49 protein-coding genes are annotated in these 56,675 nt (G+C 39.0%); 28 read left to right on the top strand and 21 right to left on the bottom strand.

Annotated elements, in window-relative coordinates; genetic code table 11:
* The first annotated feature begins 71 nt into the window (after positions 1-71).
* The 3 genes from H5232_RS07960 (at position 72) to creD (ending at position 3,335) form a co-directional block, all read left to right on the top strand.
* Positions 72-488, top strand: coding sequence for a winged helix-turn-helix domain-containing protein (locus tag H5232_RS07960; RefSeq protein ID WP_259400112.1), 417 nt, complete (start codon positions 72-74; stop codon positions 486-488).
* The gene (gene creC, locus H5232_RS07955; RefSeq protein ID WP_182761667.1) at positions 475-1,956 is read left to right on the top strand and encodes a two-component system sensor histidine kinase CreC; all 1,482 of its coding nucleotides are present in this window, start codon (positions 475-477) and stop codon (positions 1,954-1,956) included. The genes H5232_RS07960 and creC overlap by 14 nt, the downstream gene beginning before the upstream one ends.
* Before the next feature lie 80 nt (positions 1,957-2,036).
* Positions 2,037-3,335 carry a cell envelope integrity protein CreD gene (gene creD / locus H5232_RS07950; protein WP_182830755.1) on the top strand — a complete coding sequence of 433 codons (1,299 nt, stop codon included), beginning with the start codon at positions 2,037-2,039 and terminating at the stop codon, positions 3,333-3,335.
* A 111-nt stretch (positions 3,336-3,446) separates the two neighbouring features.
* On the opposite strand, the gene H5232_RS07945 is transcribed toward creD, so the two are convergent.
* Both H5232_RS07945 and H5232_RS07940 read right to left on the bottom strand, forming a co-directional pair.
* Positions 3,447-4,718, bottom strand: coding sequence for a LysM peptidoglycan-binding domain-containing protein (locus H5232_RS07945; protein WP_182740172.1), 1,272 nt, complete (start codon positions 4,716-4,718; stop codon positions 3,447-3,449).
* Between the two features lie 66 nt (positions 4,719-4,784).
* The gene (locus H5232_RS07940) at positions 4,785-5,648 is read right to left on the bottom strand and encodes a LytTR family DNA-binding domain-containing protein (RefSeq protein ID WP_182730743.1); all 864 of its coding nucleotides are present in this window, start codon (positions 5,646-5,648) and stop codon (positions 4,785-4,787) included.
* Positions 5,649-5,830: 182 nt separating this feature from the next.
* Here H5232_RS07940 and H5232_RS07935 point away from each other — a divergent pair, with 182 nt between their 5' ends.
* Positions 5,831-7,111, top strand: coding sequence for an acyltransferase (locus H5232_RS07935; protein WP_182830754.1), 1,281 nt, complete (start codon positions 5,831-5,833; stop codon positions 7,109-7,111).
* Positions 7,112-7,241: 130 nt separating this feature from the next.
* Here the strand turns inward: H5232_RS07935 and H5232_RS07930 are convergent, their stop codons facing one another.
* Both H5232_RS07930 and H5232_RS07925 read right to left on the bottom strand, forming a co-directional pair.
* A complete protein-coding gene (locus H5232_RS07930) occupies positions 7,242-8,558 on the bottom strand; it encodes a PAS domain-containing sensor histidine kinase (protein ID WP_182830753.1) in 1,317 nt (438 codons plus the stop codon).
* Positions 8,559-8,560: 2 nt separating this feature from the next.
* Positions 8,561-9,958: a sigma-54 dependent transcriptional regulator gene (locus H5232_RS07925; RefSeq protein WP_182830752.1), complete on the bottom strand. Its 1,398-nt coding sequence runs from the start codon at positions 9,956-9,958 to the stop codon at positions 8,561-8,563.
* Positions 9,959-10,183: 225 nt separating this feature from the next.
* Here H5232_RS07925 and H5232_RS07920 point away from each other — a divergent pair, with 225 nt between their 5' ends.
* The 3 genes from H5232_RS07920 to H5232_RS07910 all read left to right on the top strand — a co-directional run bounded on the left by H5232_RS07920 (position 10,184) and on the right by H5232_RS07910 (position 14,762).
* Entirely contained in the window at positions 10,184-11,437 is a 1,254-nt protein-coding gene (locus tag H5232_RS07920; RefSeq protein ID WP_182798111.1) for an efflux RND transporter periplasmic adaptor subunit, read from the top strand.
* Positions 11,438-11,448: 11 nt separating this feature from the next.
* Complete coding sequence (locus H5232_RS07915; protein WP_182830751.1) at positions 11,449-12,165, top strand: ABC transporter ATP-binding protein; 717 nt, start codon at positions 11,449-11,451, stop codon at positions 12,163-12,165.
* A 200-nt stretch (positions 12,166-12,365) separates the two neighbouring features.
* Complete coding sequence (locus H5232_RS07910) at positions 12,366-14,762, top strand: ABC transporter permease (RefSeq protein WP_182830750.1); 2,397 nt, start codon at positions 12,366-12,368, stop codon at positions 14,760-14,762.
* Positions 14,763-14,829: 67 nt separating this feature from the next.
* On the opposite strand, the gene H5232_RS07905 is transcribed toward H5232_RS07910, so the two are convergent.
* The 11 genes from H5232_RS07905 to H5232_RS07855 all read right to left on the bottom strand — a co-directional run bounded on the left by H5232_RS07905 (position 14,830) and on the right by H5232_RS07855 (position 27,627).
* On the bottom strand, positions 14,830-15,360 hold the full coding sequence (locus H5232_RS07905) for a sugar O-acetyltransferase (protein ID WP_149982305.1): 531 nt from the start codon (positions 15,358-15,360) through the stop codon (positions 14,830-14,832).
* A gap of 1 nt (position 15,361) precedes the next feature.
* Positions 15,362-17,731: a prolyl oligopeptidase family serine peptidase gene (locus H5232_RS07900; protein WP_182830749.1), complete on the bottom strand. Its 2,370-nt coding sequence runs from the start codon at positions 17,729-17,731 to the stop codon at positions 15,362-15,364.
* On the bottom strand, positions 17,724-20,117 hold the full coding sequence (locus H5232_RS07895; protein ID WP_149982303.1) for an ABC transporter permease: 2,394 nt from the start codon (positions 20,115-20,117) through the stop codon (positions 17,724-17,726). The genes H5232_RS07900 and H5232_RS07895 overlap by 8 nt, the downstream gene beginning before the upstream one ends.
* Positions 20,111-20,845 carry an ABC transporter ATP-binding protein gene (locus H5232_RS07890; protein ID WP_182830748.1) on the bottom strand — a complete coding sequence of 245 codons (735 nt, stop codon included), beginning with the start codon at positions 20,843-20,845 and terminating at the stop codon, positions 20,111-20,113. Before H5232_RS07890 ends, H5232_RS07895 begins: the two co-directional genes overlap by 7 nt.
* Positions 20,846-20,856: 11 nt before the next feature.
* Positions 20,857-22,083: an efflux RND transporter periplasmic adaptor subunit gene (locus H5232_RS07885; RefSeq protein ID WP_149982301.1), complete on the bottom strand. Its 1,227-nt coding sequence runs from the start codon at positions 22,081-22,083 to the stop codon at positions 20,857-20,859.
* A 36-nt stretch (positions 22,084-22,119) separates the two neighbouring features.
* Positions 22,120-24,234, bottom strand: coding sequence for a peptidase domain-containing ABC transporter (locus H5232_RS07880; RefSeq protein ID WP_182798115.1), 2,115 nt, complete (start codon positions 24,232-24,234; stop codon positions 22,120-22,122).
* A 10-nt stretch (positions 24,235-24,244) separates the two neighbouring features.
* Positions 24,245-24,940: a hypothetical protein gene (locus H5232_RS07875; RefSeq protein ID WP_149982299.1), complete on the bottom strand. Its 696-nt coding sequence runs from the start codon at positions 24,938-24,940 to the stop codon at positions 24,245-24,247.
* A gap of 3 nt (positions 24,941-24,943) precedes the next feature.
* Positions 24,944-25,978, bottom strand: coding sequence for a radical SAM protein (locus tag H5232_RS07870; RefSeq protein ID WP_169021169.1), 1,035 nt, complete (start codon positions 25,976-25,978; stop codon positions 24,944-24,946).
* A gap of 61 nt (positions 25,979-26,039) precedes the next feature.
* Positions 26,040-26,228 (bottom strand): hypothetical protein, encoded by a 189-nt coding sequence (locus tag H5232_RS07865; protein WP_182718814.1) that lies wholly within the window; start codon positions 26,226-26,228, stop codon positions 26,040-26,042.
* A 92-nt stretch (positions 26,229-26,320) separates the two neighbouring features.
* Positions 26,321-27,433, bottom strand: coding sequence for a hypothetical protein (locus tag H5232_RS07860; protein WP_182761677.1), 1,113 nt, complete (start codon positions 27,431-27,433; stop codon positions 26,321-26,323).
* Positions 27,433-27,627 carry a hypothetical protein gene (locus H5232_RS07855; RefSeq protein WP_169021172.1) on the bottom strand — a complete coding sequence of 65 codons (195 nt, stop codon included), beginning with the start codon at positions 27,625-27,627 and terminating at the stop codon, positions 27,433-27,435. The genes H5232_RS07860 and H5232_RS07855 overlap by 1 nt, the downstream gene beginning before the upstream one ends.
* 188 nt (positions 27,628-27,815) lie before the next feature.
* On the opposite strand from H5232_RS07855, the gene H5232_RS07850 reads away from it, so the two are divergent.
* The 4 genes from H5232_RS07850 (at position 27,816) to glmS (ending at position 33,642) form a co-directional block, all read left to right on the top strand.
* Positions 27,816-29,885 carry a winged helix-turn-helix domain-containing protein gene (locus tag H5232_RS07850; protein ID WP_182830747.1) on the top strand — a complete coding sequence of 690 codons (2,070 nt, stop codon included), beginning with the start codon at positions 27,816-27,818 and terminating at the stop codon, positions 29,883-29,885.
* A gap of 312 nt (positions 29,886-30,197) precedes the next feature.
* Positions 30,198-30,839: a helix-turn-helix transcriptional regulator gene (locus tag H5232_RS07845; RefSeq protein WP_259400111.1), complete on the top strand. Its 642-nt coding sequence runs from the start codon at positions 30,198-30,200 to the stop codon at positions 30,837-30,839.
* 117 nt (positions 30,840-30,956) lie between these two features.
* Positions 30,957-31,715 carry a DeoR/GlpR family DNA-binding transcription regulator gene (locus tag H5232_RS07840; protein WP_145240141.1) on the top strand — a complete coding sequence of 253 codons (759 nt, stop codon included), beginning with the start codon at positions 30,957-30,959 and terminating at the stop codon, positions 31,713-31,715.
* A 106-nt stretch (positions 31,716-31,821) separates the two neighbouring features.
* Positions 31,822-33,642: a glutamine--fructose-6-phosphate transaminase (isomerizing) gene (gene glmS / locus H5232_RS07835; RefSeq protein ID WP_182760551.1), complete on the top strand. Its 1,821-nt coding sequence runs from the start codon at positions 31,822-31,824 to the stop codon at positions 33,640-33,642.
* A 119-nt stretch (positions 33,643-33,761) separates the two neighbouring features.
* On the opposite strand, the gene H5232_RS07830 is transcribed toward glmS, so the two are convergent.
* From H5232_RS07830 to H5232_RS24610, 5 genes are all read right to left on the bottom strand, one after another.
* The gene (locus tag H5232_RS07830) at positions 33,762-35,213 is read right to left on the bottom strand and encodes an anti-phage deoxyguanosine triphosphatase (RefSeq protein WP_182798117.1); all 1,452 of its coding nucleotides are present in this window, start codon (positions 35,211-35,213) and stop codon (positions 33,762-33,764) included.
* Positions 35,214-35,311: 98 nt separating this feature from the next.
* Positions 35,312-35,542 (bottom strand): ATP-binding protein, encoded by a 231-nt coding sequence (locus H5232_RS07825; RefSeq protein WP_182784910.1) that lies wholly within the window; start codon positions 35,540-35,542, stop codon positions 35,312-35,314.
* A 15-nt stretch (positions 35,543-35,557) separates the two neighbouring features.
* Positions 35,558-35,797, bottom strand: coding sequence for a transcription factor (locus H5232_RS07820; RefSeq protein WP_182784912.1), 240 nt, complete (start codon positions 35,795-35,797; stop codon positions 35,558-35,560).
* A 186-nt stretch (positions 35,798-35,983) separates the two neighbouring features.
* Positions 35,984-36,553: a PIN domain-containing protein gene (locus H5232_RS07815; RefSeq protein ID WP_182784914.1), complete on the bottom strand. Its 570-nt coding sequence runs from the start codon at positions 36,551-36,553 to the stop codon at positions 35,984-35,986.
* Positions 36,553-37,206 carry an excisionase family DNA-binding protein gene (locus H5232_RS24610; RefSeq protein WP_310736866.1) on the bottom strand — a complete coding sequence of 218 codons (654 nt, stop codon included), beginning with the start codon at positions 37,204-37,206 and terminating at the stop codon, positions 36,553-36,555. The genes H5232_RS07815 and H5232_RS24610 overlap by 1 nt, the downstream gene beginning before the upstream one ends.
* On the opposite strand from H5232_RS24610, the gene H5232_RS07805 reads away from it, so the two are divergent.
* Positions 37,193-38,383: an alpha/beta hydrolase-fold protein gene (locus H5232_RS07805; protein WP_182718824.1), complete on the top strand. Its 1,191-nt coding sequence runs from the start codon at positions 37,193-37,195 to the stop codon at positions 38,381-38,383. The two genes, H5232_RS24610 and H5232_RS07805, sit on opposite strands and share 14 nt — an antisense overlap.
* Before the next feature lie 77 nt (positions 38,384-38,460).
* On the opposite strand, the gene H5232_RS07800 is transcribed toward H5232_RS07805, so the two are convergent.
* A complete protein-coding gene (locus H5232_RS07800; RefSeq protein WP_182718825.1) occupies positions 38,461-39,255 on the bottom strand; it encodes an AraC family transcriptional regulator in 795 nt (264 codons plus the stop codon).
* Between the two features lie 97 nt (positions 39,256-39,352).
* Here H5232_RS07800 and H5232_RS07795 point away from each other — a divergent pair, with 97 nt between their 5' ends.
* The 16 genes from H5232_RS07795 to H5232_RS07720 all read left to right on the top strand — a co-directional run.
* Complete coding sequence (locus H5232_RS07795) at positions 39,353-40,057, top strand: type 1 glutamine amidotransferase (protein WP_064435637.1); 705 nt, start codon at positions 39,353-39,355, stop codon at positions 40,055-40,057.
* A 362-nt stretch (positions 40,058-40,419) separates the two neighbouring features.
* Complete coding sequence (locus H5232_RS07790; protein WP_182784920.1) at positions 40,420-41,022, top strand: hypothetical protein; 603 nt, start codon at positions 40,420-40,422, stop codon at positions 41,020-41,022.
* 432 nt (positions 41,023-41,454) lie between these two features.
* Entirely contained in the window at positions 41,455-43,059 is a 1,605-nt protein-coding gene (locus H5232_RS07785; protein WP_259398521.1) for an ABC-F family ATP-binding cassette domain-containing protein, read from the top strand.
* Between the two features lie 5 nt (positions 43,060-43,064).
* Positions 43,065-44,216, top strand: a complete 1,152-nt coding sequence (locus H5232_RS07780; RefSeq protein WP_182718827.1) for an MFS transporter — start codon at positions 43,065-43,067, stop codon at positions 44,214-44,216.
* Positions 44,217-44,553: 337 nt separating this feature from the next.
* Entirely contained in the window at positions 44,554-45,861 is a 1,308-nt protein-coding gene (locus H5232_RS07775; protein WP_182830745.1) for a DEAD/DEAH box helicase, read from the top strand.
* Between the two features lie 152 nt (positions 45,862-46,013).
* Positions 46,014-46,550 carry an RNA polymerase sigma factor gene (locus H5232_RS07770; protein WP_182718829.1) on the top strand — a complete coding sequence of 179 codons (537 nt, stop codon included), beginning with the start codon at positions 46,014-46,016 and terminating at the stop codon, positions 46,548-46,550.
* 144 nt (positions 46,551-46,694) lie between these two features.
* Positions 46,695-47,690 carry a FecR family protein gene (locus H5232_RS07765; protein ID WP_182718830.1) on the top strand — a complete coding sequence of 332 codons (996 nt, stop codon included), beginning with the start codon at positions 46,695-46,697 and terminating at the stop codon, positions 47,688-47,690.
* 284 nt (positions 47,691-47,974) lie between these two features.
* Entirely contained in the window at positions 47,975-50,365 is a 2,391-nt protein-coding gene (locus H5232_RS07760; RefSeq protein ID WP_182718831.1) for a TonB-dependent receptor, read from the top strand.
* A 144-nt stretch (positions 50,366-50,509) separates the two neighbouring features.
* Positions 50,510-52,129, top strand: a complete 1,620-nt coding sequence (locus H5232_RS07755) for a PepSY domain-containing protein (RefSeq protein WP_182830744.1) — start codon at positions 50,510-50,512, stop codon at positions 52,127-52,129.
* An 8-nt stretch (positions 52,130-52,137) separates the two neighbouring features.
* On the top strand, positions 52,138-52,491 hold the full coding sequence (locus H5232_RS07750) for a DUF3325 family protein (RefSeq protein ID WP_182719659.1): 354 nt from the start codon (positions 52,138-52,140) through the stop codon (positions 52,489-52,491).
* A gap of 27 nt (positions 52,492-52,518) precedes the next feature.
* A complete protein-coding gene (locus tag H5232_RS07745) occupies positions 52,519-52,869 on the top strand; it encodes a hypothetical protein (protein WP_182719658.1) in 351 nt (116 codons plus the stop codon).
* The gene (locus tag H5232_RS07740; RefSeq protein WP_182719657.1) at positions 52,866-54,542 is read left to right on the top strand and encodes a PepSY domain-containing protein; all 1,677 of its coding nucleotides are present in this window, start codon (positions 52,866-52,868) and stop codon (positions 54,540-54,542) included. Before H5232_RS07745 ends, H5232_RS07740 begins: the two co-directional genes overlap by 4 nt.
* Positions 54,543-54,616: 74 nt before the next feature.
* Positions 54,617-55,564 carry a MotA/TolQ/ExbB proton channel family protein gene (locus H5232_RS07735; RefSeq protein ID WP_182740148.1) on the top strand — a complete coding sequence of 316 codons (948 nt, stop codon included), beginning with the start codon at positions 54,617-54,619 and terminating at the stop codon, positions 55,562-55,564.
* Entirely contained in the window at positions 55,548-56,018 is a 471-nt protein-coding gene (locus tag H5232_RS07730) for a biopolymer transporter ExbD (RefSeq protein ID WP_182719655.1), read from the top strand. The genes H5232_RS07735 and H5232_RS07730 overlap by 17 nt, the downstream gene beginning before the upstream one ends.
* The gene (locus H5232_RS07725; protein WP_182719654.1) at positions 56,018-56,422 is read left to right on the top strand and encodes a biopolymer transporter ExbD; all 405 of its coding nucleotides are present in this window, start codon (positions 56,018-56,020) and stop codon (positions 56,420-56,422) included. The genes H5232_RS07730 and H5232_RS07725 overlap by 1 nt, the downstream gene beginning before the upstream one ends.
* Positions 56,419-56,675 (top strand): hypothetical protein (locus H5232_RS07720; RefSeq protein WP_182830743.1); only part of this gene is annotated, 257 nt, incomplete at its 3' end. The genes H5232_RS07725 and H5232_RS07720, both read left to right, overlap by 4 nt.

The following is a 56,675-nucleotide window of genomic DNA, read 5'->3' as shown; positions in this document are numbered from 1 at the left end:
GAACAGGTTTCGCAAGCGTGGAATAAATTCATTTCTGTTCCTGATACGGTTAAAAGCATATGCTATAGAGAATGGATAAAATTGACTTAATCTTTATGCAGATTGGTATTACTAAGCCATTTAGCCCGCGAGAAGTGCTTGCAAGGGTTAAACTTAGAATTAGACATAGCGAAGCTGCGAGTAAAGTATCCATCTCTTCAGAACAAGCCTCAGGCCTTTATGCCGAAAATTTTGATTATCATTTCCAAAACCAAGCATTGGCTCTCACAGCATTGGAATTTAAATTGCTGGATAAGTTAATTAGCCATCCTCGCCAAGTATTCTCCCGTGAGCAATTATTGTTGTCGGCGCAAAATCACCAAGATGCTATCTATGCTCGTAATGTAGATAGTCACATCAAGGCTATTCGCAATAAATTACGCGCAGTATCGGCTCCGGAATGTATTCATACTAAACGTGGTTTTGGTTATTACTATGAATCTACCTAAGCCAACAAATACGGTATTTGCTCGTCTTAAAAGATGGCCTAAGATCCCGCTTGGACTGAGGCTGTTTTTACTCTACTTTGTATTAGTGATTTTAACCGCTTACTTGGTTAGCTCAACAGTTATGAGAGAGATCAAGCCAACGGTACGCCAAGCGAGTGAAGAAACACTGGTCGATATGGCAAACATGCTGGCTGTAATAGCAAGCAACCCAATGGCGAACGGCGATATTGCACAGAGCGCTTTTGCTAAGCAAATCAACTTTTATGGTTTGCGTGATCCCGATGCTGCTATTTGGGGTGTTGAAAAAAAATCAGTTAATCATCGAGTTTATATAACCGATCAACAAGGGATTGTAGTGCTGGATTCATGGCAGCAGGATGTTGGTAATGATTTCTCTAAATGGAATGACGTTTACCTCACCTTACGTGGTGAGTACGGGGCACGTTCAACTGCATTAGACCCTAATGATCCGCTATCAACAGTAATGCATGTTGCTGCACCAATCATGTATAACGATGAGATAATTGGCAGTGTCACAGTTGCTAAAGCGAACCGTTCTGTACAGCCATTTATTGATATTTCTAGGTATCGGGTATTAACTTGGTTAGCGTTAATGAGTGTACTCGCACTTATCATTGGTGCGTTAATCGCGTGGCGTATAAATACTGCGTTATATAAGCTTGCAGACTATGCTGATAAAATGGGGCGCGGTGAAAAAACCAGTAAACCCACCTTTAGAGTTTTTTATGAATATAGCTTACTCAGTGATGCCCTTGAAAATATGCGTCGTCAGCTTGATGGTAAGCGTTACGTAGAAAACTATGTGCAAACTCTAACGCATGAGTTAAAAAGTCCATTGTCAGCAATCAAAGGAGCCAGTGAAATATTACAAACCCCTACCACGATAGATAAACAACAGTTGTTTGCTCAGAATATTGAAACCGAAGCTACGCGCATGCAGCAATTGATTGATAAGTTGTTAGCTCTAACAAAGCTTGAGCAAATCCCAGAACTTGAACAGCGGCAATTAATTGATTTACCTGCTTTATTAGCGCAGATAAAAGCCTCTTGTATCAGCAGGCTAATGACCAAACAAGTAGAGTTAAGAGTTGTATGCGATAACAAAGTTGCCTTTGTAGGGGATCAATTTTTAATACAGCAAGGCTTGTATAATTTGTTTGAAAACGCGTTGGATTTTGTATGTGAGCAGGGGAAAATCAATATTACGGTCACACAAACCGCAGGAGAGCTTTGTATTAATGTCGAAAATACTGGCCCGAAGATACCTGATTATGCGTTAAAGAGAGTAACCGAACGTTTTTATTCGCTTGCCAGAAGTAATGGACAAAAAAGTACCGGCCTTGGGCTTAACTTTGTAGAACAAGTGGTTAAGTTGCATAAAGGAAAATTAGACATCCATAATACCCCGCAGGGCGTATCCGTTAAGCTGTTTTTACCAACTCCATAAAGACTCCATATAAGCACCATTTAAAATCCACTTTTGTCGATTACTCTAGTTCCTATATTAAATAGGGAGTAAAGATAATAATGAAACAAAAAATTGAAACGAAGTTGGTGATCATCATAGGCCTAATTGTACTGTTATTAGTGCCTATCTTTATGATCCAAAACCTAATTGATGAACGTGCAGAACATCAGCAACAAGTGCAAGCTGATATTGCTAAAAGCAGCAGCGGTGAGCAACAAGTCATTGGGCCGTTTATTCAAGTGCAATTTATAGAAACTCACACCGTGGAAGGCAACACCACTGAACAGTTAAAAACGCTGTTATTGCTACCTGAAACATTAACAATAAACAGTGAATTATCTTCTTTTGAAAAATACCGAGGTATTTATAAGGCGTTACTATATCGCTCCGAGAATCACTTTGCAGGCCAATTTAATACCGAGGCTTTAAATGAATTAGCCGGTAAAAAGATAAAACAGGTGCATATGGTGATGGCGATTAAAGATATTCGCGGTATTGGTCAGGGCAGTACAATGCGCATAAATAACCAAGAATATGCGTTGCAGCCTGGCACTAAGCTGGCGCAATTACCCGAAGGCGTTAATATTGAGCTCGATTTTAGTGCTTTACTTGAGCAACAGACGTTGGATTATCAAATTGATTTAAATCTACAAGGAATGCGTAAACTAGCTATTGCTCCTATCGGCAAAGAAACCATTCTTAGCATGCAAGCCGATTGGCCACATCCAAGTTTCGTTGGCGATTACTTACCTATCGACTCAAGTATTTCAGAGCAAGGCTTTACTGCCAACTGGCAAACAAATTACTTTGCTACCAACTTAAAAGAGCTGTTTCAACATTGTGTTTTTCAAAATCAGTGCGAGCAATTTAAGCAACGTAGCATGGGAGTTAATCTTGTTGATGGTGTTGATCATTATTTAAAAAGCTATCGTGCCAGTAACTACGCAATTTTAGTGCTGATATTGGTATTTGCCAGCTTCTTTTTACTCGAAGTGCTTCGCAGCGAACCTGTTCATCCGGTGCAATATGGCTTTGTCGGTTTAGCATTGGCCGTTTTTTATTTATTGTTGATATCACTTGGTGAGCACCTAGGATTTAACCTTGCTTACTTACTATCAGCATTAGCTTCTTCATTATTACTGAGTATTTATGTGGCCGGAATGTTGAAAAATACTAAGCATGGTGGGTTGTTTCTGATTGCTATTCTGTTTTTATACAGCTTACTTTACGGACTATTAAGCGCAGAAGATTACGCATTGTTGATGGGCAGTTTACTGGTGTTTGCAGTACTGAGTTTGATTATGATGCTGACCCGCACAGTAAATTGGTACCACACTAAATCACAAGCTGATGATTAATCACTGTTTGCAGAGGGCTGCATGATTGCAGCCCTTTAATTATTCAGGCCTAACACAGTTAGCATTGCATATAGCCGCTGAAGATAGGCTTATTATCCAGCGTTCATGTTATTAACTTGCTGATAAAAATACGGTTAGCTTATCGCCTATTTTTAAGCGATCGCTTGAAAGGCTGTTCCATTGTTTTAGCTTAGTGATGCTGACTTTGTAATGGTTAGCTATTTTCCACAAGCTTTCGCCAGATTTAACCTTATGCTCTATTTGCGTATCGGCTAACTGCGGTAGCACTAATTTTTGACCAATACGTATGGTACTATTTTTCAAATTATTAAATGCTTTTAGTTGGCTTACAGTTACTTTGTAGCGCTTAGCGATCACGCTCAAACTATCGCCACGCTTAACTGTATAATGTTGCCATTGGCTGTAGTCGTTAGAATCTTGATCAGCAATCATAGTCTCAAATTGCTTTTGCTCACTAGCAGGAACGACGAGATGCGGTGCATCAATAATCGCCGGAAAGCGAATGACCCCGTAGTTTAAGGGCTCTAACTGTTGCCATTGGGCTTTATTATCTAAAATAACTGAGCCAGAAATGGCTATTTTGGCAATTGCATCTTTATTTGCTATTGCAGGGAACGCCATTTTTTGGCTTTTTAATAATTGTGCCGCAGCAAGTAGTTTAGGTACATACTGACTGGTTTGCTGAGGGAGTTTTAAACTGAAAAAGTCAGTTGGTTTACCTTGCTTTTTATTGTTGCTGATCGCTCTAAGTACACGGCCTTCACCTAAGTTATAGGCTGCTATAGCGTGATACCAATCACCATCAAAGCGTTTGTATAAGTACTCCATAAAATCCAGAGCAGCGCGGGTACTGTCGATCACATCTTGGCGGCCATCGTACCAAGGGCTAATTTTTACCTTAAAGTACTTAGCAATGGCAGGCGTTAATTGCCAAAGCCCAGATGCATGCTTGTGCGAATAGGCACTGGCATCAAAGTCACTTTCAATTAGCGGCATTAACGCTAATTCTATGGGTAAGTTCCGCTTTTCAACCTCTGTGACAATATAATAAAGGTAAGGCTCAGCACGGCGACTAATTTCATCCATATAGTTTGGGTGAGATAAATACCATGCAATGCGTTGTTGCACATCTGGGTGGCTAGAATTGGAAAATGTAAGCTGCGCTCGGATGCGTTGCCACACACCATCGAGTTCCTGAGGACTTAAGGGAGCTATTTGCTCAATATTTTCGTTTTGTTCTTTAACAACAATATTTGGGTTAGCCTTAATATCAGGTTGTGAAGATGGTTGTTCGGGTGTGGTTTCACAACCGGATAAAATAACAACCAATGGCAGAATGCGGATAAATCGATTTAAAGACACGTACTAAACTACTCCGAAAATATAAATGCGGTTAACCTAAATCAGGCTAGCTTAACATAGCGTGAGTTAAGAATGACTTGTAGTTGAATTTAACTGTCCCTTAAATTGCTCTTTATAGCGACGCGATAAGTTAAGTACTTTGCCGGTTGTAAGTTTTACTTCACTGTCTCCGCTCGGTAGTGGCGTGATTGATTCAATCGCATCTAACCGAACGCCATGGGAGCGATGAATACGGCAAAACCCTTGCGGTTCTAACTGAGTTATAAGTTGGCTCATAGTTGCACGTAACGGGTAAATTCTTGCATCAATATGTAGATTTACATAATTACCGCTAGATTCAAGCCAGTCTATTTGTGCTACGCGGACAATAAATTCTTTTCCCAGTTTTTTTACCAGTAGTCTATCGAAATTTAAATTTTCAGGCGTATCTTCGCCTTGTCTGATCGGTGCTGCTTCACCACTTAATTGGCTCACTACATATTGATAGGTTTTAATAACAGCAATTAAAAATAAGAACCCCCACAAGTCTTTGCGGTATTCATAAAGTAATTCAAACCAGACCAAACCAAAGTCATAATACATGCCTTGTACGGTGTAAATGAGCTTGCGAATGGTGACCATAATGCCAATATGCAATAACGAAAAAGCAATGCTTGCCAGCAGATATAGCAGTAATGAGCGGGGGATTTTTTGCCAATTAAAAGGCTGGGTTTTTAATAGCCTAACTAAAGCGGGAAACAACAACAAGGTGCCAATAGCGCTGGAATATTCCCATACAAACGGCTCCCAGATCATAAATGGGAGTTCGCCATCTCGCTGGGCTTCCATAATGTTTGAGCTGGCATTTATAGTATTGTTGATAAAAATATAACTAGATAAAAATAATGCCGCATACCATCTCTGGTAGCGCTGAAAATGCGTTAAGGAGATCATTATTATTGTTACTCTTTAAAAGACCATAATTAGACTAGCAAGATAGTGATAGATCACCAAACTTATCATCCCTGATATCCACCGTTTATCCCTACTGACTGTTTTATCAGCCTTTTCTGATTGCTTAACGCAGATTGTTGTTCATATTTGTTATTAATTAGTCGTAAGCTAAATCTACCATGAAACTTAAAATAGTAATTAAAAACACAACACGTACGCTATTACAGCCATGGCTAAATGTATTTAATCAGCATGATGAACTGCCAAAGCGCCGTTATGATCTTGATTGGCTACGGGTGATTGCGTTTGGTTTATTAATTTTTTATCACACCGGCATGTTATACAGCCAAAACTGGGGATTTCATTTTAAAAGCCAGTATTTGTCTAGCAGTGTTGAAAATGTCATGTTGTTACTGTCACCGTGGCGAATGGGACTAATCTGGTTTATTTCAGGAGTAGCGCTGCGCTTTATTATTGCGCGCTTTAGTTTAGATATGTTTTTAATTACGCGCAGTGTAAAAATATTACTGCCTTTATTGTTTGGCATTTGGTTTATAGTGCCGATTCAGCTTTATGCGCAAATGAGCCAAGAGGTTGGTTTAGCTATGAGCTTTTGGCAGTTCTACCAGCAGTTCTTTGATTTAACTAACCCTTTATTTAATCACTACCAAGCAGGTATTTGGCCACATGTTGATGTAAACCATCTTTGGTACTTACGTTCGTTATGGCAATTTACTTTATTGCTGGTGTTAATGATACCGCTGCTTCATCACGCTACTGTGCAAGCAGTAATCACGCGTTTATGTGAGCGATCGTTAGTTATTGTTTTTATTGTATTGCTATTGCCGCTGTGTATTTTAAAACTGAGCTGGCCGAGTGATACATTCCGATACCCCATGGGCGCGTTGTTTTTACTTTACGGTTACTTGCTTGCTTGGCAGCCTGCATTTTACAGCCAACTGCTACGTCACTGGCAGGCGTTATTAGTGGTATTCATTTTAGGTTATTTAGTTGTCGTGCTGGGTTATCACATGATTTGGCAAAATCCTGCCGCCAGCCAATGGCAAATTACCAGCATGGATATGCTGTATACCGCGCAACGATTAGTCGGTGTATTATTTATGTTGGCACTTGCACAACGTTTTTTGAATCACGATCACCCTAAACTGGCTTTACTAAACTGTGCAGTATTCCCTTTTTATTTATTACACCAAAGTATAATTATTGGTCTTGCGTTTTACTTGTCGAAGCTGCAATTAGGTGGTTTTGTGGAGCCATTACTTATACTCAGCCTCACTTTCATTATTTGTTGGCTGGTGTTTCTTGCTGCGCGCCGTATCGACTTATTAAGCCCGATGTTAGGGATTAAAGTCACAGGTAAATATAAAGCATGGCAAGTTAGAGCTGGCTTTTATTGCGGACTTATATTGGTAAGCCCGCTGATCTTTAGGTTGACTTAATTACCTGTATTGCAAATTAACTATCGCCGTAAACGAAGACCTACGAGATATGCTGTGCAATTTAGTAGGTCGTGCTTTAGCTCGAAAGGGCTAATGCTAATGAGTCGTCACCTTAAATGGTGTTCTACACTCAACCAAATACACACCTAAAACAGGCGCCTTGTGGTTTTTGCACGTAAATTAAATCACCACCGTGGTTGAGCATTATTTGCCGAGAGAGGCTAAGGCCAATGCCGGAGCCTTGTTGCTTGGTGGTAAAAAATGGTACGAAGATCATATCTATCACATGCTCACTGATTCCTGGGCCGTTGTCGTTGATTTCTATATAAAGTTGCTGGCTAGTGTTTTGTGCCAAGCTGATTTCGATCTTTGCTTGAACGACATTCTCAGCGCTGTACTTTTGGCTACTCTTTAGTACTTCAAGAGCATTTTTTATTAAGTTTACTAATACCTGCTCTATTTGGCTGCTATCAAGCATTACTAACTGCTGATTTTTAATCGACAGTTCAATATGGGTGTGTTGAACGCGTGCTTGTTGTTGATGTAAAGCGACAATACGCGCTAGCATATCGGCTAAATTTTCAGGTGCTAAATTGGGTTTAGGTAAGCTGCTAACTTGGCGGAAACGAGCAATAAAGTCGCCTAAATGTGCCGTTCTTGATGCTAAGGTGCTTAGGGCAAGCTGTAAGTCTTGTTTATCTTCAATATCAATAAAACACAGTTCTTGTGGTAGTAAGTTAGTACATGTATTCGCTAACGATGAAAGTGGGGTAATGGAGTTGGCAATTTCGTGCGTAAGTACTTTAGTTAAGCGTTTATAAGCTTGTTGTTCTTTGAGTTGTAACTGGTCGTGAATTGATTGCAAGCTCACTACTCGGCGTACTTTACCTTGTATTTCGGCAATACTCAGTTGAATAGAGAGGGTGTCGTGCTGTTCGCCGTTTTGCCAATAGGTGGTGCTGCGAATATTATTACTGGCGTTCAAAATTAGCTCGCCAACAGCGCCTAACTCTTGCAAATGCTGAAAGCTTTTACCCAGTAATTTGCTAACTGCAGGGTTTGATTCGATCACCTTTCCATTGTCATCACATACCAATACGGCTAAATCAACATGGATGAGCAAAGCTTGTAAAAACTGCGCTTGTTGCTCGGCATTAAAGCGCGCGGTTTGCATTTGTGTTTTTACTTGCTCAAATTGTTTAAGCATTGGGTGTTGTTGACCAAGCCCTAAGGTGCTGTCGCCATTCGCTAAAGCACGTATCACCATTTCAGCTTGTTTTTGTTGGCGCTTAAAGAGCGTAAAAATATGCGTTATCAAGGCCGCAGTGACTAATATAATTAACAGCGAAGTTGCTGAAAGCCCATTATTTTGTAATAGATAACTAACGAGTGCGCTGGCGCTAATAAGTGCCACAATATTAATAGTTAATAATAAATGAGGGCGCATTGTTATAGCCCATACTTTTCAAGACGGCGATACATAGCACCACGCGTTAACCCTAAGGCTTTGGCCGCATGGCTAACATTACCTTGGTAATGTGTTAGCGCTGCACGCACAGTGCGCTGCTCGAGTATCTCAAGATCAAAGGTGTCGAATGCCTCGTTGTCATTGGTGGTTGTATGATTAGTAGCACCAGCACTACCAATCACTGAGCTAACATCAAGATTATCGCCATCACTTAAAATAACAGCCCGCTCAATAGCATGAGCAAGCTCGCGGACATTGCCTGGCCATGCATATTGACAAAGTAAGCTCATATCATGTGTTTTTATGGTTAAGTTGCGCTTGTACTTTTGTGCGAAATGATTGAGGTAATAATCTGCTAGCATTGGGATGTCATCACTGCGTTCACGTAAAGCAGGTAAGCGAATTTCAACGGTGTTTATTCGGTATAACAAATCTTGGCGAAAACGCCCCTCGGCGACAGCTTGATCAAGGTTATCATTAGTGGCACAAATTAGGCGGATATCAATATCAATCGCTTTGCTGCCGCCAACAGGTGTAATTTTGCGGTTTTGTAATGCGGCAAGCAGTTTAGCTTGATGCTCAAGGGGCAAATTGCCTAGTTCATCTAAAAATAAACTTCCGCCTTGGGCGAGCTCAAATTTACCAATTCGATCGCTTTTGGCATCGGTAAATGCGCCTTTTTTATGGCCGAATAGCTCACTTTCAAATAGGTTCTGTGCCACAGCACCCATGTCTAAACTCATAAAGGTTTGATTATGGCGCATACTTGCTTGATGAATGGCATGCGCGGTGAGTTCTTTACCTGTGCCGCTTTCGCCGGTGATCAGTATATTGGCATCAGTTTGTGCGGCTTTTTCAATGGTGGTGAATACCTGCTGCATAGCGGCGCTTTGACCTAAAAACTCAAATGGCTGATTATTGAGTACTTGATTAAGGCCGTCCTTTTGACGGGTAAGCTTACCCACTTGCTGTTTGTCTTTGGCATGTGAAAAAGCCGCCGCCACAGCCCCAAGTAGTTGCTCGTTTTGCCAAGGTTTAGCAATAAAATCAGATGCGCCTGCTTTAATAGCATCCACCGCGAGTTGAATGTCGCCGTAGGCGGTCATTAACAAAACAACGATATTAGCGTCTTGCTCGATGATTTTTTTTAACCAATAAAAACCTTCTTTGCCGCTGATGGAGTCTTGGGTAAAGTTCATGTCGAGTAAGATCACATCAATTGGCTGATCAGCTTTGCGTTGCTCGTTAATGATGTCAGCAATATCAAATGGGTTGTCAGTGGTTTTAACGCTTTGATAATGCTGCTTTAGCAATAACCGTGCGGCGATTAGAATATCGGGGTTGTCATCAACAATTAAAAGCGAGCCTGTGTGTTTCATGATTTTTATTTTTATAGAGTTTTATTTAGCCTAAAACAAAAAAGGAACAGTGTCCATAAATGGACGTTTATAAAATAAAAAAGTGTTCTATTAACGGACACTACAAACATAATAATAATTTCATTTAATTATAAGGCATTGAATTTTAATATTAAATAAAGTTGGCACAGCGTTTGTAATAACTATCGGTAATTAGTTTATTAAACCTGTATCAAGGTGGCCAACATGGATAAGAGAATAGAACGCTCATTTACGCAAAAGTATTTAAAGAAATTCACCTTTGCAGCATTGGCATTGGGTGTTGCTGCCGCTGCGTATGGGTTTACACAAACAGGTAATACAGGGCGTAGCCAGAATATTGAACGCAGTAGTTTAACCGTTAGCACGGTGAAACAAGGTGCATTTAAAGATGCCTTAAGTTTACGCGGTCAAGTGGTACCAAAAACCAGTATTTACCTTGATACCATCGCCGGTGGGCAAGTTGAGGAGCGTTTAGTGGAGCAAGGCGAATATGTTGAGAAAGGCCAACCACTAGTGCGTTTGAGCAATACCAACTTACAACTAGATGTAATGAGTCGCGAAGCCCAAGTAACTGAGCAGCTAAATTTTTTACGCAATACGCAAATGACTATGGAAACCAGCCGGTTAAATTTACGCCGTGACTTATTAGAAATAGAGCTAAAAATTACGCACCTCACCCGTCGTTTACAGCAAACTAAACCTTTGGTTAAAAGTGGCGTATTAGCGCAGGAGCAACTTGCAGAGTTAGAAGAAGATTTAAATTATTACCACGCTCGTAAAGAGCTCACGCTTGAGCGTCAAAAGCAAGAAAACTCAATCCGTGAGGTGCAAGTCGCACAGTTATCAGACAGCGCTAAAATGCTTGAAAAAAACCTGCAGTTTGCGCGTCGAAATCTCGACAATTTATTAATCAAAGCGCCTGTTTCAGGCTACCTAAGCGAGCTTGATGTGGAAATTGGTGAATCTAAAAACAGTGGCGCGCGATTAGGCCAAATTGATATTCCAAATGAATATAAATTAGTGGTACGCCTTGATGAGTTTTATTTAAACCAAGTACAGCGTGACATGACCGTGATGATTGAACTTGAAAGCGGCACAGTGAACGCCAAGGTGAGCAAAATTGATAGCCGCGTACAGCAGTCGCAATTTCAAATTGAAGTGGATTTACCCAGTAACACCAAAAGCATTAAGCGCGGCCAAAGTATTGATATTGAGTTAATGCTGGGAGGCGATAAAAACAATGCCTTACTGCTTAAACGTGGCGCTTTCTTTACCAACTCGGGCGGTAACTGGGTTTATGTTATTGAGCAAGGCGGTGATAAAGCAGTGCGTCGTGATATTCGCTTAGGCAAAAAGAATCAAAACTATTTTGAAGTGCTTGAAGGGCTCAATGCTGGGGATCAAGTGATTACCTCAAGCTACAGTAACTTTGATAAAGCACAGCAACTACAATTTTAAGGAAAATAACAATGATCAAACTAACTAATTTAAGCCGCGTATTTCGTACTCAAGATGTTGAAACTACAGCGCTAAGTAATATTAACTTAACCGTAACCGAAGGTGATTTTTTAGCGATAATGGGGCCTTCGGGCTGTGGTAAATCAACTTTGCTGTCTATTTTAGGTATGTTGGATTCACCAAGTGCAGGTAGCTTTGATTTTGCTGGAACCGACATTGCAGGCTATAGCGAAAAGCAACTAGCAGAGCTACGTAAAGCATCGATCGGGTTTGTCTTTCAAAGCTTTAACTTGATTGATGAGCTAACTGTATATGAAAACGTAGAGTTGCCGTTACAGTATCAAAAAATATCAAAAAATGAGCGTAAACAACGCGTAGAAGCCATTTTAAAACGCGTAGGTATTGATCACCGAGGCGAGCATTTACCACAGCAACTGTCAGGTGGTCAGCAGCAGCGGGTAGCCGTTGCGCGTGCATTAGTCATCAATCCAAAGCTTATATTAGCCGATGAGCCAACAGGTAACCTCGACTCTAAAAATGGTGATGAAGTGATGGCGATGCTGCGCGAATTAAATAAAGAAGGTACCACGGTTATTATGGTTACCCACTCAGAGAAAGAAGGTAATTACGCTGATCGCTTAGTGCGCTTACTTGATGGCCAAGTGATGGTTGATAAAGCGAATTTACAGCAACAATCATCAAGTGTTGCGGATGCTGTTGTTGCGTAATGCACGTTTACTATCGTTACTTTTTACAGCATGTCCCAGTGCAATTGATAAGATCTAGTGCAGCAATCTTATTTATTACACTGAGTGTTTTTGCGCTCAAACATGATCTGTCTTATGTATATCTCAATGATATGGTGAGTGATTTTTTGACTTGCCAACTGTTTTTATTCTAACCCTTTGGGGTAAGAAGGAATTTGATAATGTTTACAAATTATATCATGACCGCAATGCGCTCATTTAAGCAGCAAAAACAACACTTTTTGCTCAATGTACTTGGTTTAAGTATTGGTTTAGCGGCGGCTATTTTAGTGGCTATGTTTGCCTTTTACGAAGCGTCTTATGATAAGCAGCAACCCAATGCGGAGCGTGTTTATCGTGTTAATCAGTATTTTACATCTTTAGGGGTTGGCGGGCCGATGACCAACAAAGATCTTATGAATACCTTTAAAGACATGGCTGAAATAGAAGACATACTATCACTAGAGCCTAGTCCGTCTGGTGCTGAATTTGTGCGTGATGATGTGGGTTATAAGTTAGAAAGTATTGCGTCGGCAAGCACCAATATAGCTGATTTTGTGAATATTGACTTAGTTGCAGGCGACTTAGCCAAAGTGCTTACTACACCAAATATGCTCGCATTGAGTGAGCAGTACGCTATACGTATTTTTGGCCGCACGGACATTATTGGTGAAACCTTAATACAAGGGAGTAAACGTTGGCAGATTGGGGCGGTATTTGCTGATTTACCTGAAAATACGCACTTCTTTTTTCAAGGGTTAATTAAAGAGTTACCAGCCAATACTCAATATCAAAACATGAATAGTGCCTCTTATATTCGAGTAAAACCAGGTACTGATGTTGAAAAGTTGGCAGAGACTATTGAGCAACGCTACATGAAAATTGCTTACGAAAACCCAAATTTAGCAAAAATGACATTACATCCGCTAACGTCTATTCATTTAACTTCCAACTCTAACTATGAAATGAAAAAGAATGGCTCGCTTTCAACGCTGCGGATTTGTATTGGTTTGAGTATTTTATTGGTACTTTTAGCTGCGTTTAATTTTATTAATATGAGTATTGCTCAATCGGCAAAACGTGCCAAGGAAGTGGGTGTACGTAAAGCACTTGGCGCGAGTAAATTACAAATTATAAGCCAGTTTTTAACCGAGTCATTACTTATTACCATTATTGCAGCATTAATTGCCTGTATGTTGGTTGAATTGCTAACACCTGCTTTTAATCAATTAGTCGATAGGCAGTTATCGCTTAATTATAACTCTTTATTGGGCGTCGCTATTGCTGTTGTTGTAATATCAGTTGGTTTGCTTGCGGGGATCTATCCTGCCATGTTTATGTCAGCATTTAGTGCAAAAAGAGTGCTCAGTGGTGACATGCAACGTGGTCGCACAGCCATTGCGGTTAGAAAAGGTTTATTAGTTGTACAATCGGCATTATCTGTCGGTTTAATTATTGGCGCTTTATTGCTGCAACAACAGCTTGCTTATTTACAGTCTCTACCAGTGGGCTATACCAAAGAAAGTAAATTGGTTATCAGTGATATATCAGCTGAAGATATATTACACAACAATAATACAGCATTACTAAATCGTATTAACGGGATTGATGGCGTAAACAAAGTCAGCGTTATGGATGTTGATGTAACAGGCTCATATAAATCGTCTCTTACATTTACGGCCGATAATGGTCAATTTACCAAACAAAGTTTACCCATTATTGGCGCAGGTAACGACATAGCCCAAACATTGGGCCTAACATTGGTCGCTGGGCGAGATTTCAGTGAAAAAATGGCTGCTGATTGGTTTAGTGAAGTCAGTGATACTAAAGCAACGGCTTCAGCCATATTGACTGAGTCGCTAGTAAAACAAGTCGGTTATGCAACACCAAGTGATGCAATTGGCAGTACATGGCGCACAAGTCCGGGCAATGGCAAAGATTTAATCTTAACAGTTGTCGGTGTGGTTAAAAATATTAAAGTAGGCAGTGTTAAAGACGCGCAGCCCTCTACCATCTTAATTTGTGGCTACACAAATAGTTGGGACGGCCGCGTTATCGTAGACATGGACGCTGCTAAAATACAGCCTATTAAAGCGCAGCTTGCAAGTATTTTAGAAGAGAACCTCGCAATTCACGACCCACAAATAGATATGCTGAGCGAAAACTACCGTGCGCTTTATCGTAATGATGAACGAGCGACCGAGTTTGTCACTTTATTTTCTGGTTTAGCCGTATTTTTAGCGTGCGTGGGCACCTTTGGCTTAGCATCATTCTCGGTACTACGTCGCCAAAAAGAAGTCGCGGTACGCAAAGTCCTTGGCGCATCACGCATCAGCATTATGAACTTAATAGCAAAAGAGTTTTTGATTTTAGTTGCCGCAAGTATCGCAATCGCTTTTCCTCTAACTTATTGGCTGGTGGGCGATTGGTTAGCCAACTTTAATGAGCGTGTTGATCAAGCGCTGTGGGTTTATCTGGTTGCAGCTCTAAGTGTTGCTGCAATTACTTGGCTCACGGTTGCAAGCCTCGCCTTTAAAGCCGCCAGCACACGGCCATCGTTAACACTAAGATATGAGTAATAACGAGTAAAGAACCCTACTTAAGGTCTATCAGAACACCGATAGACCTTTTTCTTGTTTAGGCCTCTTAAATATCTTTAATCTTAACAGCGGGGTTTCCTGCAACAACTGTATTCGCTGCCACATTTTTTGTTACTATCGACCCTGCGCCAATAACAGCATTATCGCCAATGGTAATAGCTGCTAAAATAATAACCCCCGCGCCAATCCAAACGTTATTGCCAATAGTAATCGGTGCTGCAAAGTTCTCTTTATTGAGTCGCTCGGCTGGATTGACTGCATGAGATACGGCCAATAGTTGAACGTTCGGGCCAATTAAACAATCACTGCCAATCGTAATTGCCCCCTCACTAATGGGGGCATCTAACACCGTACAATTAATGTTTATAAAAGTACGATCACCAATTTCAAATTGCGAGCCATAGTCACAGTGGAAGCCTGCCTCAATAATCACGCCTTCACCACATTGAGTAAATAAACTCTTAATGCGTTTTAAATTACCTTTGCTGGGGCTTTTGTTAAACAAGCGGCAAGTCTCATGGGCGGTTTTGCGTTGCTCAAGCAGCTCTTTTTGGCGTGGATTAAATAGTTTTAGCATATTATTCAGAAGTGTTTAGCCATTTCTTTACCCATTCAGACTGGTGAACGAGCAAGTAAGATAGGTTTTCTTTAGCTTGATATGTATGTCCTTCATACGGAAGCATAATTAGCTGAGTCGTCTTTTTATTAGCAATTAGTGCCTGATACATTCTCATTGATTGCATTGGGTAAGTGCCCGAGTTTTGATCGCTTTCACCATGAACTAACAATAAAGGCTCATTTATTTTGTCCGCATAAATTAGAGGGGATATATTAATATATGTTTCCTTTGCTTGCCATAGATTACGTTTTTCACCCTGAAATCCAAAAGGGGTAAGAGTCCTATTGTAAGCACCACTTCGAGCAATACCAGCTTTGAATAGATCTGTATGCGCGAGTAAGTTAGCCACAGTAAAGGCTCCATAAGAATGCCCCATAACAACTAATCTTTGAATATCAATAGAGCCAGTATCTTCTAAAGCATTGACTGCAGCTTCGGCATTTAAACGAATCTGATTAATGAAGTCATCGTTAGGCTCTCCCCCATTAAATGAAGTGATTGGCATTGAGGGAGATTCGAAAACGGCAAAACCGTCATGAAGAAATACCAAGGGACTTAGTGGATCAAACTCTCTAAATAAATTCGTGCGTACTGTATTTTGCTGGCTCAGTTTTTTGTTTTTAAATTCATCGGGGTAAATCCATAAAATAGCAGGGATTTTATCTGATTTATTCCTTTTATAATTGTTAGGTAAATGCAGCGTTCCAACCAGATTTAATCCATCGCTTCTGTTGTAATTGATAGTAAGTGGCTGGTTAGCAAAACTATTTTTATTTTCGCTTGATAAAAGTGAAATCTGTTTTTTGAAACCTTTACTCGTTAATGCGTAGTATTGAGGTGCGCTTGTATTATTTTGCTTTTCTATTATTAAGGTGTCATTAGCGATTCTTAGGGGCATTTCTATATTGTCAGCATTGCTTAAAAATATAGTTTCAACAACGTGATTCGATGTATTAAAGGATTGAGCTATTGGCTTTATACCTTCTTTACTTTGTCCTGAGGAAAAGAAAAATAAATAATTATCTTGTTCAACTAAAACTTCATATCCTTCAGGCGTACGGAGAGTCTGTGGGTCACCAAAGTCGTTGAACTTATCACGATAATCTCTTTCATGGATTAAATAATTCACAGAAGTTTCGGCGTTGATTAAGGTAGTTCTTGCCTGTTTGCTATCATAGCGCCATTCTTGAAGTACACCTATTCCTGAAACGCCCCATAATACATCGTGAATTCTCCATTTTACTTGATGCACCAGTTTTTTATTCTCGTCAAATGGACTTACCAGTTTGTAGATGTGATCATGGTAAGTTTGAGCTAAAGACATGTCACCTCTATCACTCGCTTCGACCCAAGTCACAGTTGAGTCTTCTGATGGTAGCCATTTAACTAACCTAGCGCCAATAGGTACGCTATCTTTAGATTTAGGTAGATTAATTTTATCGTTTAAATTGGGTAAGCTGTATGTGATAGTTGGCTCTTCTATATTAACGATATTATAAGCGCTCCCCCATTTTTTATAAGGTAAATAAGATGACAGCTCACTCGGTGGCATCGAATACAGTAAATACTTACCATCAGGAGAGACGGAAAAATCATTAAATAAGCCACTTTTAGTTAATGTAGAAACTTTACCATTGAGGTCTATCTTCACTAATTTGGTTTGATTGATAGATGTAAACTGATTCTTCATCTCGTCATTTATTAATAAGCTTTGATGGGTCCGCCCTTGATCTTTTTGCAGCTCAGATGACAACAAATTGGGTTTTTTACGTATATATTCAGATGTCTTTATTGGCAAATTTCGCTGCTTGACGACAATACTTTGGCCATCAGGTAGCCATCGCAGATGTCTTCCGCCAAGACTTGTGGATAAATTGAGATCTGTTAGTTTGTTAGATACATTGTTATTTATATCGTACAACCATAGGTTTGTATTGGCACCCTGCTGAATTAAAAATGCGACTTTTTTAGCATCAGGAGACCAATTAAAATCGACAATCACTCCTTCTAGAATCTTAATTTCTTCTCTAGCGTTTGTTGCAAGATTAAATAAAGTTGCGCGGCTATATTGTTCAGTATCAACTCTGCTCGATAAATCAGTATAAAAATCCAGACCAGCTAATGCGACGCGCTGTTGAGATAAATATTCAATAGATGGGTATTCAATTTGGTGTAAAAATAAAACCAGCTCCCCATTTGGTGATAATGAAATAGTTTCTTGCCCTGTAGACTCTATGAGATTAGCCCACTTACTATTATCTATTTCAATAGCTTCAACGTATGATGAGGCAATGAAGCATAACGCTATAATAAGATAAAGTTTACTCATTTCGTAATGCCTTTATTGGATCTTGTCGTAACGTTTGGTTGATCGGAAAAAAGCTGGCAAGTACTGATATCGCTAATAAACCCAGCCAAATGACCGTTGTTAACCACCAGTCTATAGGCAGGTCAACCCCAGGTAATGACATACAATAGCCTATAATTAAAAATGCCAACGAAAAGGCTAACACTAAGCTCATTATTATGGGTTGCATGAGTTCTAATAAGCTTTCTTTTAGTAACCTATAATTGTCAGCCCCCATAGAAAGTTTTACGCCTAAGCTATATCTGCGCACTTTAACTAAATAGCTAACAATACCGTTTATGCCAATACACACCATCAGCAGCGATGTTGATGCCAACACAATAGCCAGCCATGCTGCATTTAAGTGACGTTGCCTTTTTTCATCAAACATACTTGTTAAAGAGGCTATGTTATTAATGTCTAATCGTTGATCTACTTCTAATACTGCTTGTTGAATATGGGCAATTGCATTATTTTCATCTGCAACAGTAATCAAATATGTAAATTGTTGCCAACCAGGGTAATCTTTAGGTGTAAAAACTTCAAAGTCTTCACTTTCAGGGCTGCCCGGTACATAGGTGTTGCTGACAATACCTATGATTGAGTAATATCTTTTATTATCAAAACTCACTTTACTGTTTAGTACTTCATTACTGTTTTTATTAAGTAAATCTGCAAGGCGTTGATTGATAATGATCGGTGGGTTTTCTAATTGTTCATCCCCTTTGGCAAAGCCATTACCCGTTATCGTTAAGTTAAGTTCAGTAAAGTAATTGGCAGTTACTAAGCTATTACGTGCTTGGGCAATATACTGTCCAGCTTCGTTATATATTTGATTGACATTAACCGTTTTTGGCAGCCTCATTTCGGATGACACAGCTAAGCTGCTCACATTATTAAGCGCCAGCAACCTATGGTTAATTGCTTTGTGTAAATTAATACGTTCGCCGGATTTATCGACATTACTATAGTTTATTGTTAATGAATATTTACCTTCTGTATCCAGTCCGTTATCTCTGAGTGCTTCCGAAAGTGTTACTAAAACTACGTGGCTAGCAGTGGTTAATACTAAAAACGAAAACAAAATTTGCAGACCAACAAGTAAATGGCTGGTGGCTGAACTCATTTGCTTGCCCGTGCCTTTACCGCTGCTTTGTAGGCTGCTCATTAAGTTTTGCTCTTTCACTACACTAAGTTCTATAAATGAATAGAGTGAGGCAATACTAATAATTAGAAAAGCTGAAAATAACAAAGTATTAAAGCTAAGAGAAAGCGTGTCTAAACGTTGAATGGCGTCAGCTGCTAGGTTTTGAATAACGATAAAGCCGATTTGAGTAAGTGTTAAAGCAAGTAACACTGCAATACTAATAAGTAAAATATTGTGTTTTAACGTTTCAATAATTAGTTGTTTTTTGCTTGCCCCAAATGCAAAGCTGATTGCAAGGGGTTTGATGCGCGTAATGGCTTTAGCGAGCTGCATACTAGAAAGGTTGATAAGTGCAATGAGCATTAATAAGCACACACCCAATAATAGCATTAATACAATTTTACCGCTGTCACCCCTAAGTGCATCATTAAATGCAATAACACGCGCATTGACAGTAAAATCTTTTAAAATATCAGCGGCATGTAACTGTGCACCTTTAAGTGATAAGTCAGCTAATTGTTCCGTGATCTCTTGCTCTGAGGCTGTGGGCTTAAATCTAACAACACTCTTATACGCGCCCATGAAACCGTTAGATGTTTTAGGGTTAAAAGCTTCGTCTGCATCAATAGGAAGCCATATTGCATCATTTATATTGCTATAAGTGGGTAATATAAGATCATCGGGGGCGACACCAACAACGGTAAAGCGACGTTGATTGAGCTGTATTTTTTTACCAACAATATTCGGGTCACCACTATAGTGGGTTTGCCAAGCGCGGTAGCCTAATACGACCGACATTTGCTGAGTACCGAGTGCTTCTGTTTTGTTAAATAACCGACCAAGTTTGGGTTGTACGCCGAGTAGATCAAATAAATTATGTGTGGCAAGTATTACGTCCACAGCAGGTCTTGTTGGTTTATCTAGTAGCTTGTAGTCAGTCCATCGATGGTAAGCAGCAACATCAGTAAAAACGGTATTTTCACTCTGTATGTAGCTCATTATTTTTGAGTTACTAGCGGGCCCTGAATAACCTTTAGAATTAATTGTGCCTTCAAGCAAATATAAGTTATCGCTCTGCTGATAAGGTAGTGGGGCGAAAAACACTAGATCAACCAAGCTAAATGAACTAAGCACCATGGACAGTGTAAGTGCCAGTGTAAAAACGGTGGTGAAATAGTATTGTTTGGCACGTTTAAAAGTATTGTAGGCAGTTTTTAACATGACTGAGCAACCTGTTCTACATTTGCAGGTGTGCTTGGCACGAGTTCATCGTTTTGGGCAACTACAGTACCGTCTCTTAACTGGATATTGCGCGTAGCCATATCGGCATAACGGGGATCATGGGTAACCAATACAATGGTGGTGCCTTGCTGATTAAGATCTTTTATTAACGCCATGATTGCATCGCCGTTTTTTGAGTCTAAGTTACCTGTGGGCTCATCGACCAGCATGATGCCAGAATCGCCAGCTAGTGCGCGTGCAATCGATACGCGTTGTTGTTGACCACCAGAAATTTGATTCGGATGTAAATCAGCTTTATCAGCCAAACCTACTTTTTCTAGGCAATCTAACGCTCTTGCGTGACGTGAAGATAGCGAGTCTCCCCGATATTTTAATGGTAAAGCGACATTTTCAAGTACGGTCATTTCATCAATTAAGTTAAACGATTGAAACACAAAGCCAATGCGATTACCGCGTACTTTCGCACGTTGGTTTGAGTCCATATCAGAGACGAGTAAACCGTCAATGTAATATTCACCACTTTGAGGGGGGTCGAGCAGCCCCATAATGTTAAGGAGTGTTGACTTGCCGCAACCAGAAGGCCCAGAAATAGAAATAAACTCGCCGTCGTACACGGTAAAGCTAATCCCTTTTAAAATTTGACTGACTTGTTCGCCATTAGAAAAAGACTTGCTTAGGTTATTAACTCTTAAAATTTCAGTATTCATATTATTCTTCCTTAACCAGCAATTTTTATTGTTGTTGTTTCAGCGGGGATATCTAATGTAGAAATAATGACTTGTTCACCAGGCTCAAGTCCTGACAACACTTGGATGAGCTGGCCAGATGCTTTGCCATATTGCACTTCAACTTTAACGGCTTTGTTATCCATTGTGAGTTTAAATAATGAGCCATGACTGCCTTCGCTTGCACCTGTTGGTTGTTTTATATAATTCACCTCTTTTTGTACATCGGCAAAAATAGTCGCATCTACTTGTTGCATGGGTTTCATGGTGTCTGATTCAGAAACCTCGAGCTCAATATCAATTTGTACAGCACCGTCGCTGATCACAGGATCTACACGCACTACTTGGCCGCGCACCTGGTCATTCAACGTGCTAATTTGGGCTGTCATACCTATTTGAATTAAATGAGCTTGAATTTGCGGTACTTTTATTTCACCAACTAGAGGGGAGAGGCTCCCTATTAGTGCCAGTTCAGAGCCTGCACTGACACTTTGCCCTAAACTTAAAGGCAAGCGTTGAATAACACCATTCATTCCCGCTTTAACTGAAAGTTGCTCTACCATTAATTTGGCGACATCAAACTCGTCTTGCGCTTGGGCTATTAAGTCATCTTGAATTGAAAGCGACTCTTTTTGCATCTGTGCTAATTTATCAAGCTTAGATTCTTCAAGGTTAATACGCTTTGATAGCTGTTTGGCTTCGAGCTCATTTTTCTTCGCGCTGATCCCCGATACAATACCTGATTTAGCCAGTGTACGTTCTGCTTCAACTTGCAGCATGGCTATTTCAGATTGTGCTTTTAGCTCTGACACGGTTGACTCGTTATTTAACAACTCACGCTGTTGCAGTAATACGGTTTGCCGTTTTTGGGTTTTGGCATTTTTAAGCTTTGCTAACGCCAAGCGGAGCTTACTTTCTAGCTCGGGGTTATTTAAAGTGAGGATCACTGTGTCATGGTTAACCACAGCACCCGCTTTTAGTTTTATTTCGTCAACCACCGCATTACTTGTGGCTGTGAGAAGTCGTTTATTGATTGATTGCAATGAACCATAGCCATCAACCTTAATTGAAAAATCACCGCGCTCAACCTTCGCAATGGTGACAGAGTCTTTTGATATAACTTCGGCATTATCTGCAAAGCCTAATTGCCAGCCAGAGATAAGCATAACGACAGATAAACCTATCAACCCTTGATAGATTAGTTTGGATGTAAATTTCATAGTTATTCCTTTTGTTATTCTTACCATGGTATTTAATCACACAGCTTGGGCTAACGTTTGGTTCTTAATTAATTCTTCGAGATCAATTATTCTATCTGCTGCTTGTATTGTCTCTTGCCTATGAGCAACACTGACCCTAGTTATTTTTTTTGATTTTAAATATTTATTTACTTGCAATTCAGTAGCAGCATCAAGGTGGCTTGTTGCTTCGTCTAAAAATAAAATGATTGGTTGACTGTAAAGCGCTCTTGCCAAAAGCAATCTTTGTTTTTGACCACCTGACAATGAGCTACCTAAATCACCAACTTGAGTGTGTAAACCCATAGGCATGCTTTGAATCTCATGCCATATAGCAGCACCTTTAATGGCTTCTGTGATTTTATCTAGATCAGGTTTTGGCTCAAAGAAGCAGATATTTTCAATTAAGGAACCATTTAGTAATTGATCATTCTGCATTACCGTTGCACACATTGAGCGAAAGTTTCTCATGCCAAGCATTTTTATCGAGTGTCCATCTAACAAGTAATCACCTCGCTCTGCTTTGATTAATCCAGTCATTAATTTTAGGAGCGATGATTTACCCAACCCAGAGCGACCTATGATAGCCACCGATTCTCCGGCATCAATTTTAAAGTTTATTCCTTTAAATAACCAAGGAGAGGATGTTGAATATCGAAAATGCAGGTCGCGTACTTCAATGTGGCCTTTTGCTTGTTCTTTGGTTATTGTCAGTGAGGTATTTTCTTGCTCTTGGTTTTGCATCACTATATCAGACATTCTCCGTAAATAAGTTGAGGCTAACTTGAACTTAAATATATGATCTACCAGAGTTTGTGTGCTGCTCGAAAATTGTTGTCTATAAGCTAGGAAAGCAATAAACATCCCTATAGTAAATTCTTTATTGATTATTAATGTCGCGCCAATAAATATAACAATTAGATACTCTATTTTACTTACTAAATCTTGGCTAATTTCTGCAGTAATCGTGACTTTTTCACGTTTAATATTTTCATTTGTAGTATCTGCAAATAAATTGAGCCATGAAGAAAGTCGGGTACTTTCTTTTACATAGCATTTTATGGGCATAATTGCTCTGATAGTTTCTAAAAAATGACTGTTTTCTTTTGCTTGTTTAGATAAAACTTGCTCTAAATGCTTATTTTCTTTGTTGGTTAAATATAACCTAAGCAATAATGTGAATAAGAGGAATGATAAAGATACTAAAGCAAGAGCTGGTGAGTAAGTATACATAATGATTAAAGTTGTTATGCCTAGCAAGCCTTCGACAATGGCAGAAATAAAACCACGACTTATCATTCTTTGGACTTCATTAAATGCTTCAAACCTAGATTTAATATCGCCAACATGGCGAGATTCAAAAAACGAAAGGGGTAAATGTAATAGGTGTCGCTGGATGTTCGCTTTTACTTGAAAGCCCAAATTTTTGTCTAAATATAAAATGGCGGCTGAGCGAATAATATTGCTAAAAGTTGTTAGTAAAGTAACGACTATAAAAGCAACTAACAGCCATATTAATATCCCGCCATCTGAAAGAGGGATACCATGATCAATTACAATTCTAATATAGTAGGGGGATATTAGGAGGAAGCATTGCAAAATCAAGGCTACAACAAATATCTTAAATAATGAGGATGCGAGTCCTTCAATATTGCCAATGAATGCTCTGAGCGGCATCTTCACTCGTTCATCGGCTACAGTAAATGCAGGTGTTGGAGTTAACTCGATTGCAATACCGGTAAATGCTTCAGAGACTTGTTGCCAATCTAGTTTAACTTTTCCTTTTGCGGGATCATGGATAACAATGCCAGTTCTATTTACTGAAGCAAGCGTAACAAAGTGATTAAAGTTCCAATGCAATATTGCAGGTCCCCTTAGCTTAGATAGCTGTCCAAGCTCTAATTTTAATACTCGCCCAGATAGGCCAATATCATCTGCAATTTTTAAAATGTGCTTAACTGTTATTCCTTGAGTACCAACGGGGTAACGTTGTCGCATAGCAAGCATGTTTACTTTATAACCATGATAAAAAGCAATCATAGCTATACATGTGATACCACATTCAGCTACTTCACTTTGTAAGAAAAGAGGTAGTTTTGATGGTTTAAAGTCAATGTAGTCTGTGAGACGCATTTAAATTTCACTATTTAATTAAGTTAAGGGCTTTTTCTGATTGCTGAGTGAGTAGTATTTTTATATCTGCGTTAGGTGACAGTTTTGAATAATTGTTAGTTTCTAATTTTAAATGTATTTTTTGTTCTTTATTATTTTTATTACTACCAATAACCATAGTGACTATACCTTTTAATTCATCATTATTGACGATTAAGGTAATTTTATCCTTTACATTAATACTCATATTTTTATTGCTAGAAATCCAAAAAGATAACTCATTTTCTGAAGTGGTACTTAAAACGTAACCAAGAGGTTCAAATGGTTGTATTATATTTTTTTCGATTAAAGAATGAAAAAACAAACCATCGGAAGGAGAGCGAATAACCTCTTTTTCTAACTTACTATTACTATCAAACTTAGAGATAGTAAGTAGCTGTTGATTTTTTTTAACGCTCTCACCATCTATCGCAAAGTGCTTATTTATAACCACTACTTCATTATAAATAAGCGGGGTATAGTGTTCAGATGAGACCTTGGCGTCAAGACTTCTTTTTGTTGATAAAGTTAGAACATTAATAACTAAAAAGCTAAATACGAAAATTGCGATTAAAGCTGAAATAGAATTATTTATAATTTTAGGCTGTTTTATAAGCGACTTCCCTATATCACTAGACTTGTACTGATTTCTAAGGGCTTCTTTTCTGAACATATTAACAATAGACATAAGCTAGCTAACTTTTTTAATAGCAATGTCACCAACAACACTATTGTTATTCATATAGCTTAGCGGGCAACCCATTTGCCAGCTATCAAGAGTCGTAAAGCCTTTTATCCAGGTACTAAATTTTTCATTGTTCAATGTTAGTGTGCCATCAGGATTAATTTTACCAATATTGTTTCTGTCATCATCTAAAGCAACGGTACACTTATTGATATTACCATTGGCTCTAATTCCTAATGAATTAGGCTTTCCTGCGTAGCAGATGTAATGACCTAGTTCATTTATTTTTTTGCTATTACCTGAATAACGTTCTGTGAGCTCTTTTGCTAATACTTTTGCAGATTTTCTTGATATTAGGCCATTTATTTTTTCTTGATTGTCACCACCTAAGTTAGAAATTTCTTTAAAAAATAATCTGAATCGACTATCTTCCTTAAGTTCTTTATCATAACGCTCACAAAAGCTTAAAACACTTTCATGGTTTAAGTCGGTAATATGAATCCTTAGGGTTATATGAAAATCAAGATCTGTTGCAGATGCAGCTAATAAGCGTCCCCATATTTTGTCAAAGCTACCTTTCCCGTTACGAGTTAAGCGAGTTGTGTCGTGTGATTCCTTGTCACCGTCTATGGATATTTGAAAGCTATTTTGCTTTAGCTCAACAAGTCTTGTTAATGTTTTTATATCAAGGAGAAAGCCGTTAGTTGTTAAATCACCATAGACTTTACAGCCGTTTTCCTTAGCTAATGACTGACTATATTCAGCAATTTCAAAAAGTATCTCTTTTGCTAATAAAGGCTCACCGCCGAACCAACTTAAAGATAAAAACTCTAACTTAGGCATTTTGTTTTTGATTAAAACTTTAGTTGCATCAACTAACCAACGAGGCATTTTTCCTATTTTAAAATCCTCATAACAATATACACAGCGAAAGTTGCATTGCTCTGTTGGAAAAATAATGAGTTGAAACTTTTCATTACTGAGGCTGTTTACTAATTGTTGTTTAGAAAAACCTTTAATCTGATCTATTGAAGTTGTCATTTTTCCCCCTATTGTTTTGCTTGCGCAGACTACCTTTATGAAGAAGTAGTCTGCGTGATAGTTACAGCTCTTTTTGAGCAGCACAGCTGCCATTTATAGTGTTACCACAGCCTGTATCACCTTCTTCGTCTTCTTCTTCTGGAGAGAAACCGCCTGCAACAGCATCTGTAAGTTCTTCACTTAGCTCTACTTCACCTAACTCATTTAGCTTGATTTCTTCACTTTCTATATTTTCAAATTTATTGCTCATTTTATGCTCCTTTAAATTGTTGTTTCCCCTTAATGGGGTGAAGTTAGTATGAGCTTAAAAAAAGAAATAGATAACTGTAATAACTACGAGGTTTATACAATAATCTCATTTAAATGGTTTGATATTTTAGGTAGCCAAACGTTCGAAGTCGGTTTTTTTTTGTTTTTGATGTTAAATAAAATTTCAATTCTATTTTTTAATATTTTATAATCCGTTTTCTCATATAGTTTAAGTATTTTTTCTTTATTTTGATTAGTTGGGTGATTAGATTGCAAATTACAAAGAGTCATCCCGTAATTAAATTCATCTTTTATATTTTCATATTGATTCAGTGTTTTTTTTACTAATAGAGATTCAATAGATAGCTTTTTTTCCTCGATAATACATGAAGAGAAATTTAGTTTAGACAAAGAATCTAAGGGGGTCTTTTCCATATTTGAAATTAAGTGTTTCATTACTGTTTCAGCTTTAACTGCTAGCCCCATAGATTTGAAAGCTTCATATAAACGATAGCTATATACGCCACTTTTTATACACGTACTTTTATTTATTTGACGCCAGCAAAGTTGCATTGCGTTTTCAAATCTTTCTAAGCTGATTAGGGCTACAATTTCAGCTTCTATATATAAATTTTTTTCCCTGTAATATTGCGGTATCGTTTCTTTAAGTTTAAGAACTTCATTATATTTTGATTTTAAGAGGTAATGTTTTAAAGTTTCATCGAGTGTAGCTACATACAATGTATTCCATTGCTCACCTAGTATTTCTTTGTTTACACTTATAGGCCCTAGTTTTGCTTTGCCTGTATTATCTAGAATAGCGGCTTCACCCATCAGCTTTAGGAATGCTGAGTGTTTATTTGTCAGTTTATAAAGACGTAATAAGTTGATTGTGGGATCTATTAAGTTGATAAGATTTTGATTGTTTTTATCCTGTAAAAATTTATCTGACCAATAAGTTATTACTCTGTGTAAAAACAATTCACTTTCTTGTGTTTTTCCTTGGTAGGCTAAAATAAGAGGATAGGCATTAAACAACCAATGTAGGGTTTTGTTGGAGCTTGAGTTTTGATTAAGAACATCCCTATCAAACGCAAGGCACATTTCTTCACACCAGTCTTCGAGGTTCGATAAAGAGATTAGAGCTCTTTTTTCACCCAAACGCTTCAGTTTTGGTTTATACGGCTTGCAAGTTTCAGTATTCATTAACTGATGCCTTCTTGGCTTGTCGTGGTTGTAGATTTCTCATCATTATCACTCACGTGACAATAAACTTCTTCAGGGCTTATAAATCCTCCAACAAACGCATCAAGTAACTCAAGATTGGTGATTTCTATTAATCCATCATTTGTTCTGTGGGCTGCTATGGCATGTTTTTCATTTTTTATGCTGTTCTGCATTGCTTGTACCTTATAATGTTGGGGTTAAAATTGAGCGTATAAGGTCGTTTTTTTTTTGCAATAATTAAGCGATGATATCTACGTAACCAAAATGTAACTTTCATTTAAATCAATGCATTAAACTTTATGGTAATTACTATTGCAGTACGTTATTATAATGAACGTTAAGGGACTGTTAAGGTTTGTAAGTGGCAAATGCTATGTTGATTAAATTTGGTGAGTACTGTTTGGACACTGAAGAGATGTCTCTTCAAATTAATGAGCAGTTAGTTGTACTTGAACCAAAAGTATTTGCCGTATTGATGTATTTTATTGAGCATCATGAGCGTTATATTTCAATGGATGAATTGCATGATAACTTATGGAAAGACCGCTGTGTTTCTGATGCCGCAGTAAGGCGAATTATAAGTAAACTTCGCATAATTTTGAATGATGATTATAAAGATCCTAAGTATCTTCAATCGCTCTCTAAACGTGGATATAAATTAATTTGTCCTGTATCAACAATTCCTTCCCCTATAGAAGAAAAACAAACAAGTATAGAAAAAACAGAGCACAAGAATGTTAAAAAAGCTAAGGTCTATTTTTACCTTATTGCAATAGCGATTCTTTTTCTTTCGTTAGCTTATCTTTTATTTAAATACAATGTCGATGAAGTTTCAGTTACTGCTAGGGTGGTAAATACTGTCGTCTCAGACAAAAAAGCCTTTGCAGCCTCCAGTGAAGGTCGATACATTGCATTCACTAGTAAATTAAGTCATGAAAAGAATTATCATATTTATTTAAAAGACCAGAAAACAGAGACTATAGAGGTGCTTGTAGATAATACAACCCTGCCTACAGGTTTGGTTTTCTCTAATGATGGGGAGCGCTTGTACTTTTCCGATAATTTAGGTGATATTGCTTTATTAAAGCAGATAGATCTAACAAATAAAGCGCATGGAGTAGGTACGTTAGTAGCTGATTTTTATTTCATCACAGATGTGTTTATCGACAAAAATGAAAATGACGTAATTTATTTTTCTGGGCAAAAAGATCAGCAAAGTGCATTACTTATCTATAAATTCAACTCTGAAAAAGGCTTGCTTGAAGAGATTACTTCTGTTCCTCAAAAAGGATTTCATGATAGTCGTGCGGATATTTCTCCAGACTCTGGTAAGTTGGTTGTACTGCGAATTTATTTGGGTAGTAAGCGTAATTCTATTCGAGTACACGATTTAAAGACTGGCAGAACTCTTTTTCACCATGATCAAAATACAACTATCTATGATGTTCATTGGCTTGATGATGAGCATATCATTTTATTAGATGATAAAAAGCTAGCTAAAATAAATGTTAAAACAGGTGATTCAAATATTATTATCGATAAAAACAAAGGCCTTATCGCATTAGAACGAGTAACCCCAAATACACTATTAGCTATCAGAGATAATGATATTATCAATACTCTGATAGAGAAAAAGCTGCCATTAAGTGATTTTAAAAATGTTGAAATGATTCAAAAAAAACAACCTGAGCAAGATAGTAGCATTATTGCGTATCAACCTTTAGGTAACAAAATCTGGACGGTAATAAATGAGGGAGGTGTTAGCTCCTTAATTTTTTATGAAAAAAGTAAGGTTACGAAAAAAGCAACACTAATGAGCACTGAAAACCCACTAGAGTTGCTCGGCGCCTCTCTGTCTGGACAATATGTATTATTAAAGCTTCAAGACCGCATAACAATTCTTAATACGTTTGATAATAGCCTGACATACCTCTCTAAGGCTGATGAGTTGATTGGCGATGTTACTCTTTCATTAAATGAAAAATCCATTCTATATACGCGAAAAAGTAATGGTGAATGGCAAGTATTTGAGTATGTTATTGAAGAAAAAACTAAAAACCTTATCTTTAAAGGTTACCGCTTTATTCGACAATTTGAAGGGGGATATGTATTAGGTGATAATACGGGGAGGTTATCACGGTTTGATGCGAATGAAGAAACGATGACTTCAATGCCGGTAAGCATGTCCACTGAGACAAACACGAATTGGGCTGTAATAAACGGTAAAGTATTATGGAGTAATCATAATTTGATAAATACGACCTTCTATGAAATAGACTTAAATGATGTAGATACTTCTAGCCTAAAGTCAAAAACGTTTGACTTTAGTGTGATTAGACCAAGGTTTTATGTGGACAAGGTGAATGGTTTAATTATCGTTGAAAGTTTAGGTGGTAGAACTAGTGAAATTATTTCCATTAACATTCAATAGGTTATATTTTGTTTTTGTAAAGTTATAGAAAAGTTATCTCATTATTATTGATAAAATCTATCGTGTAGCTCAAATTTAATGTGAACAATATAACTACAACATGAATTAGGGGCTACACCACGATGAATAATATATATAAGGCATCATTTATCTATACAGCTATTTTTACTTTCTTAACAGTAATATATTCCGCTGACTCGTACATAGGTATTAACACTCAAATTATTGGTAATGACTCGCCAAGTTCTTCTTGTGTCGTATTTCCTATACTCTGTAAAGATGAGTCTAAATCGAGTTTTGCATATGATAAATATGAATGAACTACATTCTAGAATTGAGCTTATAAACTCAATACATAGCTTTAATGGTTTTTTTGAAGATATAAAAAATTGTTATAGCTATGTTCAAGCAGGGTTTATTATTTTTGATTTCTCTGATTTATTTAAGTTTAATACTCATTATTTCGGTGAACTTGATGACTCTTTTTTGAATGATGTTCATTCCCGTAAGGGGTTGCTTCATTATTGCTTAAATGAAACAAGAGCAATTCAGCTTAGTGAGTTAATTGGCAGCTTTGAGTCGGTATTAATAATTCCTACGGGTTTACATAAAAATAAATTTGCTTGTCTAGTGTTGGAATTGTCAAATTTAGGCGCTGAACCTCGTAAAGTGAAAATGCTAGGGGATTATTGGCGAATTTTTTTAGTTGAAATATTTGAAGCTTATCGACGCTCAACAAATCTTGAGGCTGTAAAAATTACGCGACGTGAAAAAGAATGTATTCGTTGGGCTTCTATTGGAAAGACCTCTTGGGAGATCAGCCAAATACTCAGCATTAGCCAAAGAACCGTTGATTTCCATTTAACAAATTGTATTAGAAAGACAAACAGTACAAACCGACAGCATGCCATTGTTAAATGTATTTTGAGTGGAGAATTGCTAAGCCCTCAATAGAATTTCCCTGACCAATTAAAAGCGCATATTGCGCTTTTTTTGATCTACACCTTGCCATTTTCATAGTTTCGTTTAAAATCTCGTAACTTTCGAAACGAAACTTAAATGGTTTTCTTAATGACTAAACGAAACACCCAGCAACGTCGTCACCTTATTCTTACTCAAGTTAATGAGTTAGGTGAAGTAGCCGTAGATATTTTAGCTGAGCAGTTTCAAACCTCTGAAGTAACCATTCGTAAAGACTTAACAGCGCTTGAAAAAAGCGGACTATTACTGCGCCGCTATGGTGGCGCGATAGCATTGCCGCAAGAAATTGTAAGCGATGATATTGATTCAAAACGTAAAGTGGCGATTGCCAAAGCCGCAGCAGCACTAATCAAAGATCATAACCGCATTATTATCGACAGTGGTCGTACTACAGCAGCAATGATCCCCGAGCTGGGTAATAAGCGCGGTTTAGTAGTGATGACTAATGCAATTAAAGTGGCTAATCGCTTATTGGCGCTGGAAAACGAGCCAACACTTTTGATGACCGGTGGTACGTGGGACCCGCATTCTGAATCGTTTCAGGGGCAGGTTGCAGAGAGTGTTTTACGTTCTTATGATTTTGATCAGCTATTTATTGGTGCAGATGGCATTGATGTTGAGCGTGGTACTACTACCTTTAATGAACTAGTGGGCCTAAGCCAAGTTATGGCGGGCGCTGCTCGTGAAGTTATAGTGCTGGTGGAGTCAGAAAAAATCGGCCGAAAAATCCCTAATTTAGAATTACCTTGGCAGCAAGTGACTACGCTTATCACCGACAGCAACTTAGCACTCGATACTCGCCAAGCAATACAAGCGTGTGGTGTGCAGTTGATCTGCGCTGAGCTATAAAATTCGTGTTTATTACAGGCCGACAACACCTGTGATGTTCATTTAAATATTAAACAACACATACAAACCCAAAGTTGACGCTTTGGCATGTACAAAAGGAGAAATTATGTGTGGAATAGTTGGGGCAGTTGCAGAACGCCCAGTAAATAAAATTTTAGTTGAAGGCCTTAAGCGCCTTGAATACCGTGGTTACGACTCAGCTGGTGTGGCACTTTTAGATGGTAATACACTTAATACCGTAAAAGCAGTGGGTAAAGTAGTTAACCTTGAAAACGCGCTTGATGAAGCTGGCGTAAAAGGTACTACCGGTATTGCACACACTCGCTGGGCAACTCACGGCGGCGTGACGAAAGCAAACGCGCACCCGCATATTTCAAACAGCGAAATTGCCTTAGTGCACAATGGTATTATTGAAAACCACGCCAGCTTACGTGAAGCGCTGAAAGGCGATGGTTACGAGTTTTTATCAGATACCGACACCGAAGTAATGGTGCATTTAATTCATCAACTTCGCCAGCAACACACCACTTTGCTTGCATCAGTACAAGCTGCGGTTAAGCAGTTTGATGGCGCATTTGGTACAGTAGTATTTGATAAAGCCAACGATAATGAAATTATTGTTGCCCGTTCAGGCAGTCCATTAGTTATTGGCTTAGGTCTTGGCGAAAACTTTATTGCCTCTGACCAATTAGCATTATTACCAGTAACTCGTACCTTTATCTACCTTGAAGAAGGTGATGTAGCGCGTATCACCCGTAACAGTGTGGAAATTTTTGATGTAGACGGCAATGCCGTTGAACGTGAAGTCATTGAATCAAACATCACACAAGATGCATCAGGTAAAGGTGAATACCGTCACTACATGCTTAAAGAGATTTACGAACAGCCACTTGCTGTACGTAACACCCTTGAAGGACGTTTAAACGACGACCGCGTAGCGATTGATGCCTTTGGTGAAAGCGCTCAGCAAATATTTAAAGATGTAAAACACGTACAAATTATTGCCTGTGGTACGTCTTACCACTCAGGTATGGTTGCCCGCTACTGGCTTGAGCAATTTGCAGGTGTTAGCTGTAACGTAGAAATTGCCTCTGAGTTCCGTTACCGTCAGTCGTTTGTACACGAAAATAGCCTGCTAGTAACTATTTCTCAATCGGGTGAAACGGCTGATACTTTAGCTGCGCTTCGTTTAGCTAAAGAGCAAGGCTATATGGGGTCAATGACTATTTGTAACGTACCAGGCTCATCGCTAGTACGCGAATCAGACCTTGCCTTTATGACCAAAGCCGGTGCTGAAATTGGTGTAGCCTCTACTAAAGCATTTACTACACAGCTTGTTGGTTTGTTAATGCTTACTGCGTCTATTGCGCAAGAGAAAGGCTTAGATCAAAGTACGATTGTTAACGCTATTAAATTGCTTCCAGCTAAATTAGAAGAAACGCTACTATTGGCTGATGGCATTGCAGACCTTGCAGAAGAGTTTGCTGATAAACACCACTCACTGTTTTTAGGTCGCGGGTCGCAATACCCAATCGCAATGGAAGGCGCACTTAAGCTTAAAGAGATTTCATACATTCACGCAGAAGCCTATGCAGCAGGTGAGCTTAAACATGGTCCATTAGCATTGATTGACGCAGACATGCCAATTATTGTTGTAGCACCAAACAACGAATTGCTTGAAAAGCTTAAATCAAACGTAGAAGAAGTCCGTGCTCGCGGCGGCATCATCTATGTATTCGCTGATAAAGACTCACACTTTGAGTCAGACGAAACCATGCGTGTGATCAACGTAAATCATGTTGATGACGTGATAGCGCCAGTTGTATATACAATCCCACTACAGTTACTTTCGTACTACGTAGCGGTCATTAAAGGCACCGACGTTGACCAACCTCGTAACTTAGCAAAATCGGTTACAGTTGAGTAAGAAAAAGCGCGCAAGCGCTTTTTTTGTGGGTGAACAATAAAGTTTCACCCCATACAATAAAGTATCATACTGGTTATTTTCTTAATGGGTCCAATTTTCAAAAGTTGGACCGCCTAAAACTATAGATGGTCAAAGATAGAGCCTTTGCTAGGAGTGAAAAGCTTTTCATAGTACTTTGTTGCATATTCGTCTGTCATTCCAGAAACGAAATCACAAATTACCCTCATTTGCTTACGCTTTACTAGGTCTTTAACTGATAGTCTCTCTTGTTCTTCTTTCGATAGCCCATCAAGTACTGATTTGGCTGCGTTTTCCCAAATTTTTTTAGTTTTGTTGGGTAGGAACCTCTCAGGATCTGTTGCCAATACCTCGAAGAGCTCAATTATTAGTTTTTGGCCCTTGAACTCAAGCTGTTGGACATTTTCATTGTTGATAACAAGCTTCTTAACCAAATCAAATATTGCTTTCATTAGGTTCTCAACATCGCAAATGAGCTCAACATTCAATCTTAAGAGAGGCTCTAAGCATTGGGAGTCATTTTCGACTATTTGGGTATTACTAATCATTAGGTTTACTAGAGAACCTATAGCGTCTTTGCGTGTATAGCTTGACTCAAAAAGATCTTTTGTAATTTTGTCATACGCACAATCTGGTCGCATGGTACTAATTTTCGCAAATAACTCTTTTCTTTGCCTGCCACCTACTTCTTCTTCAAAGTAGCGCTTCCAATCACTTTGACGGATAAGTTCCAGAGACAAGGCATCTTCAAAGTCATGCAAACTGTATGAGATGTTATCTGCTAGATTCATGATTGAGCAGTCTAATGATTTATATTTTGTAAGTTTATGCTCGGTTTCTGGAGAACGGCGATCCTCATCATTCTTTGGCTTGTATTCCATGCTTGCAGTAAACTTTTCTTTCTCTTCCTGTGAGAAAGGTTCGAGGATGAACTCTACAATGTCTTTATCATCATCATGATAGCATTTTGGCGGTTTTTGTTTCGCGGCTTTAAATAACCAGTTCGGTGTGTCTTTAGTCTTTGCATCATAAGCCATGTCATTAAGTAAAGAACTATATGCTGCCGGATATTTCAATACACCAAGTAGCATTCTGCGTGTTGGGTTTAAGCCATATCCTTCAAGATATTTATCTAAAGTCCCAAGAATTCTTAAAGTCTGTCCATTTCCTTCAAATCCACCATAATCTCTCATACAGTAATTTAAAGCTACCTCACCGCCGTGTCCGAATGGTGGATGCCCAATATCATGTGCTAGACAAATAGCAGTGATTAATTCTTTTGGTGGTAGCTTATTGGCGTTTTCTACATTTTTCTTACTCAGATACTGTACGATCCCTCTTCCTATTTGTGCCACTTCCATAGAGTGAGTTAGCCGAGTCCGATAGAAGTCGCTTTCCCCTAACCCTAGTACCTGAGTTTTAGATTGTAGTCTCCTAAATGCCGATGAGTGAATTAACCTAGCTTCATCTCTGTCGTATGCTTCACGATGGTCGTCGGCTCTGGATGACTGCTCTATTCTACGCTCTTTCCAAATTTCTTCTTCTTGGCTCATAGTTCCACCATATTGTTCCTTGATTTTAAAAACGTGTATTTGCAAGTTTTCTTCTTTTGGCTGACTAAAGTGCATTTATACAATTAGTCAATTTGAGTCTAGTTGCCCTTAAAATAGGTTGACGCTTTATCATAGTGAATTCCATGACCATCGTCTTTAATATGTATACCAGATAGTCCTATATCATCAGCATCTACTAAGACTTCGACTTTGTTGGCATCTGCATCTACTGCATTCCATACTAATTCAGATATAGCATTTAGAGCGTTGGCCTTGGATACCTTATCTAAATGATCTACCTGGACTTCTACTTGAATTTGCTTGTTCATAAACCTTCCTTGAAATTAAATTAGCTCTGTATTCAAGCCTGTGGCCTTAAGTCTTGCGGTCAAATTTCGCATTTTACTGAACTCTGTGCCCTGACTTTGCTTTAACCCCATTTCCTCACAAAATTCTTTCGCCGTGATGTGCTTTAACTCATCAGCAAATTTAATCATTTGTAGGTGAAGCTCAGCCGTGTACTGGTTACGAGGTGCTTCAGCAAAAGCCTGTTTTATTTGCTTGAAAATCGCTTTATTAGACATTGATAAGGATTAGATTTTAACCATTAAGCTAAATTAGCTAATTTAGCAATGATATGCAAAGACTATCGTCAGAGGGTCTCACTAGCGGCTATTTTATGATCGTGAATAAATGGCGTTTTTCTTTTTTCCTTTAATCAAATAGGAGTTCAATCACTGCAATTTTGCTTATTTTAATGAAAGCCATAACTAAAGCATCAAACTAAAGCGTTTTAGTTTTGATACAAAGCTTGGTAGTTTTTGTCTTTGTAAACAGGCTAAAAACTCTTCTTGCGTCATGGGTGGCTTTTTCAATGAACTTCGTTGCTGTTGAGCGGCTTTTACGCAAGCGCTGCTGTCTAATTCGAACATATCACATAAGAATTCATCAGGGTGGATCGCTGTTAAACCGAGCGGCTCAAGTTCTTGTGTTGGGAAATCTTTTAAATTAAAAGTAATAATCGATTCTGCTTGGCCTTTAATGGCTGCTGCAACTACATGTCTATCATCTTGGTCGGGTAAGCATAGTCCGTTAATTAAAGGCTCATAGCCTTCAACTAAACAATCAGGAACGTTAGCATTCATGAGCGTTTTGATTCTTTCAAGTGCTTTATGCTCAATACTTGGGTTGTTCTTAAGTAGGTTACGAGTCCATTCATCATGTATCTGCTCTGTCCATCGAGCTCGGAATAAACCTGTATTGGCTAAATACATCAAATAGCTACGAAGTGGTGCGGGGTACATAACACATGCATCTAAGATTACCGTATATGATGACATTAGTAGCCCATATCCATTTCTTGATCTAATGCAGATAATTCAGCAAGTGATGCTAAACGCTGCTCTTCTAGGCGTTGTTTATATTGCATAAGATCGGCAAAAGCGACTTTCCTACGATTCCCCGTGCGAGTAAATGGGATTTCTTGTGAATCAAGGAGTTTTATAAATGTTGGGCGTGACATATTCAGCATATCAGCACCTTCTTGCGTTGTTAGCTCTGCATGAATGGGGGTAATGCTAACGGAGTTGCCTTGCCCTAGCTGAGTAAGTACTTCGATCATCATATTTAATGCGCTTGCAGGAATTGTTACTTCGTGAGATTTACCTAGCTTATCAACCACATTAATTCTTTGCGCCTCACCATTGGCTTGTATAACAGCTGATAGCTCTTGGCTACCAAGCTTAGCGAGTGCTATTTCTTCAGCACTGGGTAATTTTGTAGCTGTATTCATTTTTTCTCTCTTACTATTTTCGAGTGCAAATTGTACAATGCGGTGAGTATCCGAAATATTCGCAACAATGTCAACATTCGAAATATTCGAAAATAAAACTAAAGACGATAAATAGCGCTTTATGCGCTTTTTTTGTGCCTGAAACTCTGTTAGCTTAAGTAACTCATTATTCTCTAAGGGATTAGTTATGCGTTTACTCACCACTCTGTGTTTTGTTAGCTTTTTTGTTTTTAGTTCACAAAATACCTTTGCACAATCTAACACTAAACAACAAAGTACAGATTACTCTGTGCACACGCATACATTTAAATCGGCTGTTTTAAATGAAGAGCGCACAGTTACAGTGCAATTACCAAAGAGCTATCAAGCTGAGCCAAATAAGGTATACCCTGTTATATATCGCCTAGATGGAGCGGGTAATATACCGCTTGCCAGTGCTGTTATTGAGCGTTTACAAAATGATAATCGTGCGCCTGAGGTTATTATTGTCGCTATTGAAAACACTAATCGACTTAGAGATATGTATCCTACCGTGAACAAGGAGCCACAGGGCCCAGTTGGTGAAGGGGGCGGTGCTGATAAGTTTTTAGCGTTCTTTGAACAAGAGCTCATTCCTTTAGTTAATAAGAATTATCGTACGCATAATTATAAAGTGATTTCTGGCGCATCTGCGGGTGGTGTATTTGCGTTATATGCGTTGCAGGCCAAATCTGAGTTATTCCAAGCGCATATTGCTTATAGCCCTGCAGTTTGGTGGAACTATGGCGCATCGGTAAAAAGCACAAAGTCGTTTATAGCTAAAACGAAAGAGCTTAACAGTTACGTTTACATCAATATTGGCGAAGAAGCCGGCATCATGCGCGAAAGGTACGATGAATTGCAGCAAGCTATACAATCGCATAAAGTGCAGGGGCTACGCTTCTTTAGTGATGCGTTTGATGGTGTGTCGCATAACCTGACTTCCGTTGCTGGGGCATTTAATGCCTATCACAACTTATTTTTACCTAAACAAATGCCAATCAGTGCTTTAACTGACGATGTAGCGTCTATTGATGCTTATTATCAAAACTTATCTCAACAATGGGGTGAGCAGATATCGCCCCCAGATCGCGCTGTTAGATCACTCGGTTATAACTTAACGGGCAGCAAGCAGTTTACCCGTGCTATTGAGGTGTTTAAGTACAATATAAAAAACCACCCCAAATCAGTCGATGCGCTTTCAGCTTTATCTTATGGCTATGAAATACAAGGTGATACTCGCCAAGCTCTTGAAAAGGTGGAATCTGCTTTAGCGATTGCAGACGGCTCATACCCTTATGTAGATTACTTACAAGATACACGCATTCGGCTAGAAGCTCAGCTTAATAAAAACCTGTAATACAAGCAGGTACTTAATTTTTCGATATTTTATCGATAAAAAGTCCTATTATGCATCCAGTAGTTCTAAATGATTTTTTAAATTTTCAACGTTAAGTTATGAGCTAAGCTATCGCGACGATATTTACTCGGGGTCTGATTAAATAATTTCTTAAATGCGTAAATGTAAGCTGAATCAGAGGTATAGCCTAACTCTAATGCAATATCTTGAATCGACCTCTTTGAATCCAAAAGTTGTAAAGATAAAACGAGTCTTATATTTTGCCGCCACAATGAGAAAGATTGATTAAATTCTTTTGCGCAAACTCTCGATAAAGTGCGTTCTGATGCCCCTACTTTTTTAGCCCATTCTTTTAGCGTGAATGACAAATCAGGTTGTTGCTTGAGTTGTTTGAAAATTGCTAGCAGGCGTTTATCGGTTGGCAGTAATAATGGGATGTCATAACTATTAGCCATGACAGTTTGATCTCTGAGCACGAGTAATAAATGAGTAGTATTGGATTCTGATTGTTGGCTCATATCATTTTCAAACAAGAGCAATATGAGCTGTTTAATGAATGGAGTTACAAGGCAGGATTTAGCTTCACTTGCATACTCTACCCATACATCAGGATTAAGATAAACGGCTAAAAACTCAGTATTCGTGACTGCTACAGATTTATGAGACGTGTTTGCGGGTATGTATAGCATTGCATTGTGAGGCACGATTATGCTTTTACCACCAATGCTTGATTGTAGTAAACCTTTAAATGGGAACACTATTTGATGCCATGGGTGTGAGTGAAAATCATCAACGTAACCAGCAGGCATATGAATTGTTTTTGTTATTAGCTGTTTATGAGTATAACTTTGGATTAGCTCGTTAGCTTGCATGGTGGCGGTTTATCGATGTTTTGTGTCTGTTAGTATAAAACGCATAGCTCTGATTTGGTATATCATCGTGAGCCTCTGTTATTTAAAAGGCAAAAAAATGCATATTCACTTTATTATCCATGAGTATTTTGAAGCGCCAGGTGCATACGAAACTTGGGCTAGAATGCAGGGTTATACTATTAGTTATTCTAAGGTGTATGAAGGTAGCCCTCTGTTAGATGCGATTAAAGATATTGATATTTTAATTGTAATGGGTGGCCCTCAAAGTCCTAATACAACAATTGAACAATGCCCTTATTTTGATGCAAAAGGTGAGCAAGCCCTAATCTTAAAAGCGATTGCTGCTGGGAAAATTGTACTTGGCGTTTGTTTAGGGGCTCAGTTGATTGGTGAAGCATTAGGTGCTCATTATGAACATAGTCCTGAGCGTGAGATTGGTAAATTTCCAATTACTTTAACACCAGCAGGTTTAGTGCACCCCTTGTTTGAGCACTTCGATAAAGTGTTAGAAGTCGGTCATTGGCACAATGATATGCCGGGGCTGACACCTGATGCAAAGATCATCGCATATAGCGAGGGCTGCCCAAGGCAAATCGTTGCTTATAATGAGCGAGTATTTGGTTTTCAATGTCATATGGAGCTAACTAAAGAGGTTGTAGCCTTGCTAATTGAGCATGATGATCTTAGTGAAACTGCAAAATACCGCTTTGTTGAGGAGCCAGAAGTATTACTTGCTCATGACTATGATGCTATGAACCAAAAGATCTATTTATTTTTAGATAAATTAGTAAATACCTATTAGCTCAAAAGTATGTGCTGCGCTGCCTGTTTCTATCGTTTTTCTCTAACCTGAAGTCAGATAGAGTTACTTTAGCCGTCGTGCTATGGTTTTTATTTAGCTAAATCAATGAACAACTTCGCTTCGTTCTAACTAGTGGGCCGAATATTTTCATCAAAGCCATTTTTAAAACCACTAATCCCTACAGAGTAGCTAATAAACGTGCCAGAAATACAGGCTTTTTTCGTCATGGCTACAATGTATATATGGCGATATCTGTCTAGCAAAATGATTTAGGTAAAGTACCCAAAATAAGTCCTAAACTAATAAGTAAGTCAGCCGATACAGAAATACTTGAATGCAGAACAACTAAAAAAGGAACTTTTATGACAATCAATTTTAATATTCATCAAGCGGTAAGTCTTACTACCACAAATCAACCCAAAGCGCCGATAGCTCCTCAGCAGCAAGTGACAGATGCTAAAAAAGAGGTAGAGGCAGAACCAGAAGCGATTGCTGCATTTACTGGCGAAGCACAAAAAAGCTCACCCTATAGTGCGCTGCTTAATCCTGAAGGCTTTGATTTTAGTAATATGTCGATCAATGAATTCAAAGGGATAGTTGATGCGGTGAGAAAACTTGAGTCGGACACACAAAGAGCAAGCGGTAATACAGAAAGCCTCAGAGGAACATTTTGGGATGATGTTATGGGTGTAAAGGGCTCTCTTGAAGGGATCAACTTCCAGAACAGAGGTTTTTCTTCAAGTGATAAAATCGATATAACAGCATTTTTTGAACTTGGTGTTAAGGAAGCACAACAAATGCGAAAAGAGCACCCTCGCTCTTTTAGTAAAGTTGTTGGATATGCGAAGTCTGCTTTATCAACGGTAGAAAAATTAACCTCAGAATCTTTTATTAAAGAATATCAAGCAAAGGCCGTTGAGTTCTTAAAAAGCCAAGATACCCCATTGATAAAAACGCAGGCCTAGCATTGGTGTGAGCTTGTATGTCTTATTTTAAAGTAAATTAGCAAAAATGAACCGGGATCAACCAAAGCCGGCAGTTGTAAAAGAGGCATACTTTGGATACGTCGCAGCTCAACTATTGACCGAAAAAAGATATTTAGCTAGAATCCGCACTATTCAATTTTATAGTTATCTGTAATGTTTTACATCTTATTCAAGAACTTTGTCAGGAGGCTTTGCTCCGCGCACTATCACGATGAAGTGTTGCTCGGAGCTTGATGTTTTCTGAATCTTCATCAGGTATAACGTGATCCCTCTAAAATAAGGGAGGGGTAGTTGTATCTGATCATTACAGAAAAAGGCCGACGATGAACTTCATCGTCGGCCTTTTTTGTTTTTGATGGTTAGAAAAAATCATAAACAAAGTTTCGATGATTCTTGAAACGAGGGGCCGGTATGTCATATACCGCCCCTCGTTTTTTTGGTGTAAAAACAATGAGTTTATTAAATTTAAAAAGTGTTACTTACCACATTGGTGATAAAGCTTTATATCAAAATGCTGAGTTTACTCTTTTAGCTGGTGAGCATGTTGGTGTAACCGGTGCAAATGGTGTAGGTAAAAGCACCCTACTTAAACTGCTTCAAGCAGAGTTATTACCTGATGAGGGCGATATTATTTGGCAACCTGCAATTAAAATTGGCTATCTTGATCAGCATGCTCAAATGAATGATTTGCTCTCGGTATATGATTATTTGCGAACAGCATTTTCTGAGCTGTATTTACTCGAAGCGCAAATGTTAGATATTTATGCTTGCTCAAAAAAAAGTACTCAGCAAAGCCAGCTTAATCGAGCTGCAATGATCCAGACAAAGTTAGAAAGTCAGTCATTTTATGTGATCGATAATAAAATTAATGCTATGGCTGAAGGGCTCGGGATCACGGCATTTGGAATGCAGACTCAACTTGCTAAATTAAGTGGTGGACAGCGTCATAAGGTGATGTTGGCGAGGATATTATTACTTTTACCTGATGTGCTTTTGTTGGATGAGCCTACTAACTATTTAGATGTTATACATATTAAGTGGCTAACAGAGTACTTAAATGAGTTTGAAGGTGCGTTTATGGTGGTTTCACACGATCAAGCCTTCTTGAATAGTATCGCAACTAATATATGCGATATAGATAGACAAACTATCCGAAAATACAAAGGTAATGTGGCAAAGTCTATGGCTCAGAAAGCCAATGATGATGCGGCTTATATTAAGCAATACCAAGCTCAAAAAAAGCATATCGATAAGTTGGAGCTGTTCATTGCAAAAAATGGAGCTGGAGTGAATGCCAGCATTGCTAATGGGCGCAAAAAACAACTAACACGTATCGAACGGCTGGTGCCTCCTAAGCAAAATAAGCCAATAACGTTTATGTTTAGAAGCTCAACCTCTAATGCGCAAGAGATGCTTAAAACATTGGATCTGGTAATTGGTTACTCTAGGCCATTATTGCCAGCGATTTCTCTTACTATTATGCGTGGCGAAAAAGTGGTGATTACAGGTTTTAATGGTATTGGTAAATCAACGTTATTAAAAACCTTAGTCGGAGAATTAGCACCATTATCGGGAGTGATTGCATTATCACCTGTTTTGCAGTTGGGTTATTTTGAGCAAGAGTTGTATTGGTCTTATCCTGAAGCGACACCGGTAAATTTGCTCAAATCGGTGTGCGATGGGTTGGATGATAAGACCGCAAGAGAGCAGCTTGCGCGTTTTGGTGTGGCGGGGAAATTAGCAATACAGCCCATTGAATCGCTAAGTGGTGGTGAGCAAACTAAAGTAAAGCTATGTTGTTTAGCATTAAAACCGACTAATTTATTAGTGCTTGATGAACCGACAACACATTTAGATATGGAAGTAAAAGCTGCACTTAAACAAGCCTTGATGGAATACACTGGAACAGTGATTATCGTTTCACACGAGCAGAGCTTTGTTGCTGATTGGCCAGACCGAATAGTGGACATTCAATCTATTATTAATACCCAATATGCAGAAGTAGTGAAAGGTTAAATGCTATGTTATTAAAAATATTATTATTCTTTATTGCTTTTTTAGTGGGCGCGGATGAACTGATGCTAGGGCCAATCTTGATTCCAATCGGTAACGATTTAGGAGTTGAGCCAGAGCGGGTCACTTTATTTATTACAGCTTACAGTGTGGCTTTGGCAATGGTTGCACCTGTATTGGGAGCATTATCTGATCGCCATGGTCGTTTGTGGGTGCTATTACCTGCGGCATTGCTATTTGGTGCTGCGTCGATTGCGACCGGATTAGTAGATACATTTGAATGGGGATTAACGACCCGAGTACTTACAGGGCTTGCCAGTGCAGGTATGCTACCTATTGCCTTTGCAATTGCCGCTGATTCTTCAGGTGCAGATGCTGTAAAACGGATTGCTTGGGTTCAAGCTGGCCTTACTCTGGGTATGATAGCGAGCCCTGCAGTGGGAGCTATTTTAGCTGAATGGCTTTCTTGGCGCGCTGCATTTATCGTTCTTGGAGTTTGTGCTTGGTGTGTAGCTGCTTTACTTGGAATACTAGCTGCTAACAAATTACCAGTTGAAAAGGTGAGTCCACAAAACATAAGTAAAGAGCAACCTGTTAAAATATGGGCGATTCCAGGTGCGGCAGGCGCCTTGCTTGCTATGTGCTTTGGTCTCGGTGGCGGTATTGGTTTGTTTAATCTTATTGGCCAGCACTTACGTGACAGCTTAAATGTATCAATGTGGTTAGTGGGGAGCTTATATGCCATTTTGGGGGTAATAAGTGTGATTGGCAATATGTTGATGCCCCGTTTGATGCAGCGTTTTGGCAATGGACGTCAAATAATGAGAGTTGCTTTGATTGTATGTTTGCTTGTTAGTGTCGGGTTTTATTCTTATCCCACAGAGCATTGGGCTATTCTGCTTTTGTTGTTAGCGTTTTGGTCGATGGCAGGTGGGATCGGATCGCCGGCCTTACAAAGCTATATCGCTGAATTATCGGTAACTCATCGTGGCGTATTAATGTCTATGGGAATCACCATGATGCATATTGGTGTCGCTATTTGGTCTGGAATCGCAGGGTTTGCTTACAGTTTTGGAGCAATAGGAATGGTAATTCTTGCTACCTTATTATTCGGAATGGCCATTGTCGTGTTGCGCCCTATTAGCAAAGCCCAAAAGTAAGCATGATATTCGCTGGAGTTAACATAAATAAAGATCAATAAACTTAATCCAGCTCCGCTCTAAAGGGGCTGGAATTTCAAATTACTGGCTTACAGATTTTATTTTGCAACAAAGCTTGGGAACATAGCCAAATACTTTGTTTAAAAAGATTATTCTAAACATAATAATAAAAGCGCGGGATAAATCCGAGTTTACAAAAATCACAAACCTGCTCGTAATTTGTAGCTCGAAGCGCTCAGCTGTTACCTAAACTACATTTAAATCACTAATCTCTACTTAACGGGCAATAAATACGCTAAAATTGCAGGCTATTTTTAGTAATGAGCCCGCACCTTTTATGACCTCAGCCGCAAATCCTAGTAATTTCAACGAACTTGGCCTTATCCCAGAGCTAATTGCTCGATTGTCTGATCTTGAATACACCCAGCCTACGCCGATTCAGGCAAAAGCAATTCCAAGTATTTTGGCGGGCAGTGACTTAATTGCAGGGGCGAATACCGGCTCAGGTAAAACAGCGACCTTTGCTTTGCCTATGCTACAAACCCTATTTTTAGAGCAAGGTGCTAAAAAAGCTGCTAGCAAAGGTAATTTTGTAACAGGGCTGATTTTAGTGCCAACGCGAGAGCTGGCAACGCAGGTGGCTGATAGTGTTAAGTCGTATTCTGCAAATTTTAATGGCGCAATAAAAACCGTTGCGGTGTTTGGTGGGGTGTCGGTTAATACGCAAATGCAGGCATTACGTGGCGGCGCCGATATTATCGTGGCAACCCCAGGTCGCTTGCTCGATTTAATCTCAAGCAATGCGATTAAGCTCGATAGAGTCAGCACCTTAGTGCTTGATGAAGCCGATCGCTTATTAAGCTTAGGCTTTACCGAAGAGTTGGCTAGTTTATTAGCGCTTATGCCTGCTAAAAAGCAAACCATGTTGTTTTCTGCGACTTTCCCAGAGCAAGTTAAGCAATTAACCCAAGAGCTGTTAACTAATCCGGTTGAAATACAAGTTCAAAACAAAGACGAAAGCACTTTAGTACAGCGTGTGTTTACCGTAAATAAAGGTGAAAAAACCACGGTTTTAGCGCATTTAATTAAACAGCAGCAATGGCGCCAAGCACTGATTTTTGTAAACGCTAAAAAAGATTGTGAGCACTTAGCCAGTAAGCTCGAAAAACGTGGCGTTAACGCGCAAGTATTCCATGGCGATAAAGGCCAAAGTGAACGTACTCGGGTAATCGAAAAGTTTAAAGATGGCGAAATAGAAATACTAATAGCCACGGATATTGCCGCCCGTGGTTTAGATATTGCCAAACTGCCAGTAGTGATTAACTTTAACTTACCGCGTAGCCCTGCTGATTACATGCACCGCATTGGCCGAAGTGGCCGTGCTGGTGAAGTAGGTTTAGCGTTATCACTGATTGATTATGAAGACTTTCATCACTTTAAAATTATCGAAAAGAAAAACAAACTACGCCTAGAGCGTGAAGAAGTAACAGGCTTTGCCGTAAACCAAGCCAACCTTGATGCCGCCGAGGCGCTTAAAAATGACAAGCCAATGGCCAAGCCTGAAGGTACTGGTAAGAAAAAGAACAGAAATAAAGCCGATGATATAGATGATGTATGGAGCGGCTGGCGAGGCAAAGGTAAGTAATGCCAAAATAGTTAAATACATAAGCATAAGTGGGTAAGCTACTGTTGCTTATGTATGGCCTTTAATTGCTGGAGTTCTTTACATCTGCTAATGCAAAAAGTTATTATTAGCGTTTATTGACGAAACATTGCATTTAAGGTGAGTAGTAGACCTTGGCTTCATTTCCTTTTCAAACCTTAGCACAAGCCGTTGAGACTTATTATGGTGAGCTTGTAAAACACATTCGCTTGCGTGCGGGTTCTGTTGACGTTGCAGAGGAAGTCGTTCAGGAAACATGGCTACGTGCTGTTAATACGCATATTGAGTTACCCAGTAACCCAAAAGCTTACTTATATCGCATGGCTAGTAATCTGCTGGTAGATCAATTTCGTCAACAACAAACAGCCCAGCAGTGGCAAGCGCAAATAGTGTCGCCTCAAGAGCAAAGGCAATGTGAGCAAGTCGCTTGCCCTTCCCCTACACATACTGATGTATTAATTTCTAAACAACAACTGGCTGTATTAGAGCAGGCCATAGCCGAATTACCAGACAAATGCCGAGAAGTATTTATACTTTATCGCAGGCAAGGACTAACAATGCGAGAAATATCGCAGATATTGGGTATCAGTATTAAAACGGTTGAAAAGCACATTGCAAAAGCTATGGTTCATTGTCGTCAATGCTTGCGAGAGGCGGGGCGACAGGTTTGAGTTTTTTTATTTATTCACCCATTTTAACGATTTTTAACTACGCATTTATCAAGTTGGTCAACCAAGTAAAAGTTATTTTTATAATAAACTTTCTGATTGGTATTTGCTTTTTGTTAAGTTGTATTTTTGTAAGGCTTAATCAGTATGGTTGAGATGGCAAGTAAGTATACAGCTGAGATACCGGAGGCTATCTTAGAGCAAGCTTCAGTATGGCATGCCCGCATGCACGACAGTGATCTTCAAGAATCACAAGGCTGTCAGTTAAAAGCACAGTTCAATACTTGGCTACTTGCAGACCCTTTACATCGGGTAGCATACGATGATATGAGTTCGTTATGGGATGTACTGACGCACTCGGAACTATCTGAAAACGATTTAATATTAGAGCCAACCGTTCAAAAAACCTTCATTAAGCGTGTATCACGGCCATTTTATGCAGCCGTTGCAAGTGTTGCGCTTTTTGTTGCTATAGCAGGTGTTGGTTGGCAACAAAACTGGCCGCTGCGCTTACAAAGTGACTATTACAGTAACGTTGGTGAGCAAAAAGTTGTGCAACTGGATGATAATAGCGAAATTATCCTTAATACTAATAGCGCAATTAAAGTTAATTATACCAAACAGTTACGGGAAGTGGTATTGCTTCAAGGCGAGGCTAGATTTAATGTTGCTAAAAATAGTGAACGCCCTTTTGTGGTAAATACAACACAAGGGACGGTCACTGTTACTGGCACTCAATTTAATGTTAGTTTGTATAGCGACTCAGCCACTGTCAGTCTGTTTGAAGGAAGCGTTGCACTGACGTCGAATCAAGCTAGAAAACTTAGGAAAAACTTATCTGCAAATCAACAAGCTAAGCTTTTTTCAACGGGCATTGGCGCCGTTAGTGAATTTGATGCAGCAGTGGTTAATGCTTGGCAGCGTGGGCAGCTTGTTTTTTATAGCGCTGCGCTTAGTGAGGTTGTTGCTAAACTGAATCGTTATCGTAAAGGGAAAATAATTATTACTGATGATTCAGTTAATAATTTGCAGATTAGTGGTGTGTTTTCTATTAATGACCCCGATGCTGCGTTGGAAATGATCACTGAAACCTTAGCGTTAAAACAAACTCGCCTAACTGATTATTTAGTCATGTTGCACTAAAGAACCTGAACTTCGAATAATAAATTTATCTCCGGCTTGAGAGTAAAACGAATATTAATACAATAAATTAATGTGTGAGTGAATAACTTGACTAAAGATCAGGTTAAATAAGCGTTAGTTTTTCTCCTCTTTCTTACCTTTCAAATAGCGCACACCCTAGTTAAATTCTTTCTGGCTGTAATAGCTGCATAATTTTTTTTAACCGCACTGGGGGAAAGTGTGAGTGAGATACGTCTTAATTGTAGGTGTAAATTATTCGTATTACTTTTACTAAAGGGCGCTTAATGGATTTTCGTGTTAATAAACGTATTGGGTTGTTTTCAATACTAACCTTGGCGTTCATAGCCAGTCATTCACTGCAGGCTAATACTGCAGTTAAACCGCAAGTTGAAAATACTGCTCACCAGCACGCAGCACGCTATCAATTTGATCTTGAAGCTAAAGTATTGTCAAAGGCTATTACTGATTTTTCTGCTATTACTAACGTTCAGGTTTTATACACGGGGATACCGACAGCACAGTATATGTCTGCTGAAGTTAAAGGTGATTTGACCCCAGCTCAAGCGCTTAATGTTTTATTGTCTGGCACTAATATACGTTACCGGTTTGTCACTACAAATGCGGTAACGTTAGAGAAAGTAAAGGCCAAAACTAACAGTCAGCCGTTGTCTTTAGGGCCAATAACGGTAACGACTGCTGCAGGATATTCTCAAGAAATCAAAAATTCACCGGCAAGTATTAGCGTGCTTTCAAATGATACTCTGGAAAAGCGCCCGTTTAGTTCTTTACAAGATATTACTAATGAAGTGCCAGGTGTTAACGTTGTTGGCTCAGGTGCTAATAGTGGTATATCAATTAGGGGCATGCCTAAAGGGTACACATTGGTATTGGTTGACGGAAAACGCGTTCGCTCAGAAACAGCTAACCCAAGAGAATTAAATAATGAAGATCTAGATAGCAGTTTCATACCACCGGTATCAGTTATTGACCGTGTTGAGGTTGTTCGCGGGCCAATGAGCTCGCTATATGGTAGTGATGCTATGGGTGGGGTAATTAATATTATTACCAAAAAAACGCCTGAAAAATGGGGCGGCAGCGTAGGGTATGGCTTTCAAGCGCCTGATAGTGGTGTGATGTCGAATAAACGCCAAGCGGATTTTTACTTATCTGGGCCGATTATTAAAAACACTATGGGTGTTTCTTTATGGGGTAGTGAAATACTGCAAGATGAGGATAAATATTTAGGCGGTTACCAAGAATCTCAAAAGCGTACTTTAGGCGGTAAGTTAAACCTTATAGCCAATCAAGATACCGATTTAACATTTGATTTTTCAACCTCAAAGCAGCGTTATACCAGCAATCCTGGTGGCGTGTTAAAACAAACAAGTCGGTCCGCTGTTGATCGAGAGTGGACACGAGACTCTTGGGGTATAACCTACAATAAGCGTTTTGAGCTGGGTGATTTAGAAGTCAAATATTACCAAGAAAGTTATGAAAGATATCGTTATCCAAAAACTTACGAATTTACCACAAGTTCGGAAAATAAAGTTGCCGATGCGCGCTTTTTAACCGGTTTTGGTCGTCACCTTATAACTACGGGTTTGCAGTGGACTAACGATGAACAAGCCAATAGTGATTTGGGCGGAGGTCATTCAGGTAGTTTTGGCACAAGAAAGGTCACTGATTGGGCTATTTTTACTGAAGATGAGTGGGAGCTTATTAGCCAAAAGTTATATTTAACGTTAGGCGCTCGATTAACTGACAATGAATTTTTTGGCAAACATACTTCCCCACGTGCTTATTTTGTTTTTAATTATAGTGAAAACTTAACTTTTAAAGGCGGTATTGCAACGGGCTATAAAAGTCCAAAAATCACTCAAATTGATGAAACTACGGGCTCATCACGCGGCGGCGGTAATGATCAATTTGTGATCATGGGTAATCCAAACTTAAAACCAGAAAAAAGCACCAACTATGAGGTTAGTGCTATGTATAACAACAATAAAAACCTGAGTTTTGGCACAACTTTTTTCTACAACGATTTCACCAATAAAATACTCAGCACGCAATCTTACTACTTTAGTGATGGCAATGACGGCGTTATTGCAGCGTATTGCGACTCTGGGAGTGTCGGTTCGCAGGAATGTCCAGCTTGGGCTACGTGGCTTAATGCTGATGGAGCAACAATTCAAGGTATTGAGTTAGAGGGAAATTGGGATATAGCTGAAAAGTTGGCGCTGAAAATTAACTATACCTATACCGATTCTTCCATAGATGCCAGTAATGTTGTTATTAATACACCTGCAGGCGCGCGCCCTTTTGGCGATACTCTGGCGCAATTAGATGGTAATTCGTTAGTTGGTGTTCCTGATCACACCGGTTCCGTTGTCCTTAATTATTATCCAACCGATAAGTTATCTAGTTACATAAGAGCGAATTATGAAGGGCAAATTACCCGAGTTGATTTTGATCGTAACTCGGTTGATAAAAGTGAAAAAGATTTAGCGACTTTAGATATTGGATTGAGTTATGACGTTAATAAGTGGCTTAGTCTAAATTTCACAATTGATAATTTTACAGATGCAAAGCGTTTTAAAGTACGTGAAGACACTGGCGCTTTTAGGTTTTCAGAGCGTGGACGTAGTTACTTCATGAACATGAAAGTGTTGTTTTGATTACGGCTTATAGCGAATTGGAAAAATGATTATGGCTGTAAGCTTTTTAAACACTCCATCTTTTTTATTGAATATGCCATGTGACGTTACTTGCACATTAACAACGACATGGTTTAGAGACTGGTTGATTAATTGGTCTTGCGCATGAGTAGAAAAGCAGTAAACGCAAAGCTTAACATACGAGTAAGAATGGGTCCTGTTCATACATGGGTGGGGCTGATTTTAAGTGGGCTTATTTTTGCAATATTTTGGACTGGCACTTTGTCTGTATTTGACAAAGAAATAGACCGCTGGATGATGCCAGATACTCGCATTAACTTAATGAAAGTGACATCTTCGTTATCGGTAGATAAAGATATTATTCAGCCATTGAGTGAGCAGCAAAATGGAGCTGCTTACTGGACAATTGTGTTACCGCGTGAGCGTATACCATATGTAATCAAAGCGGCTTCATATAAAAAGCCTCGTCGCCATGTTCGGGAGTATTTTCATCCAGTTACGCTTGCACCATTAACAAAAGCGAATAGACCTAATGCTAGTAGTTTTATTTACCCTTTTCATCATAACTTGACGCTGCGTAAAGATGATTTAGGTGCATGGCTGGTAGGGGGTGCAAGTATTGCAATGCTCTGTCTGTTAGTTTCAGGCATTGTTATTCATCGGCGAATATTTACCGATTTTTTTTCTTTACGTTTATTTCGTAAGTTCAGCAGAGCTAATTTAGATCTGCACAATTTAACTGGTGTTGTGTTACTACCATTTACTCTTGTTATAACTTTGTCAGGGTTGATTATTGTACAACAAGTCTATTTTCCTCAATTAATTAGTCGCGTTTATCAGCAAGCTATTAGTGTTGAGAATAGTAATAAGGTCGCGAATGAAAAAGATGCTCAGCGTTTATTTTCAGCAAAGGTGCTAGGTCATATTCGTGAGTCTGCCAGCGGAGAAAAAGGCCATTTTGCCTCCATTGAACAGATGATTTCAGAGGCTGAATCAGATTGGGGTAAAGGAGGTGTTTATTTAGTACGAGTAAATCATCCTGGTGATACTAATAGCTCTGTTGTGTTTAGAAGACATAGCGATGATTCGGTTACAAAAAGTAATGATCATAAGCGTTTTAATACTATGACAGGAGAGCCAAAAGGGTCATTTACTGGCTCGCAAGCTGTTGGCATTTGGAACTTTATAAGTGGCATGCACTATATCCAATTTGATCATTGGCCACTTCGTTGGTTGTATTTTTTTGCTGGTTTAGGTAGCTGTTTATTAATTGCTACGGGCTTAGTGCATTGGACCATCGCGAGTAATAAAAATAACCTAAACCCTCCTCTCAATGTCGCTCTAATGAATGCACATAATATTGCGGTTATAACCGGCATTATTGCTGCAACAGGTGTGTTTTTACTTACTAACAGAGTAAGGGATATATCCCCATATTTGGATGCTGTTATGGGAGATAAAGCTGAAATATATGCATTTTTCAGCGTTTGGTTACTTAGCTTGTTGCATGCTTTGCTAAGTGTTTTACAAGATAGATCATATGGATACTTAAGGGCTTGGACACAGCAATGTGGATTTATTGCTGTTGTTGCTGTTTTTGCCGTTATTTTAAACTGGGTGGGAACAGGGGATGGCCTTATTAAAACAGTGTTTACAGATACTTACTGGCCTGTAGCGGCTACAGACTTGGTGCTACTAATCTCGGCTGCCAGTGCTTTTTGGACTAGCGTAAAGTTACGAGCTCATTATCAAGAGAGGTTTTGAAGAATTTTATGATGCACATCGGATTAATCGCGTCGTTTGTCTGTGCCTATGTTGGTTTTAGTTGTTGGGCTATTAGTCAAACTCAGCATTGGCGTACTGTTATTGGTGGACCCTTTCCAAATCAAGGTACGGTCAGAGCACAGCGTTTTATTGGAATTTTTATGGTGGCATTGTCATTAATTTTAGCGGTGTTTAATGATGGCTTTAGTTTTGGCGCGTTGGTATGGGTTTTAATATTAAGTTTGGCGGCGACTTTAGTCGCATTTTCTTTGGTGTGGTGCCCACGTTTATTGGGCTATATCAACAAAGTTATATCGTACTTTTATTTTGATAACACAGTGGAAAAAACCAATAAACCGTAATGTTATTTTTATTTTTAGGTGAAAAAAATGGTCGTAAAAGGCTCAGTGTTAACTGATCTAAATAATCGCGTTAATCACACTATGGCTGTTTATAAATGGCTTTATAGTATCAGTATGGTGGTGCATTCAATTGTTATTTGCTTGCTTTGTTATATTAGCAGCTCGCAGCTTGTCAATATTACGGGGGCAGTACTTTTTCATTTAGGTATGGTGTGGACTGATGCTGTTGTTGTTGCAAGTATGACAGGCTTTATCTACTTACCGGTTATTTTAATGTGGGCTTTTTCTCGCGGAAATACGTTATTAACCTGGGTAAATGTGATCGGCTTTACGGGTATAACCTTTGTTGCAGCTTGGTTAGCTGGGGCGTTGGTATGAAAACCGGGTTTAGATTTAACATGAGTGTCTTGCATACTTGGGCTGGGTTGCTGTTAAGTGGTTTACTGTTTGCTATTTTTTGGACCGGCACGCTATCAGTATTCGATAAAGAAATAGATCGCTGGATGATGCCGCAAACGCGAATTAATATGGATACAGCACCTAAATTATCCGTTGATCGCGATATTGTTCCTCTACTCAATACTCTCTCTGAGGGAGCTACGGCATGGAGTATCGTACTACCTTCTGAGCGCAAGCCCTTTTTAGCGTTGGGTTATGATACCAAAGAGTCACATATAGCTAAGCGAAATAGTTTTCACCCTGTGACGTTAGAGCAGCTTCCTGCATCGAATACGCGAGGTGCAAGTCGCTTTATTTATCCATTTCACCATAATCTTACGTTACGCAAAGGCAATATTGGTGCTTGGCTGGTGGGTATTGCAAGCATTGGCATGTTGTGCCTTTTAGTCTCAGGAATAGTGATACATCGTAGATTATTTACTGATTTCTTTTCCTTTAGAGTGTGGCGTAGTTTTAGCCGAGGTAACCTTGATGCGCATAACCTAACCGGCGTTGTACTATTACCTTTCACCTTAGTTATTACTTTGTCAGGATTAATGATTGCGCACTTAATTTATTTTCCTAAAGCGCCCGATGCCGTATATGAGCAAATGCACCCTCAAGCAGTACATACTCAGAAAACTCCAGCTAAGGAAATTACGCGCTCACGCCAAAAAATCGATAGTAAAAGTAAAGCTCCTAAAGCCAAAGAAGGCGCAGGTAATTCGCCTGCAAGGCGGCGTTTTATTGGTGAGTCACAAGGGCGAGTTACCCCTAAAGCGTCCGGCGAATTTGCAACGATAACATCTATAGACCCTTTAATTACTGCCACTGAGGAAGAGCTGGGGCATGGTGCTGTTTATATGGTGCGGGTAAGTAATCCTGCGGATGCAGAAGGTGTGATTGCGCTTCGCTTAAGTGGTGACAAAAGTGTGGCACAAAATATGGATAACCGACGGTTCTCTGTTGCAACAGGTGCAGAGCTCGAGCACTTCGAGTCGTCTTCCGTTACTAATGTGTTTAATTTTTTAGCGGGTATGCATTATGTGCAGTTTGATCATTGGCCATTACGCTGGTTTTACTTTGTTGCAGGGCTTGGGGGATGTGTTTTGATAGCCACTGGACTATTACATTGGACACAGGCACGCAATCAAAAACATGACGGCACACGTTTTAGCATCTCTTTTATGAATGTACATAACCTGAGCGCAGTTATGGGCATTATTATCGCAACGGGGGCTTTTTTAGTAGCTAATCGACTATTTAATAACTCAGTGCAATTTGCAGGTGTTTTAGTCCGTGACCTTGAAGTATATGTGTTTTTTAGTGTGTGGATGTGTTGTTTATTTCATGGCGTGATCAGAGTGCTCATAAATAAGCGCAGTGGTTATATCAAGGCATGGACTGAGCAATGTTGGGCAGTAGCTTTTATTGCCATTGCAGCGGTTTTATTGAACTGGCTCACCACCGGAGACCACATAATTAAAACTTTATTTACAGATGCTTACTGGCCAGTTGCAACAATTGACTTGTTGCTAATTAGTAGTGCTGCACTCGCAATTTTTGCAGCGCGAAAGTTATCAGCCAATCTCGAATTAAATATCGGTAGTTAAGTAGTTGTAATCATTCTTGCTTGCCTAGCGGTAGGTAAATAAAAAATTGATAAAATTAAAAGTTGAGGCAGTTGATGAAATTAAAATTCTTTTTGATCATATTTGTACTATTTATATTTCCATTTACCTGTTCATCTCAGGAGTCAGCCAGTGTAGATAATAGCCAAGTTATTTCCGCAATTAATAATGAAACTAGTGTCAGTGAGGCTGCACCTTTAGAGTTTGATTCAGCTTTAGCTGATATAACAAAAGATGTGGGAGAAAATAAAATAGCTGATGCTGAAGTTATGAGCGCACCCTCTTGGTACAAAACGACTATAGAGCTTTTAAACACAGGGGGAGCAGTCGTATACATACTGTTGTTGATGTCGGTAATCGCATTAACCATTGTTTTAATAAAGCTTATACAGTTTCAAAAAGCACATATTTGGCAACGGCAATTCGCAAAGCGTGTACTTGTTTTATGGCAGCAAGGAAAATGTGAAGATGCACTTAATTTAGCTAATAGACATCCAAACCCAATAACTCTTGCAATGGCGCGTGCGTTTAGGGGGATTACACACAATGTTGCCGAGCCTGCGGTACGTGAAGACGTTCTTAGGTTTGGTAGTGATACGCTGTTTCGCTTAAGACGTGGCTTTCGTCCATTAGAAGTGATTGCTTCTTTGTCGCCATTGCTTGGTCTATTAGGTACTGTGTTGGGTATGATTTCTGCGTTTCAGCAACTAGAAGATGCAGGTAATAAAGTGAACCCAGCTATTTTATCCGGTGGTATTTGGGAGGCGCTACTAACAACGGCTGTGGGGTTATGTGTGGCTATACCTGTGGTGGCATTATTAAATTATTTAGAGCGTCAAGTAGACCACTTAGCCCACGAAATGGACAACTTATTAACACAAGTATTTATTACTGACTTGTCGCAGCAGGGATGTGAAGCTTTATATCAGGGCAACGCACAGCAAAAGAGTGTAGTGTTTTCGCAGGTCAACACGATGCAGGCTGAGCATGCAAAAAGCGTATAATCAATTTCCAACACTATCAGCTAAACAAGCAAAACGAAAAACGTTGGTGAGCCTGACGCCGCTAATTGACGTGGTATTTATTTTGCTCATATTTTTTATGTTAGCTTCGAGCTTTACAAAATGGCATAGCGTTGAAGTAAATAGTAGCAGTAATACAGGGGGGTCTTTAAAAACAGATTTACCCCCGTTTTTAGTGCAAGTTGCCACCGATAAATTGTTACTTAACAACAACGAAATTGCGCTAAGTAGTTTGTTAAAGAAAGCCAAAGTAAAGCCGAGTGAACAAGCAATAATTCTACAACCTTTAGGTGACACTCCGGTGCAGGCATTGATCGACATTTTAGATGTATTAAGTGAGCAAAGAATAGCGCCTCTACAGCTAGTTCAAGACCCAACATGGCAGGTAAATAATCAAACTGAGATAAGCGCCAATATGCCTTTGGAGTTACATTAATGCATTTCCCTGAGCGACGACCTGATCAAACAGAAGAACGTATTTTACCGCTAATTAATTTAGTCTTTTTATTACTTATTTTTTTTATGATCGCAGGCAGTTTAAGCGCAACAGAGCCATTTGATATTACTCCTCCCACTTCGAGTAGTGAAACAGCAAAAGATGCAGAGACAATTGTTGTGTTAATGAATAAGAAAGGTCATTTTGCTCTAGATAATCAGCCGTTATCAGAGCCGGATTTACTTGCCAAGATTACAGATATTATTAAGCGTAGTCCTAACACTGTGATCACTATAAAAGCTGATGCAGATCTTGTTGGAAATCATCTAGTAAGCTTTACACATGGCTTATATAGTATAGGTGTCAAAAAATTACAATTATTGACTGAGCAGGCGCAGCAATGAAAGATACAGCTTTAAAGTTAGGTGTATGGGCTTGGTCTGGTGCAATTTTACTTGCAGCTTTAGTACATTTAATTATATTTTTTTTAATTTTTTATTCGCCATCCATTGCCTTGCAAAATAGTACGCAAGCTAGTGCTAAATTAGGAATAGAGATTTCGTTAGGGCCACAGTATATTGAAAAAAATGACCTGATTAGCTCCTCGGTAAGCACTGAAAATAAAGAAAAGACCGAGCCTAAACCAGAGCCTAAACC

The organism is Pseudoalteromonas sp. SG41-5 (assembly GCF_014164495.1).
In the GTDB taxonomy this organism is placed as follows: domain Bacteria; phylum Pseudomonadota; class Gammaproteobacteria; order Enterobacterales; family Alteromonadaceae; genus Pseudoalteromonas; species Pseudoalteromonas rhizosphaerae.
Note: the sequence above shows the minus strand (reverse complement) of the source record. Positions and strands in the feature narration are given on the sequence as shown.

Coding starts and splice junctions, on each gene's coding strand:
- H5232_RS07925 (WP_182830752.1), bottom strand. CDS start 9,958: ATGAAACACACAGGCTCGCTTTTAATTGTTGATGACAACCCCGATATT.
- H5232_RS07765 (WP_182718830.1), top strand. CDS start 46,695: ATGGTTGAGATGGCAAGTAAGTATACAGCTGAGATACCGGAGGCTATC.
- H5232_RS07745 (WP_182719658.1), top strand. CDS start 52,519: ATGGTCGTAAAAGGCTCAGTGTTAACTGATCTAAATAATCGCGTTAAT.
- H5232_RS07780 (WP_182718827.1), top strand. CDS start 43,065: ATGTTATTAAAAATATTATTATTCTTTATTGCTTTTTTAGTGGGCGCG.
- H5232_RS07930 (WP_182830753.1), bottom strand. CDS start 8,558: ATGCGCCCTCATTTATTATTAACTATTAATATTGTGGCACTTATTAGC.
- H5232_RS07860 (WP_182761677.1), bottom strand. CDS start 27,433: ATGAATACTGAAACTTGCAAGCCGTATAAACCAAAACTGAAGCGTTTG.
- H5232_RS07775 (WP_182830745.1), top strand. CDS start 44,554: ATGACCTCAGCCGCAAATCCTAGTAATTTCAACGAACTTGGCCTTATC.
- H5232_RS07820 (WP_182784912.1), bottom strand. CDS start 35,797: ATGTCTAATAAAGCGATTTTCAAGCAAATAAAACAGGCTTTTGCTGAA.
- H5232_RS07870 (WP_169021169.1), bottom strand. CDS start 25,978: ATGACAACTTCAATAGATCAGATTAAAGGTTTTTCTAAACAACAATTA.
- H5232_RS07855 (WP_169021172.1), bottom strand. CDS start 27,627: ATGCAGAACAGCATAAAAAATGAAAAACATGCCATAGCAGCCCACAGA.
- H5232_RS07840 (WP_145240141.1), top strand. CDS start 30,957: ATGACTAAACGAAACACCCAGCAACGTCGTCACCTTATTCTTACTCAA.
- H5232_RS07895 (WP_149982303.1), bottom strand. CDS start 20,117: ATGTTAAAAACTGCCTACAATACTTTTAAACGTGCCAAACAATACTAT.
- H5232_RS07785 (WP_259398521.1), top strand. CDS start 41,455: ATGTCATATACCGCCCCTCGTTTTTTTGGTGTAAAAACAATGAGTTTA.
- H5232_RS07915 (WP_182830751.1), top strand. CDS start 11,449: ATGATCAAACTAACTAATTTAAGCCGCGTATTTCGTACTCAAGATGTT.
- H5232_RS07905 (WP_149982305.1), bottom strand. CDS start 15,360: ATGCTAAAACTATTTAATCCACGCCAAAAAGAGCTGCTTGAGCAACGC.
- H5232_RS07760 (WP_182718831.1), top strand. CDS start 47,975: ATGGATTTTCGTGTTAATAAACGTATTGGGTTGTTTTCAATACTAACC.
- H5232_RS07730 (WP_182719655.1), top strand. CDS start 55,548: ATGCAAAAAGCGTATAATCAATTTCCAACACTATCAGCTAAACAAGCA.
- H5232_RS07900 (WP_182830749.1), bottom strand. CDS start 17,731: ATGAGTAAACTTTATCTTATTATAGCGTTATGCTTCATTGCCTCATCA.
- H5232_RS07885 (WP_149982301.1), bottom strand. CDS start 22,083: ATGAAATTTACATCCAAACTAATCTATCAAGGGTTGATAGGTTTATCT.
- H5232_RS07805 (WP_182718824.1), top strand. CDS start 37,193: ATGCGTTTACTCACCACTCTGTGTTTTGTTAGCTTTTTTGTTTTTAGT.
- H5232_RS07890 (WP_182830748.1), bottom strand. CDS start 20,845: ATGAATACTGAAATTTTAAGAGTTAATAACCTAAGCAAGTCTTTTTCT.
- creD (WP_182830755.1), top strand. CDS start 2,037: ATGAAACAAAAAATTGAAACGAAGTTGGTGATCATCATAGGCCTAATT.
- H5232_RS07920 (WP_182798111.1), top strand. CDS start 10,184: ATGGATAAGAGAATAGAACGCTCATTTACGCAAAAGTATTTAAAGAAA.
- H5232_RS07735 (WP_182740148.1), top strand. CDS start 54,617: ATGAAATTAAAATTCTTTTTGATCATATTTGTACTATTTATATTTCCA.
- H5232_RS07800 (WP_182718825.1), bottom strand. CDS start 39,255: ATGCAAGCTAACGAGCTAATCCAAAGTTATACTCATAAACAGCTAATA.
- creC (WP_182761667.1), top strand. CDS start 475: ATGAATCTACCTAAGCCAACAAATACGGTATTTGCTCGTCTTAAAAGA.
- H5232_RS07880 (WP_182798115.1), bottom strand. CDS start 24,234: ATGCGTCTCACAGACTACATTGACTTTAAACCATCAAAACTACCTCTT.
- H5232_RS07875 (WP_149982299.1), bottom strand. CDS start 24,940: ATGTCTATTGTTAATATGTTCAGAAAAGAAGCCCTTAGAAATCAGTAC.
- H5232_RS07755 (WP_182830744.1), top strand. CDS start 50,510: ATGAGTAGAAAAGCAGTAAACGCAAAGCTTAACATACGAGTAAGAATG.
- glmS (WP_182760551.1), top strand. CDS start 31,822: ATGTGTGGAATAGTTGGGGCAGTTGCAGAACGCCCAGTAAATAAAATT.
- H5232_RS07910 (WP_182830750.1), top strand. CDS start 12,366: ATGTTTACAAATTATATCATGACCGCAATGCGCTCATTTAAGCAGCAA.
- H5232_RS07865 (WP_182718814.1), bottom strand. CDS start 26,228: ATGAGCAATAAATTTGAAAATATAGAAAGTGAAGAAATCAAGCTAAAT.
- H5232_RS07935 (WP_182830754.1), top strand. CDS start 5,831: ATGAAACTTAAAATAGTAATTAAAAACACAACACGTACGCTATTACAG.
- H5232_RS07725 (WP_182719654.1), top strand. CDS start 56,018: ATGCATTTCCCTGAGCGACGACCTGATCAAACAGAAGAACGTATTTTA.
- H5232_RS07825 (WP_182784910.1), bottom strand. CDS start 35,542: ATGAACAAGCAAATTCAAGTAGAAGTCCAGGTAGATCATTTAGATAAG.
- H5232_RS07790 (WP_182784920.1), top strand. CDS start 40,420: ATGACAATCAATTTTAATATTCATCAAGCGGTAAGTCTTACTACCACA.
- H5232_RS07830 (WP_182798117.1), bottom strand. CDS start 35,213: ATGAGCCAAGAAGAAGAAATTTGGAAAGAGCGTAGAATAGAGCAGTCA.
- H5232_RS07750 (WP_182719659.1), top strand. CDS start 52,138: ATGATGCACATCGGATTAATCGCGTCGTTTGTCTGTGCCTATGTTGGT.
- H5232_RS07845 (WP_259400111.1), top strand. CDS start 30,198: ATGAATGAACTACATTCTAGAATTGAGCTTATAAACTCAATACATAGC.
- H5232_RS07960 (WP_259400112.1), top strand. CDS start 72: ATGGATAAAATTGACTTAATCTTTATGCAGATTGGTATTACTAAGCCA.
- H5232_RS07795 (WP_064435637.1), top strand. CDS start 39,353: ATGCATATTCACTTTATTATCCATGAGTATTTTGAAGCGCCAGGTGCA.
- H5232_RS07740 (WP_182719657.1), top strand. CDS start 52,866: ATGAAAACCGGGTTTAGATTTAACATGAGTGTCTTGCATACTTGGGCT.
- H5232_RS07815 (WP_182784914.1), bottom strand. CDS start 36,553: ATGTCATCATATACGGTAATCTTAGATGCATGTGTTATGTACCCCGCA.